General features: G+C 57.7%; 49 protein-coding genes, 1 tRNA gene and 1 pseudogene (1 of these 51 running past the window's edge). 29 read left to right on the top strand and 22 right to left on the bottom strand.

Going from position 1 to position 57671, the window contains the following annotated elements:
- Together FS804_RS15795 and FS804_RS15790 are read left to right on the top strand one after the other, a co-directional pair.
- On the top strand, window positions 1–420 hold the 3' portion of the coding sequence (locus tag FS804_RS15795; RefSeq protein ID WP_063950097.1) for a queuosine precursor transporter. Its footprint begins 219 nt before the window's first position; only the last 420 of its 639 coding nucleotides appear in the window; its start codon lies off the left edge, out of view; its stop codon occupies window positions 418–420.
- Window positions 421–530: 110 nt separating this feature from the next.
- Window positions 531–866 carry a pentapeptide repeat-containing protein gene (locus tag FS804_RS15790; protein ID WP_144577626.1) on the top strand — a complete coding sequence of 112 codons (336 nt, stop codon included), beginning with the start codon at window positions 531–533 and terminating at the stop codon, window positions 864–866.
- 3 nt (window positions 867–869) lie between these two features.
- Here the strand turns inward: FS804_RS15790 and FS804_RS15785 are convergent, their stop codons facing one another.
- The 4 genes from FS804_RS15785 to FS804_RS15770 form a co-directional block, all read right to left on the bottom strand.
- Window positions 870–1844: an esterase-like activity of phytase family protein gene (locus FS804_RS15785; protein WP_186376826.1), complete on the bottom strand. Its 975-nt coding sequence runs from the start codon at window positions 1842–1844 to the stop codon at window positions 870–872.
- A 37-nt stretch (window positions 1845–1881) separates the two neighbouring features.
- Window positions 1882–3786, bottom strand: coding sequence for a cobaltochelatase subunit CobT (gene cobT, locus FS804_RS15780; protein WP_144577622.1), 1905 nt, complete (start codon window positions 3784–3786; stop codon window positions 1882–1884).
- Between the two features lie 106 nt (window positions 3787–3892).
- The gene (cobS, locus tag FS804_RS15775; protein ID WP_003523293.1) at window positions 3893–4882 is read right to left on the bottom strand and encodes a cobaltochelatase subunit CobS; all 990 of its coding nucleotides are present in this window, start codon (window positions 4880–4882) and stop codon (window positions 3893–3895) included.
- Between the two features lie 68 nt (window positions 4883–4950).
- Entirely contained in the window at window positions 4951–5586 is a 636-nt protein-coding gene (locus FS804_RS15770; RefSeq protein ID WP_063950175.1) for a J domain-containing protein, read from the bottom strand.
- Window positions 5587–5701: 115 nt separating this feature from the next.
- On the opposite strand from FS804_RS15770, the gene FS804_RS15765 reads away from it, so the two are divergent.
- On the top strand, window positions 5702–5983 hold the full coding sequence (locus tag FS804_RS15765) for a BolA family transcriptional regulator (RefSeq protein ID WP_004445674.1): 282 nt from the start codon (window positions 5702–5704) through the stop codon (window positions 5981–5983).
- 227 nt (window positions 5984–6210) lie between these two features.
- On the opposite strand, the gene aroB is transcribed toward FS804_RS15765, so the two are convergent.
- Together aroB and FS804_RS15755 are read right to left on the bottom strand one after the other, a co-directional pair.
- The gene (gene aroB, locus FS804_RS15760; RefSeq protein WP_144577620.1) at window positions 6211–7344 is read right to left on the bottom strand and encodes a 3-dehydroquinate synthase; all 1134 of its coding nucleotides are present in this window, start codon (window positions 7342–7344) and stop codon (window positions 6211–6213) included.
- Between the two features lie 5 nt (window positions 7345–7349).
- Window positions 7350–7931, bottom strand: coding sequence for a shikimate kinase (locus FS804_RS15755; RefSeq protein ID WP_063950102.1), 582 nt, complete (start codon window positions 7929–7931; stop codon window positions 7350–7352).
- Between the two features lie 186 nt (window positions 7932–8117).
- Between FS804_RS15755 and FS804_RS15745 the strand changes: the two genes are divergently transcribed.
- The 5 genes from FS804_RS15745 to FS804_RS15725 all read left to right on the top strand — a co-directional run bounded on the left by FS804_RS15745 (window position 8118) and on the right by FS804_RS15725 (window position 12129).
- Window positions 8118–8291 (top strand): hypothetical protein, encoded by a 174-nt coding sequence (locus FS804_RS15745; protein ID WP_063950103.1) that lies wholly within the window; start codon window positions 8118–8120, stop codon window positions 8289–8291.
- Window positions 8288–9274, top strand: a complete 987-nt coding sequence (gene xerD, locus FS804_RS15740; protein ID WP_144577618.1) for a site-specific tyrosine recombinase XerD — start codon at window positions 8288–8290, stop codon at window positions 9272–9274. Before FS804_RS15745 ends, xerD begins: the two co-directional genes overlap by 4 nt.
- Window positions 9275–9336: 62 nt before the next feature.
- Entirely contained in the window at window positions 9337–10290 is a 954-nt protein-coding gene (locus FS804_RS15735) for an acetyl-CoA carboxylase carboxyltransferase subunit alpha (RefSeq protein ID WP_112356437.1), read from the top strand.
- 295 nt (window positions 10291–10585) lie between these two features.
- Window positions 10586–11884 (top strand): murein L,D-transpeptidase family protein, encoded by a 1299-nt coding sequence (locus FS804_RS15730; protein ID WP_144577617.1) that lies wholly within the window; start codon window positions 10586–10588, stop codon window positions 11882–11884.
- Window positions 11881–12129 (top strand): sulfurtransferase TusA family protein, encoded by a 249-nt coding sequence (locus tag FS804_RS15725; RefSeq protein ID WP_063950107.1) that lies wholly within the window; start codon window positions 11881–11883, stop codon window positions 12127–12129. The genes FS804_RS15730 and FS804_RS15725 overlap by 4 nt, the downstream gene beginning before the upstream one ends.
- A gap of 14 nt (window positions 12130–12143) precedes the next feature.
- Here FS804_RS15725 and FS804_RS15720 read toward each other — a convergent pair whose 3' ends face one another.
- On the bottom strand, window positions 12144–13292 hold the full coding sequence (locus FS804_RS15720) for a GTP-binding protein (RefSeq protein WP_144577615.1): 1149 nt from the start codon (window positions 13290–13292) through the stop codon (window positions 12144–12146).
- Between the two features lie 193 nt (window positions 13293–13485).
- The gene (locus FS804_RS15715) at window positions 13486–14604 is read right to left on the bottom strand and encodes a D-alanyl-D-alanine carboxypeptidase family protein (protein ID WP_186376825.1); all 1119 of its coding nucleotides are present in this window, start codon (window positions 14602–14604) and stop codon (window positions 13486–13488) included.
- A gap of 164 nt (window positions 14605–14768) precedes the next feature.
- Here FS804_RS15715 and FS804_RS15710 point away from each other — a divergent pair, with 164 nt between their 5' ends.
- The 4 genes from FS804_RS15710 to FS804_RS15695 all read left to right on the top strand — a co-directional run bounded on the left by FS804_RS15710 (window position 14769) and on the right by FS804_RS15695 (window position 20118).
- On the top strand, window positions 14769–15932 hold the full coding sequence (locus FS804_RS15710; protein ID WP_144577611.1) for a M20 aminoacylase family protein: 1164 nt from the start codon (window positions 14769–14771) through the stop codon (window positions 15930–15932).
- Window positions 15933–16412: 480 nt separating this feature from the next.
- A complete protein-coding gene (locus FS804_RS15705; protein WP_144578108.1) occupies window positions 16413–17666 on the top strand; it encodes a glycosyltransferase family 4 protein in 1254 nt (417 codons plus the stop codon).
- Window positions 17663–18925 carry a glycosyltransferase family 4 protein gene (locus FS804_RS15700; protein ID WP_144577609.1) on the top strand — a complete coding sequence of 421 codons (1263 nt, stop codon included), beginning with the start codon at window positions 17663–17665 and terminating at the stop codon, window positions 18923–18925. The genes FS804_RS15705 and FS804_RS15700 overlap by 4 nt, the downstream gene beginning before the upstream one ends.
- A 17-nt stretch (window positions 18926–18942) precedes the next feature.
- Complete coding sequence (locus FS804_RS15695; protein WP_144577607.1) at window positions 18943–20118, top strand: glycosyltransferase; 1176 nt, start codon at window positions 18943–18945, stop codon at window positions 20116–20118.
- On the opposite strand, the gene FS804_RS15690 is transcribed toward FS804_RS15695, so the two are convergent.
- The 6 genes from FS804_RS15690 to FS804_RS15665 form a co-directional block, all read right to left on the bottom strand.
- Window positions 20082–20690 (bottom strand): putative colanic acid biosynthesis acetyltransferase, encoded by a 609-nt coding sequence (locus FS804_RS15690; protein ID WP_144577605.1) that lies wholly within the window; start codon window positions 20688–20690, stop codon window positions 20082–20084. The genes FS804_RS15695 and FS804_RS15690 overlap by 37 nt on opposite strands.
- A gap of 3 nt (window positions 20691–20693) precedes the next feature.
- Complete coding sequence (locus tag FS804_RS15685; protein WP_186376824.1) at window positions 20694–21971, bottom strand: hypothetical protein; 1278 nt, start codon at window positions 21969–21971, stop codon at window positions 20694–20696.
- Window positions 21968–22594, bottom strand: coding sequence for a YdcF family protein (locus FS804_RS15680; RefSeq protein WP_246665900.1), 627 nt, complete (start codon window positions 22592–22594; stop codon window positions 21968–21970). The genes FS804_RS15685 and FS804_RS15680 overlap by 4 nt, the downstream gene beginning before the upstream one ends.
- Window positions 22595–22673: 79 nt before the next feature.
- Window positions 22674–23822: an MraY family glycosyltransferase gene (locus tag FS804_RS15675; RefSeq protein ID WP_144577601.1), complete on the bottom strand. Its 1149-nt coding sequence runs from the start codon at window positions 23820–23822 to the stop codon at window positions 22674–22676.
- Window positions 23823–24075: 253 nt separating this feature from the next.
- The gene (locus tag FS804_RS15670; protein ID WP_246665899.1) at window positions 24076–25335 is read right to left on the bottom strand and encodes a DUF4038 domain-containing protein; all 1260 of its coding nucleotides are present in this window, start codon (window positions 25333–25335) and stop codon (window positions 24076–24078) included.
- A gap of 64 nt (window positions 25336–25399) precedes the next feature.
- On the bottom strand, window positions 25400–26599 hold the full coding sequence (locus FS804_RS15665; protein WP_144577597.1) for a glycosyltransferase family 4 protein: 1200 nt from the start codon (window positions 26597–26599) through the stop codon (window positions 25400–25402).
- 269 nt (window positions 26600–26868) lie between these two features.
- Between FS804_RS15665 and FS804_RS15660 the strand changes: the two genes are divergently transcribed.
- The 3 genes from FS804_RS15660 (at window position 26869) to FS804_RS15650 (ending at window position 30790) form a co-directional block, all read left to right on the top strand.
- Complete coding sequence (locus FS804_RS15660; protein WP_144577595.1) at window positions 26869–28101, top strand: polysaccharide pyruvyl transferase family protein; 1233 nt, start codon at window positions 26869–26871, stop codon at window positions 28099–28101.
- 221 nt (window positions 28102–28322) lie between these two features.
- On the top strand, window positions 28323–29834 hold the full coding sequence (locus FS804_RS15655; RefSeq protein ID WP_144577593.1) for an oligosaccharide flippase family protein: 1512 nt from the start codon (window positions 28323–28325) through the stop codon (window positions 29832–29834).
- A complete protein-coding gene (locus FS804_RS15650) occupies window positions 29831–30790 on the top strand; it encodes a glycosyltransferase family A protein (RefSeq protein WP_144577591.1) in 960 nt (319 codons plus the stop codon). Before FS804_RS15655 ends, FS804_RS15650 begins: the two co-directional genes overlap by 4 nt.
- Window positions 30791–30819: 29 nt before the next feature.
- Here the strand turns inward: FS804_RS15650 and FS804_RS15645 are convergent, their stop codons facing one another.
- Entirely contained in the window at window positions 30820–33201 is a 2382-nt protein-coding gene (locus FS804_RS15645) for a response regulator (protein ID WP_246665898.1), read from the bottom strand.
- Complete coding sequence (locus tag FS804_RS15640) at window positions 33125–33352, bottom strand: hypothetical protein (protein WP_144577589.1); 228 nt, start codon at window positions 33350–33352, stop codon at window positions 33125–33127. Before FS804_RS15640 ends, FS804_RS15645 begins: the two co-directional genes overlap by 77 nt.
- A gap of 489 nt (window positions 33353–33841) precedes the next feature.
- Between FS804_RS15640 and FS804_RS15635 the strand changes: the two genes are divergently transcribed.
- The 4 genes from FS804_RS15635 to FS804_RS15620 all read left to right on the top strand — a co-directional run bounded on the left by FS804_RS15635 (window position 33842) and on the right by FS804_RS15620 (window position 38734).
- Window positions 33842–34570 (top strand): LuxR C-terminal-related transcriptional regulator, encoded by a 729-nt coding sequence (locus FS804_RS15635; protein ID WP_144577587.1) that lies wholly within the window; start codon window positions 33842–33844, stop codon window positions 34568–34570.
- 215 nt (window positions 34571–34785) lie between these two features.
- Window positions 34786–36189, top strand: coding sequence for a glutamate-1-semialdehyde 2,1-aminomutase (locus tag FS804_RS15630; protein WP_144577585.1), 1404 nt, complete (start codon window positions 34786–34788; stop codon window positions 36187–36189).
- Between the two features lie 117 nt (window positions 36190–36306).
- A complete protein-coding gene (locus tag FS804_RS15625) occupies window positions 36307–37377 on the top strand; it encodes an NAD(P)-dependent oxidoreductase (RefSeq protein ID WP_144577583.1) in 1071 nt (356 codons plus the stop codon).
- A gap of 13 nt (window positions 37378–37390) precedes the next feature.
- Complete coding sequence (locus FS804_RS15620) at window positions 37391–38734, top strand: DUF4910 domain-containing protein (RefSeq protein ID WP_144577581.1); 1344 nt, start codon at window positions 37391–37393, stop codon at window positions 38732–38734.
- Window positions 38735–38738: 4 nt separating this feature from the next.
- Here FS804_RS15620 and rfbC read toward each other — a convergent pair whose 3' ends face one another.
- On the bottom strand, window positions 38739–39266 hold the full coding sequence (gene rfbC / locus FS804_RS15615) for a dTDP-4-dehydrorhamnose 3,5-epimerase (protein WP_144577579.1): 528 nt from the start codon (window positions 39264–39266) through the stop codon (window positions 38739–38741).
- 306 nt (window positions 39267–39572) lie between these two features.
- Here rfbC and FS804_RS15610 point away from each other — a divergent pair, with 306 nt between their 5' ends.
- The 6 genes from FS804_RS15610 (at window position 39573) to FS804_RS15585 (ending at window position 46600) form a co-directional block, all read left to right on the top strand.
- A complete protein-coding gene (locus FS804_RS15610; RefSeq protein ID WP_144577576.1) occupies window positions 39573–40865 on the top strand; it encodes a class I SAM-dependent methyltransferase in 1293 nt (430 codons plus the stop codon).
- Window positions 40862–41674, top strand: coding sequence for a glucose-1-phosphate cytidylyltransferase (locus FS804_RS15605; protein WP_144577574.1), 813 nt, complete (start codon window positions 40862–40864; stop codon window positions 41672–41674). Before FS804_RS15610 ends, FS804_RS15605 begins: the two co-directional genes overlap by 4 nt.
- On the top strand, window positions 41671–42324 hold the full coding sequence (locus tag FS804_RS15600; protein WP_063950130.1) for a PIG-L deacetylase family protein: 654 nt from the start codon (window positions 41671–41673) through the stop codon (window positions 42322–42324). Before FS804_RS15605 ends, FS804_RS15600 begins: the two co-directional genes overlap by 4 nt.
- Before the next feature lie 85 nt (window positions 42325–42409).
- Window positions 42410–43120 carry a LuxR family transcriptional regulator gene (locus tag FS804_RS15595; protein WP_144577573.1) on the top strand — a complete coding sequence of 237 codons (711 nt, stop codon included), beginning with the start codon at window positions 42410–42412 and terminating at the stop codon, window positions 43118–43120.
- A 54-nt stretch (window positions 43121–43174) separates the two neighbouring features.
- Window positions 43175–45337: a polysaccharide biosynthesis tyrosine autokinase gene (locus FS804_RS15590; protein ID WP_144577571.1), complete on the top strand. Its 2163-nt coding sequence runs from the start codon at window positions 43175–43177 to the stop codon at window positions 45335–45337.
- Between the two features lie 3 nt (window positions 45338–45340).
- Window positions 45341–46600, top strand: a complete 1260-nt coding sequence (locus FS804_RS15585) for a polysaccharide biosynthesis/export family protein (RefSeq protein ID WP_144577569.1) — start codon at window positions 45341–45343, stop codon at window positions 46598–46600.
- Between the two features lie 762 nt (window positions 46601–47362).
- On the opposite strand, the gene FS804_RS15575 is transcribed toward FS804_RS15585, so the two are convergent.
- Window positions 47363–48355 carry a GDP-L-fucose synthase gene (locus FS804_RS15575; protein WP_186376823.1) on the bottom strand — a complete coding sequence of 331 codons (993 nt, stop codon included), beginning with the start codon at window positions 48353–48355 and terminating at the stop codon, window positions 47363–47365.
- Window positions 48339–49409: a GDP-mannose 4,6-dehydratase gene (gene gmd / locus FS804_RS15570; RefSeq protein WP_144577567.1), complete on the bottom strand. Its 1071-nt coding sequence runs from the start codon at window positions 49407–49409 to the stop codon at window positions 48339–48341. The genes FS804_RS15575 and gmd overlap by 17 nt, the downstream gene beginning before the upstream one ends.
- 314 nt (window positions 49410–49723) lie before the next feature.
- Here gmd and FS804_RS15565 point away from each other — a divergent pair, with 314 nt between their 5' ends.
- The 3 genes from FS804_RS15565 (at window position 49724) to cydB (ending at window position 53535) form a co-directional block, all read left to right on the top strand.
- A complete protein-coding gene (locus FS804_RS15565) occupies window positions 49724–50629 on the top strand; it encodes a class I SAM-dependent methyltransferase (protein ID WP_144577565.1) in 906 nt (301 codons plus the stop codon).
- 487 nt (window positions 50630–51116) lie between these two features.
- Window positions 51117–52541, top strand: coding sequence for a cytochrome ubiquinol oxidase subunit I (locus tag FS804_RS15560; RefSeq protein WP_144577563.1), 1425 nt, complete (start codon window positions 51117–51119; stop codon window positions 52539–52541).
- Window positions 52531–53535 (top strand): cytochrome d ubiquinol oxidase subunit II, encoded by a 1005-nt coding sequence (cydB, locus tag FS804_RS15555; RefSeq protein WP_144577560.1) that lies wholly within the window; start codon window positions 52531–52533, stop codon window positions 53533–53535. Before FS804_RS15560 ends, cydB begins: the two co-directional genes overlap by 11 nt.
- A 400-nt stretch (window positions 53536–53935) precedes the next feature.
- Here the strand turns inward: cydB and FS804_RS15550 are convergent, their stop codons facing one another.
- Both FS804_RS15550 and FS804_RS15545 read right to left on the bottom strand, forming a co-directional pair.
- Window positions 53936–54712, bottom strand: coding sequence for an MOSC domain-containing protein (locus FS804_RS15550; protein WP_144577558.1), 777 nt, complete (start codon window positions 54710–54712; stop codon window positions 53936–53938).
- A gap of 20 nt (window positions 54713–54732) precedes the next feature.
- On the bottom strand, window positions 54733–56418 hold the full coding sequence (locus FS804_RS15545; protein WP_144577556.1) for an FAD/NAD(P)-binding protein: 1686 nt from the start codon (window positions 56416–56418) through the stop codon (window positions 54733–54735).
- Window positions 56419–56964: 546 nt separating this feature from the next.
- Here FS804_RS15545 and FS804_RS15540 point away from each other — a divergent pair.
- Window positions 56965–57261 (top strand): annotated as a pseudogene (locus tag FS804_RS15540) (IS3 family transposase); the annotation flags it as partial.
- Window positions 57262–57594: 333 nt separating this feature from the next.
- On the opposite strand, the gene FS804_RS15535 reads toward FS804_RS15540, so the two are convergent.
- Window positions 57595–57671: transfer RNA gene (locus FS804_RS15535), tRNA-Met, on the bottom strand.

The raw sequence follows: 57671 nt of genomic DNA, 5'->3' as shown, positions 1-57671 counted from the left end.
GCCGGCTTCATCGTCGGCGTCACGCTCTCCTTCTGGACCTCCATTCCGCGAATCGCTGTCGCTTCCGGAACCGCCTATCTGATCGGCCAATTGCTGGATATTTCCGTGTTCAATCGCCTGCGCCGTCAGCGCTGGTGGCATGCGCCGCTTGCGGGCTCCATGCTGGGCTCGGTGCTGGACACGGCGCTGTTCTTCTCGATCGCCTTTGCGGCAAGCTTCTCCTTTGTTGGCCCCAATGACGCCTTCGCCATTGAAAACGCGCCCGTGCTCGGCGTCTTCGCCACGGAAGCCCCCCGCTGGATTTCCTGGGCAATGGGCGACCTTTCGGTTAAGGTTCTCGTCGGCCTCGTCATGCTCCTGCCTTACGGCGCGTTGATGAACACGCTGAAGCCGATGCCTGGACCCGTCAAAGAAAGCTGACATTTTCCGTCAGCGGATTTGCGACCAAGAACCCTGGACCAAATCACGCTTGCAAATCTACGGATGGCTGTGCAATCTCCCATTTGTGGTGAAGTTTGGAGGCGTTCAGCATGCAGATCAAGGACCGGATCGACGTTTTGAACGCAACCAGCGCCACCCTTTCGGGTTCCACCTTCGACGATGTCAATTTGTCGGGAACAGCATTCAATAACGTTAATTTGGCCGGCACACGCTTCAACAATATCAACCTTTCGGGTGCCTCGTTCACCGACAGCAACATGTCCGGCTGGTCGATTGATGACGTCAATTTGACGGGTCTTAAGCTGATCAACTCAAATCTATCCGGCGCCAACATATCGGCCTGCCGAATGACAGGCATGAAGATCGACGGCATTCCTGTCGAGGATCTCCTGGCTGCTTACAAAGCGGCGAAAGAGCAAGCCTGATACTCACTCAACCAGCTTGAACTCCAGCATCAGGTTGCGCTGGAGGAATGAGTGGTTGTCGTCGGACACGATGATGAGGCGCGTCGAGCCGTCCGCGTCCTTCACGATGTCCATGCCTTCCATGTTATCGATCTGGTAGGCCATGCCTGCCTCGAGCAGGATTTCGCCGTCCACGACCGCGCCGGGCCGGATATCAGCGCCACGCAGGCGGCGGATGCGCATGCCCACACCTTCGGCAAAATTGAAGCGGCGTTCGAGCAGCAAGAGGTCGCCATTGGGCAGGAATGCGCCGTCTGTGACATCGAACGAGGGATGGTGGGTAACTGCGAAGGTGCCTTTCAGCGGTCCCTCCAGGATTGCCGCGAGAAGATTGCCATCCGCATCGATGCTTTTTTCCGCCACGACAACGAGAGCGCCACCGAGTGGCGACGCGCTCGGCGATACCGCCAGCGTTTCCAACCCGCCATTGTGGCGCAACTCGTCATTGGGGATGAGATGAGGCAATCGCCCAACCGGTTTTGCAGACAGAAATCCCGGATCGGCATAAATATCGATCCTGTGGCGTTGCTCGTAACTCACGAAAACCTTGCCGTTGCGCAACGCAAGACCCTCGGCATCCATGTCCATCTTGCGTGGCGGTTCGCGGCCGCTCATGTCCAGCATCGGCGCGATACGGGTCTCGGCAACGCCAGACAGCGCACCCACCGCATCGCGGGTGACCCGGCCCGTCAGCCAATGACCGGTATCCAGCACCGCAACAAAGTCCTCACCGTTGGGGCGGAACCGAATGGAGGATATCGCACCGAACAATTTCTCCGGCGAGCTCATCACCATGCCGCCGATGAATTCCAGTTTGCCGAAGCGTTTCGCGCTCGTCCCGACCTCGAAGCCGGAGAACTGGCGAACGCTGACCGGCACATCGATCGTCGAAGCGCCGATCGACACCGGAAACAGCGTGACCGCCATGACAGCGGCCATCGACAGAATCCCGCGAGGGGTGGAAGTCCGGCCTTGCTTATCCCGCACGGCGGAGCCTGCGCGACGAACCGGAAGCGCTGCTCGTATCCTCGAAGAGAGCTGCCAACTGCTCGGTCATCGCGCCAGCCAGCTCATCTGCGTCAACAATGGTGAGGGCGCGGCGATAGTAACGTGTCACGTCGTGGCCGATACCGATTGCCAGCAGCTCAACCGGCGACCGTGTCTCGATCTGCTCGATCACAGCGCGCAGATGCCGTTCCAGATAATTGCCCGGATTGACCGAAAGGGTCGAATCGTCGACCGGCGCACCGTCCGAGATCATCATCATGATCTTGCGCTGCTCGGGACGGCCGATCAGGCGGTTATGCGCCCACATCAACGCTTCGCCATCGATGTTTTCCTTGAGCAGACCTTCGCGCATCATCAGGCCGAGATTGCGCCGCGCGCGCCGCCACGGCGCATCCGCCGACTTGTAGATGATGTGGCGCAGATCGTTAAGGCGGCCAGGGGAAGCTGGCTTGCCACTGGCAAGCCATTGCTCGCGCGATTGTCCACCCTTCCACGCCTTGGTGGTGAAGCCGAGGATTTCCACCTTCACACCCGAGCGCTCCAGCGTACGCGCCAGAATATCGGCGCAGGTGGCGGCAACCGTGATCGGACGGCCGCGCATCGAACCGGAATTGTCGATGACCAGCGAAACCACGGTGTCGCGGAATTTGGTGTCGCGTTCCTTCTTGAAGGAAAGCGGCTGCATCGGGTCGATGATAAGCCTGACGAGACGGGCCGGATCGAGATAGCCCTCTTCCAGATCGAAATCCCAGGAGCGGTTCTGCTGCGCCATCAGGCGGCGCTGCAACCGGTTCGCCAGTCGTCCGACGGCACCCTGGAGATGAGCAAGCTGCTTATCGAGAAAAGCGCGCAGGCGGTCCAACTCAGCGTCGTCGCACAGTTCCTCGGCATGGATTTCCTCGTCGAATTCCTGGCTGAAGATACGGTAGTCGACCTTCTCGTTGAAGTCGTCGAAGGGACTGTTGGGACGGCGGGTTTCGCCGGGCGTTTCGGACTCCTCGTCGAGATCGTCGGACATTTCCTCATCCGACATCTCGGCGCCGTCCATCTCGCCTTCTTCCATTTCCTCCTGCGAGGCCTCGTTTTCATCGGCCGGCGTCGCGTCGGAGCCGGCCTCTTCCTCGACCTGCTCTTCCTCGGTCTCGTTGGTGCGCGGCTGGTCCTCGTTAGACTCCGCTTCCTGGCTTTCCGGCTCGTTATCCTCGTCGCCGAAATCCTCCGCCATCTGCATCGAGGTCAGCATCTTACGCACCAGACGCGAAAACGCCTTCTGGTCGCCGATCACCTTGGAAAGATCGTTGAGGTCGCCGGCAGCCTTTTCCTCGATGAAATCCCGCCAGAGGTCTAGGACCTTGCCGGCACTTTCCGGCGGCTTTTCGCCTGTCAGCTTCTCGCGCACCAGCAGTGAAACTGCTTCGGCAAGAGGGGCGTCATCCTGTTTCGTAATACCGGCGAAATTCGCCTTGGCGTATTTTTCCGTGTTCATGGCGTGAATGTTGGAAGCCATGCCCGGCATGCGCAGTGCGCCGATGGATTCGACGCGCGCCTGCTCGACAGCATCGAAAATCAGCCGCGCTTCAGCGCCCTGCGGCGACATCACCGCGTGCGTGTCGGCATCGTGGCAGGCCAAACGCAGCGCCATGGAATCGCCGAGGCCACGAGTTATCGCGATTTCCTGCGCGGTCGGCTTCTTGGAGATTTCCGGCAGGCGCATGCGCTCGCCGGCAAGACCTGGCCGTTCATTGGCGAAAACGACCTCGACTTCAGCATCACCGGCGACTGATCGCACGCATCCGGCAATTGCCTGACGCAACGGCTCGGTATCAACAGCCGTACCCGGTTTCGGTCTGGAATTGTCGCCACGCGCTGCCATTGTCTTTCCTGTCAATTGTCGACGCACCGTGACCGCCCATCAATCGATACGCGGCCACGCGACGTCTTCAAGTCATCGAAATCATCTCCGGACAAGCCGGGGACGATCAGGCGCTCAGAACGATGTTCGCGGCGCTTTCCTTAAGCTCGACGCCGAAAGCGCGCTGATACTGTTCGGCCACCAGCGTGCGCTCCAGCTCGTCACACTTGTTGAGGAAGGTCACGCGGAAGGCAAAGGCGAGATCGCCGAAGATTTCCGCATTCTCAGCCCAGGTGATGACGGTACGCGGGCTCATGACGGTGGAAAGGTCGCCATTGATGAAGGCCGAACGGGTTAGATCGGCGACGCGCACCATCTTGGATACGGTTTCGCGCCCCTTCGGATTGTCGAAGCTCTTCACCTTGGCGGCGATGATGTTCACTTCCTGCTCATGCGGCAGGTAGTTCAGCGTGGTGACGATGGACCAGCGGTCCATCTGCGCCTGATTGATCTGCTGCGTGCCGTGGTAAAGGCCGGTCGTATCACCAAGGCCCACCGTGTTGGCGGTCGCGAAGATGCGGAACGCCGGGTGAGGACGGATAACGCGGCTCTGGTCGAGCAGGGTCAGGCGGCCGGAGGATTCCAGCACGCGCTGGATAACGAACATCACGTCCGGGCGACCAGCGTCGTATTCATCGAAGACGAGCGCGACATTGTGCTGGTAGGCCCAGGGCAGGATGCCGTCCTTGAATTCGGTGACCTGCTTGCCGTCTTTAAGCACGATGGCGTCCTTGCCGACGAGATCGATACGGCTGACATGGCTGTCGAGGTTGACGCGAACGCAGGGCCAGTTGAGGCGCGCAGCCACCTGCTCGATATGGGTGGATTTACCCGTGCCGTGGAAGCCGGAGACCATGACACGTCGGTTGTGAGCAAAACCGGCAAGGATCGCGAGCGTCGTGTCGCGGTCGAAAAGATAGTCGGGATCGAGGTCCGGTACATAGGCGTCGCCCTGGGAATAGGCGGGAACCCGCAGATCCGTATCAATGCCGAAAACCTCCCGCACGGACACTGTCGTGTCGGGCAGGTTGGAAATATCAAGGTCGATTTTGCTCATCACGTCTCCAAGGCGGGCGGCAGCCACCCGGCCACATCATCAATCAGGCGGTAAACACGTAAGTTGGCTTAGCAGAAACCTGACTGCTTTAACAATTGATATGCTTGAACAACAGCCCGAAAACGCTCTTCCGAACCACGATCGCCACCATTAGCATCAGGATGGTGCTTTTTGACAAGCTCCTTATAGCGCCTTTTTATGTCTTCCTGCTTTGCGCTGGCCGCAAGGCCGAGGGTATCGAAGGCTTTTGCCTCCAGCGTCTTGAGCTTGCGGTCCTGCTGCATGCGGGTGCCGCCTGCCCGCCCGCCGCCGGCAAAACCGCCGGTAAAGCCGAAAGGATCGCGAATACGCGCATTGCCGCTGGCCGAACCGGAGCGCAGCGTGGAATGCAGCGGGCTGTCACGCGCAGTCTTGTTGACGCCCACCGTCCAGGTGGGGCGATGGCCTGTGATCGCTTCCTTCTGGTAACGAGCGATCTCGCTGTCGGAAAGGCCTGAAAAATAGTTATAGCCTTTATTATATTCCTTCACGTGTTCAAAACAGAACAGGAAGAATTGCCCCTCGGCATTGCGGCCGACGGGTGCCCGGTGAACGCCCGGCTTGTCGCATCCGTCCCACTGGCAGACAGGGGCCTGAACCTCAGGTTCCCGCTCCCTTTTCCGGCGCGTGCGGATGCGATCGAAATATTTCGAATCCAGTTTCATGATGCCCTGATTATGGGGTGCGAAAAGCCGCACAACAAGAATTGACAAAAAGGAATGTTACAGGCTTTTAGGGAGCCCCCTTCAAAGACCGGCAAACAGAATTGGAGCCCTTCGAATGTCTCTGCGAGAGCGCATAGAAACCAAGCTTCGGGAAAGCTTTTCACCGGAGCGCCTGAGGGTCGTCGATGAAAGCCAGATGCATGCGGGCCACCAGCCCGATATCACAGGTACCGGCGAAACGCATATGCGTGTCCAGATAGTGTCGGAGAGCTTTTCCGGCAAGTCCCGCATCGAACGGCACCGGGCAATCAACGCGCTTTTGAAGCCGGAACTCGACGCTGGGCTGCATGCGCTCGCGATCGAGGCAGCAGCGCCGGGGGAGGCGGTGAGATTTTAAGTAAAGGTTGCCCTCAGCGCCGAGAGCAAGCCCCCTCATCCGGCCCTTCGGGCCACCTTCTCCCCGGCGGGGAGAAGAAACCGGCGGCAGCGCCTTACTCAAAAGCGCCAGCAACGTTCCACGTATAGCATTGCCAAAGCGGCGTGTTCTTCTCCCCGCGGGGGAGAAGTGCCGGAGAGAAGCGAGGCGATGAGGGGGCTCCCTTCACCGTACTGCTCTGCGCCAACTCACCCCGGATGCTTCTCCGACAGGAATGACTGCACCTCGGACGCCGCCACATCATCCGCCACGAAGGACTGGCCAATGCCGTGGGTGAGGATGAAGGTGAGCTTGCCGCCCTTGACCTTTTTATCCTGCGCGATCGCCGCCATCAGCGTCTCGACCGGCGGCAATTCGCCGGGAATATCCTTCATTGTCGTTGGCAACCCGACAGCCTTCAGATGCGCTTCGACGCGCGCGGCATCGTCGGGGCTGGCGAGGTTGAGGCGGGCGGAGAACTGGTGGGCCAGCACCATGCCGATGGCGACGCCTTCGCCGTGCACCAGCCGCTCGCTGTCGTAATTGGTTGCCGCTTCCAGCGCGTGACCGAAGGTATGACCGAGGTTCAGAAGGGCGCGCACGCCATTTTCCTTCTCGTCGGCCACGACAACATCTGCCTTCGCCTGGCAACTCGTCGCAATCGCCTGGATGCGAGCGGGGCCGCCGGTGCGGATTTCGTCCCAGTTCTTTTCCAGCCAGAAGAAGAAATCCGGCTTGTCGATCAGACCGTACTTGACGACTTCGGCGTAGCCGGCGCGGAACTCGCGCGGACTGAGCGTATCGAGCACAGCCGTATCGGCCAGCACCAGATCAGGCTGGTGAAAAACACCGAGAAGGTTCTTGCCGTGGCGGCTGTTGATGCCGGTCTTGCCACCGACGGAGGAGTCGACCTGCGACAGAAGCGAGGTCGGTATCTGCACGAAACGTACGCCGCGGCGGACAATGCCTGCCGCAAAACCGGCGAGATCGCCGATCACGCCGCCGCCGAGCGCGATCACCGCATCGTTGCGCTCCACCCTTGCGGCGAGAACCGCATCGCAGACCGTCATGAGATGCTCGAAGCTCTTGGTCTTTTCACCGGCCGGCAGGGTCAGCGAGACGGCCTCGATGCCATCCGTCTGCAATCCGTCCATGAGACCTTCGAGATAAAGCGGCGCGACATGCTCGTCCGTGATGATCGCCGCGCGTTTACCCTTAAGCCGTGCCGAGATTTCGCCGCCTGCCCTGCCGATCAATCCCGCCCCGATCAGAATGTCATACGCGCGCTCGCCAAGCGGCACGTGGACGAGACGTTCATCGGCATGGATTTCGGAAGGCGTCATGGTGGTCAGTCTTTCTGTTTAAAGCCGGCAATAGCCGTCAGCACTTCGGTAGCGATGATTTCCTTGCGAACATCACGAGATTCAATGGTGATGTCGGCCTCCGCATAGATCGGATAGCGCTTCTCCATCAGGGCAGCGAGCGTAGCCTTGGGGTTTTCCGTCTTCAGTAACGGGCGATGGTCACGCTTGTTGACCCTCTCCCACAGAACCTCAAGATCGGCTTTCAGCCACAGCGAAATGCCGCCCCGCCTGATATGAGCGCGGGTATTGTCGTTGATGAAGGCGCCGCCGCCCGTCGAGACGACCTTGGGACCGCCACGCAGCAGGCGCTTGATGACCCGCGTTTCCAGCGCCCGGAATTCCTCTTCGCCATAGGTGGCAAAAAGCTCCGAAATCGTCATGCGCGACACGCGCTCGATCTCGACGTCCGTATCAATGAAAGGAACCCTGAGCTGCTGGGCGACCATGCGGCCCACTGCCGACTTTCCAGCCCCCATCAGCCCGACGAAGACGATGTTTCGCCGTCCGAGCCTTGCCCGCGCTTGCTCCCCGAGTGTGGCCGGGACGGATAAATTCGTTTCATTCATAAATTTGAAAGCCCGTTTGGCATGGATATCTGCAAATGTTTACGAAGCGTCAAGCCAAATTGCTGCCTGAATGGCGGTGAATCACAATGATCGCCGCATGCGGCGTGGACGGAGCTTGCAATTTGATCTTGTCGCCGCTTTCGCCGCACCGCATATACGTTTGATCGCCACCTGCACGGAGCCGCCATGCCCACCCTCTTCCGCTTCACGATGATACTGGCGACAATCGCGGGGCTGATCTACGGCGGCATGGTGCTGCTTGTCATGGTCGTTCAGCCCCGCGACCGCGAAGTGACGGTGCGTATTCCCTCCGAGCGGCTGAACCCGCCGGCGACAGAACCGGCGCGGCGCACCCCATGAGCGAACGCCAGTTGGCAGGGCGCGACGGCGCGCGGCTTGAAAGCTTTCTGGAAATGATGAGCGCCGAGCGGGGTGCCGCCACCAACACGCTCGCATCCTACGAGCGTGACTTGACGGATCTTCGTGAATTTCTCGGTGGTCGCGGCCAATCTCTGACAGAGGCCCAGACGCCTGATCTCTCCGCTTATCTGACCCACCTGTCCGCCCAAGGTTTTGCCGCGACCTCCCAGGCGCGCCGCTTGTCATCCATGCGGCAATTCTATCGCTTCCTCTATTCGGAAGGAATGCGCAGCGACGACCCGACCGGGATCATCGATGCGCCCAAGAAGGGCCTTGCCCTGCCGAAGACGATGAGCGTCGCAGACGTGAACAGGCTTCTGGGCCTTGCGGCGCAAGAGGCAGCAACGGAGGGTCCCGGCCAACTCGCCCGCATCCGCATGCATCTGCTTCTCGAACTGCTTTATGCAACCGGCATGCGTGTCAGCGAACTGGTTTCTCTGCCGGTCAAGGTGCTGCGTCAGGAAGGGCGTTTCCTGATGATCCGCGGCAAGGGCAACAAGGACAGGATGGTTCTTCTTTCCCGTGCGGCGATCGAGGCGATGGAAAAATACGAGGCTGCCCGAAAGGCGCTCCTGCGGGAAAACGGCAAGGCGCCGAAAAAGGCGGACGTTGCGGAGAGCCTGTGGCTCTTCCCGTCCAACAGCAAGGAAGGCCACTTGCCCCGCCAAGTCTTCGCCCGTGACCTCAAGGAGATCGCCATGCGGGCGGGCCTTTCTCCTTCTGCAGTGTCGCCGCATGTGTTGCGTCATGCCTTTGCAAGCCACCTCTTGCAGAACGGTGCGGATCTGCGTGCGGTGCAGGAACTGCTCGGCCATTCCGACATTTCCACGACACAAATCTATACACATGTATTGGAAGAACGGCTGCAAGAGCTGGTACAAACACATCACCCCCTTGCCAAACAGGGCAAAAACCTTGATTAGAGCGACCGGAACCGCCGGATAACCCGGTCAAACCTTGCGCAAAACGATCGGAAACGGATCTCATGCACAATTATCTCGACTTCGAAAAACCTATCTCGGACCTTGAAGGCAAGATCATCGAGCTGAAGAAGCTTGCCGATGAAGACGAGAGCATAGACACCTCGGAGGAGATCAACCGCCTGGAATCGCGCGTCAACGATGCGATGCAGGATATCTATTCCAAGCTGAACGCCTGGCAGAAAACGCAGGTCGCGCGCCATCCGCAGCGCCCGCATTTCGTCGATTATGCCAAGGCGCTGTTCACGGATTTCACGCCGCTTGCCGGCGACCGCAAATTTTCCGAAGACGCCGCCATTCAGGCCGGTCTTGCCCGTTTCAACGGACAGCCCGTCGCTATCATCGGTCAGGAAAAGGGCAACGACACCAAGAGCCGCCTGAAGCACAATTTCGGCAGCCCTCGCCCGGAAGGCTACCGCAAGGCGATCCGAGTTCTGGAACTGGCCGACCGCTTCTCGCTGCCGGTCGTCACGCTCATCGATACGGCCGGCGCTTATCCCGGCGTCGGCGCTGAAGAGCGCGGTCAGGCCGAAGCCATCGCCCGCTCGACGGAAATGTGCCTGAACGTGAAGGTGCCGATCGTCTCCGTCGTCATCGGTGAAGGCGGCTCGGGCGGCGCGATCGCGATCGCCACCGGTAACCGCGTCTACATGCTTGAACATGCGATCTATTCGGTGATCTCGCCGGAAGGCGCCGCTTCCATCCTCTGGCGCGATTCGACCCGCGCCAAGGAAGCCGCGACCAACATGAAGATCACCTCGGAAGATCTGAAATCGCTCGGCGTCATCGACGGAATCATTCCGGAACCGATCGGCGGAGCGCACCGCGCTCCAGAAACCGTCATCAACGCGACGGGTGACGTTATCGCCAAGGCTCTGGCCGATCTTTCCCAGCGCTCTGGCACGCAGCTGCGGGCCGAACGCCGCCAGAAATTCCTGGATATCGGCCGTAACCTCTAGACCATTTCCAGTAAAAGTGCACAGCGGTTTTACGTCCGGAAAATGCGTCTATAGAAAGAGTCAGATTGTTTTGGCGGCTCGAAGGGAAGCCAGAACAATTTGACTCCGGCCTTAATTTCCGCTGCTATCGCCCCAACTCGGCCATAGTCCGGTCACATCAACAGATGGATCGGCGGCCGCGGGGGCGGATCCGATTTCAGTTAAGAAGATGTAAACGGTTAATACCGTATTTAAATTGCACACGGAACGGTATAGAACTGCCGTCAATTCGTGCCATCGTCTTTCGGATCAGATCATGCGTTTGACACATTTTGCACTTCTTGCCTGTACCGCGCTCGTTCTTGCCGGATGCAACGACACGCTCGAAACCGTCGAGCGGGATGTGTCGCACATCAAGAACAAGGTCGATTACCCACTGTCTCCGTCCATTCTGGCCGAGATCGACAAGAAGGGCATGGACCGCACATCGCCGATCATGATCCGCATCTTCAAGGAAGAAGGTGCGCTCGAAATCTGGAAGGCCAAGCGCGACAACCGTTTTGACAAGATTGCCGAATACCAAATCTGTGCATGGTCTGGAAAACTCGGCCCCAAGGTAAAAGAAGGCGACCGGCAGGCGCCCGAAGGTTTCTACAACCTCACCCCCGCGCATCTGAACCCGAATTCGAAATATTATCTCGCCATCAATACCGGCTTCCCGAACCGCTACGACGCTGCCAATGGCCGCAACGGCACCAATCTGATGATCCACGGCGCCTGCTCATCGTCAGGCTGCTATTCGATGACGGATGCGCAGATTCTGGAAATCTACGGTTTTGCCCGCGATGCCTTCAAGGGCGGCCAGAAAACGGTTCAGCTGCAGGCATTTCCTTTCCGCATGACGGCGGAAAACATGGCCCGTCATCGCAAGAGCGAGCACCTCGAATTCTGGAAGATGCTGAAGGTCGGCTACGACAATTTCGAAGTCACTAAACGTCCGCCCGAAGTGAATGTCTGCGAGAAGAAATACGTCTTCAACCAGCAAACCGAGGGCGGCAGCTTCAATGCATCGGCCCAGTGCCCGCCAATGAGCACGCCGCCCGCGCTCGTGAGCGCGCTTTCGAGCTATGAGAAGACCTACGATCTCGCCTATGAAAAGGCGATGAAGAAATATGAAGGCATGGCTTGGTATGACCCAAGCGAAGCCGAGCGCAAGGCGCTGGTGGCCGAAAAGCGCAAAGGCCGCGAACCCGCCTATGCCCCGACCGGTTCGGCGCTGAAGGCCGGCAAGTTGATGAAGGAAACGGAATATGCCGCGCTGATGGAGAAGAAGGCGCAGCAGGTGACGTCGTCTTCGCCAGCGACCACCGCAACCGCCTCGGCGCTGCGTGGCCCTCGTCCTTCCGCTACCCAACCGGCCACGGCGCCGCAATCGGATCCCGCCCCAGCTGCCCCGACAATGGTTGCCTCGGCTACGCCTGCAGCAGCCGGCCAGACTGGCGCTTCTGCCCAGAGCGTTCCGGTGCCAGCCATGAACCCGCTTGCCTATTCCGGTGCCCCGGCGCCGGAAGCACCCGAAAAGAAGCCGTTCTGGAAGTTCTGGGCCAAGGAATGACCGCGACGAACGATATCGTCTATGATTTGAGGGGGCTTAAATGCCCCCTTCCGGTTTTGAGAAGCCGCAAGAAGCTCGCAACGCTGAAAACGGGGGATGTTCTCACCGTCGAGACGACCGATCCTTTGGCGGTGATCGATATTGCGCATATGTGCAATGAGGATGGGCATCGTCTGGTGGAGACGACGGCGCTGGATAAGGGCCATCGGTTTCGGATTGTGAAGGGCGGGCAGGACGCCTTTTGACGCGGTCGCGCGACCTAAAACCGGAAGCCCGAAATCGCCAAAGGATTATCCGTCAGCGCCTGCCCGTCGGGGCGATCGATACCCGGAGCGCTGGTAAAGGCAGCGAAGAGGTCCTTGACGAAAGCCTCCGGCAAATCCTTCGTAATCAGCACCATGCGCGTGCGCTGATCGGCGGGGTCCGGCCAGGCGGAAAGACGCTCCGGCGCGTGAAAAATCGTCTGCACGCCATGGAGCACCAACGGCCTGCCCGGATTGTCCGTGAGCTTCACAATCGCCTTCATGCGCAGAAGCTTTTCACCATGCGCCGAGCGCAGCAAATCCACGAACATGTCGATGGCCATTGGGCTTATCGGCTCGTCGTGAATGATGGAAAAGGAACGAATGGATGCATCGTGGCGGTTCACGTCGTGGCCATGATGGTGATCATCGTGGTCATGATGATGATGATGATGATCGTGGGCATCATCATGGTGGTGGTGATCGTGCAGCGCCTCTTCGCCTAGCCAACGGCTAACATCGGCGGTCTTGCTGCCGGCATCGTAAAGGCCATTATCGAGCAGACCAGCTGCGCTCCAGTCGGTTTTGTCGCCGTCCTCGATTATCGCGCGCGGATTGAGCGCCTGTAGGCGGGTCGTCAATGCCGCAATCGCGGCGTCACCGGCCAGCGCACGTTTGGTCACCACCAGACGATCGGCCACAGCCACCTGTTTTACAGCTTCCTGATGATTGTCGAGCGTGGAGAGGCCGTTCACGGCATCCACCACAGTGACCATGCCAACAAGCACGAAATTTTGCGCAATGACCGGGTTACCCATGACCGACTGCATGACGGGAGCAGGATCGGCAAGACCGGTCGTTTCGATGACCACACGCTTCACCGGTTTCAGCTTGCCGGTCTGGATACCGTCCATCAGTTCCGCCAGCGTGTCCACCAACTCACCGCGCACGGTGCAGCAAAGGCATCCTTCCGCCAGTTCTATGATGCCCTCGCCCTCGCCCGCGCTCTCGACCAGCATGTGATCGATGCTGACATCGCCGAATTCATTGATGATGATCGCCGCGTCGCTCATGTCAGGGTCCTTGAGGAGCCGATTGAGCAGAGTCGATTTTCCGGCGCCGAGAAATCCGGTGATAATGGAGACCGGGATACGATCGCGAGACATGTCTGGCCTATATGTTGATTGCCGCTTTGGGGAAGTCAGTTCAGGACGCAAGACCCGCAACGGCGTAAAGCTAAAACAAATCGCCCGAGGCTGGCAGCCGCGAGCGACACTGTAATATCATAACATGATCGACCTGCGAATAGCCAAATGGCATCGTAGCCGGCAGACCTGTGCCGGCACCTTCGCCCGTTCGTCAGAATGTGGGCCGTGGGATCGGGATCGGGACGTTCGCCAACTGCCCCTTTGCGGCCGCGCCTTTGGGCGCATTAACCGCGACCGTCTCGCTGCCCGGTATAAGACCGGCGAAGGAATATTCCGGCGGGCGGGTCATTTCCTGCACATAGGGCGAATGGATGACCATGCGGCCTGCTTCGTCGCGTCCCTCACTGCGGATTTTGGCCGCCTTCGGGTTGCAGATTTCGGCGCTGATATCGTTGACCTCGGCGGTATCACCATAGGGGGCAAGCGAGGCAAGCGAAACACCCTGACCGGAAGGAGACGTCAGGCCCATCTGCAAAAGATCGGCCGACTGATCGGTTCGACCCGCCAGACTATCGGCCCCCAGCACCACGGTGATGATGGAGCGGCCGTTGCGCACGGCCGATGCCACCTGGTTGAACCCGGAAGCGCAGATAAAGCCGGTCTTCATGCCATCGGCACCATCGAAGCGACCGACAAGCATGTTGAAATTGGCGTAATTCTTCTTGCCCGTGGTCACGCCCTCAAGCGAGAAATAATGGGCATATTCGGGGAATTCGCGTTTGATGATCAGGGCCAGCAGCGCGAGGTCGCGGGCCGTCGTGTACTGGCCTTTACCTGGCAGGCCGTTGGGGTTCACGTAATGCGTGGAATTCATGCCGAGGCGTTGCGCCTGCGCATTCATCTGCGCTACGAAGTTATCCGTGTTGCCGCCGATGGTCTCGGCAATCGCAACAGCAATGTCGTTGGCGGACTTGATCAGCAGCAGCTTGAGCGCGCTGTCCATCGTCAGCTTCTGGCCAGGCTTGAAATACATCTTGGAGGCGGGCTGGTCGGCGGCCTTCTTGCTCATCACCACTTCGGTCTGCGGGCTGATCTTGCCGGCCTTCATCTGCGAGAATGCGATATAGGCGGTCATCAGCTTGGTCAGCGACGCAGGATACCATTTGCGGAAGGCTTCCTGATGCGAGATCACCTTACCGGTTTTGACATCAATCACCATTTTCGGATTGGCATTGGCCACAGGGGCAGCAGCGACGACGCCTGCGGTGATGATGGCAATGGCTGCGGAAAGCCGGCGGGCGGCAGTTGGCGATTTGAAAGTCTGTGGCAAGGCTAGTCCTCGAATTCCCGTCTTCAGTCGGGGAATGGCAATATTCACCATATATGTCCTAGCAATGGCAAAGTACATTGATTACGTCAATTATGCGGCGCACTATCCACCACGGAGGATGGAGTTTTACGACACGCCGTACCGATGAACCCAGGAATGAACGAATGCCGATTTTGAACAGAGCCGCCGAACTCCAGCAGGAAGTCAGCGAATGGCGGCATCACCTGCATGAAAATCCCGAGATTTTGTATGACGTCGACAACACCGCAGCCTTTGTTGCGGAGAAGCTGAAGTCCTTTGGCGTTGACGAAATCGTGACCGGGATCGGGCGCACAGGTGTGGTCGGAATCATCAGGGGCAATCTTCCAGGCAACCGCACGATCGGCTTTCGGGCAGATATGGACGCGCTGCCCATCGTCGAGGAAACCGGCAAAGCCTGGGCATCGAAAACGCCCGGCGCCATGCACGCCTGCGGCCACGACGGCCACACCGCGATGCTTCTCGGCGCAGCGAAATACCTCACCGAGACCCGCAATTTTGCCGGCTCGATCGCTGTCATTTTTCAGCCGGCGGAAGAAGGCGGCGCCGGCGCGCTCGCCATGGTCGAAGATGGCCTGATGGACCATTTCGGCATCAACGAAGTGTATGGCATGCACAATATGCCGGGCATTCCGCTGGGTGCCTTTGCCATCCGCAAGGGCGGCATCATGGCCGCACCTGATAAGTTTTCGATCACCGTCAAGGGCCGCGGCGGCCATGCTGCCCAGCCTCACCGGACCATCGATCCAATCACCATCGGCGCACAGATCGTCGGCAACCTGCAAATGATCGCCTCGCGCAACGCCGACCCCATCCGCTCGGTTGTCGTCTCCGTCACCCGGTTTCATGCGGGCTCCAGCCATAACATCATTCCCAACGAGGCGGTGATTGCCGGCACGGTCCGCAGTCTTGACGAAACGGTGCGCGATCTGGCGCAGGAGCGCATCAAGCAGATGGCGGAAGGCATTGCGCTTGCCAATGGCGCGGAAGCGGACGTCGTTTATGAGCGCTATTGCCCGGTGACCTTCAACCATTCCGAAGAGACAGATCACGCCATCGCCGTCGCGCGGGACGTAGCCGGTGAGCGCAACGTCGATCCCGATGTCGATCCGTCCATGGCAGGCGAAGATTTTTCCTTCATGCTAAAAGAACGCCCCGGTTGCTTCATCTTCATCGGCAACGGCGACACAGCGGGCCTCCACAATCCCGGCTATGATTTCAACGACGACGCGATCGCTTACGGCATCTCCTATTGGGTCAAACTTGCCGAGCAACGGCTTGCGGCCTGATTGGGGCTGGAGGACGACGAGCGCGAGATGGTACGAACCTGAGCCGCAGTTTAAGTTGAGGTTCGATTGGCAGGCGAGCCAGATCGCGCCACCCAAGCGATGCTGGTGATGTCAGCGGGTTTGCTTGCATCGAGAAACAAAAAGCTGACGTCGATGGCAATGCTGAACCCGTGGGCAATTGGGTCTAGCGTGTGCCTGCCATGCCGGCTAATGGCGGCTGCACCCGGCAACGGCCCGAAAGCAGCGCGCAAAGGAGACCGAGCCTCTGCCTTTCAAATCGCTAGCATTTTTGTGGATTCGATAACCCATAAGGGCGTCATCCCGCATTCCGCTACCAAAAGGATAGGAAGGCGCCAACTTTGGAGTATGGGCCTCTCCGTATCGTGAGTTCATTAGTCCTTACGACCAGCTTGCCGCCCGTTTTCCCGTCGCCAAGAATGCTCCTTCAAACGGAAGATTTGGGGAGAAAAAAGCGTGAGGATGATCTTCCTGAACAGATACGGCTTTCCCGACCAGTCGGCAACGAGCCGCATGATATCATCGCTCGCCTTTTCAATGGCCCAGCGCGGACTGGATGTGATTGTCGTTGCAAGTCGCGAAATCCATGATCACCCGGGCAGCGTGCTGCCCACAACAGACACAGTTCGAGGGATTGCTATCGTACGGCTGGCGAGCGGCCGTTTCGGTCGGCACAGCCTCATGCGCCGCAGCATTGATTATCTTCTCTTTCAGGTGCTGGCATTCGTTTGGCTCCTGCGCAACGTTCGGGCGACGGATACGGTGGTTGTCTGCACCGATCCTCCGCTCCTTTCCGTCATGAGCAGCGTTGCGATCCGCCTCAAGGGGGCGCTCATGGTGAACTGGATCATGGACCTTTTTCCGGAGACAGCAACGGAGCTTGGATTTTTCAGGAAACGCGCACGGTGGGTTGGGCCATGGCTGACGCAGGCGCGCAACTGGTCTCTGCGATCCCCCGGCATGGTCGTCTGCCCGACCGACAAGATGGCCGAATTCATTTTCACGCAAGGCATCTCAAAAGACCACGTCAGCGTCCTGCATCACTGGTCGGATGGGGAGGAAATCTATCCCGTCTCGCCCCAGGATAACAGCCTGCGGAAAGCGTGGGGACTGCAGGATGTGTTTGTCGTGGGTTATTCAGGAAACTTCGGGCGGGCGCATGAGTTCGGCACTATGCTGGCAGCGGCAAAACGTCTGGAGCACCGGGCAGATATTCAGTTCCTTCTGATTGGCGGCGGACACCAGCACGCGGCTGTGAAAACCGCCGTTCTTGATCTCGGTCTTCAGAACGTCATCTTCAAGCCGCTGCAGCCCGTTGAGAAACTGGCTGAAAGCCTCAGCGTTGCAGATGTACATCTCGTCTCACTGCTGCCGGAACTGGAACATTGCATCATTCCAAGCAAATTCTATGGCATCCTGGCGGCCGGAAGGCCGACAATCTTCGTTGGCGATCATGATGGAGAGGTGCCGCGCGTTTTAAGAGCCAAAGGGTGCGGCAGCAACGTCGAAATCGGCGAGACCGATAAGCTCTGCAGCATCATCGAAAAGCTCTGCGACAACCCGAACACCGCGGCAGAAATGGGGGATGCGGCAAGGCGGCTGCTTTGTACCGACTATTCCCGAGAAAGGGCGGCAGACGCCTGGGAGGGACTGATCGCCAGGCTGCGGACTGTCGCGCCTTCCGGGGCCCCTCTCGCTCAAGGTATCTCGCCATGAAAGACAAAGTCGTCGTCAGTCAGCTCGGCGCCCGCATGCATTATGCCGTACCGAGAATATTTGCATCCGCTGGCAGGCTGGCGCATTTTTATACCGACATATGCGCCACCAAAGGCTGGCCGAGAATCGTCAATTCGTTTCCGGCGACGTTTTACCCGCCACCGGTCAGACGTTTGGCGGGTCGGCTGCCCAAAGGCGTGCCGACGGCGCTGACGACCGTGTTTTCCGGCTTTGGCCTCCGTTCCGTTCTGCGCCACATGCGCGCCAGAGACGTTGTGGAAGAGACCTCTCACGCGATCTGGGCCGGATCAGTTTTTTCAGAGAGGGTGGCCCGGCGCGGCTTCCATGGCGCGGCTGGGCTCTATGCCTTCAGCGGCGACGCACTTGAACAGATGCGGGCAGCAAAGCAGCAGGGCCTTTGGACCGCAGTCGAGCAGATGATCGCGCCCCGTGACGTTGTCGAAGCGCTTTTGGCACAGGAGATGGCGCGGTTTCCCGAATGGACCGGCCCGGCGCAGGATAATCCGCACGCGCGCCTATTCGCCGACCGGGAGAAAGCGGAGTGGCAGCTTGCGGATGTCATTGTCTGCCCGTCGGAATTTGTTCGCAAGCACGTTGTCGCGTGCGGTGGGCCGCAAGCCAGGTGTGTGGTCGTTCCCTATGGAGTCAATGCTGCCGCTGCGATCGACAGACAAGCACGCATGCCAGGACCGATCAGGGTTCTGACCGTGGGCGAAGTCGGATTGCGCAAGGGGTCGCCCTATGTCGTGGAAGCCGCCCGACTGATGGAGGATCGTGCCCGCTTCCGGATGGCGGGCCGCGTTCGCGCACACGATGACGTCAAGCAACAGATATCGCAGTGGGTTGAACTGAGAGGGATCGTGCCGCGCGCGCAGATCATCGAGGAGTTTCGGTGGGCGGATGTCTTCCTGCTGCCGTCGCTTTGCGAAGGGTCTGCGACCGCCGTCTATGAGGCGCTGGCAGCCGGCCTGCCAGTGATAACAACGGAGAACACCGGCACTGTCGTGCGCGATGGCATCGAAGGTTTCATCGTTCCTGTCTGCGATGCAGAAGCTATCGCAACTGCCGTGCGTGCGCTCGCCGACAATCCCGAGCTGAGGCGGACCATGTCCGCCAATGCCCTTCTGCGCGCGGCCGAACATACAGTGGAGTCTTATGGGGAACGGCTTCTCGCTGCGCTTTCCGGGCCACATCTGTCGAAGCCTGTGGGTCTTTGCCTGGCGGATGAAGCGCGATAGCTGGGGAGCAAAGACATATGAAGATCATCCACGTCATCGCTGCGATCGATCCCAAATACGGCGGGTTACAGGCCGTTGCCATGCGCCTTGCCGCCGCACAGGCGGGCCTCGGCCTTGATGTGCATATCGTCAGCCATGGCGACGCCGCGATCGAGGCACAGGTCAAGGAAATCGGCCGCAGCATACCACATTTCGAGCATGTCCACTGGCACCTGCTGCCGCCGGCCGGGAGCATGGAGACGCTGTTCTGCTTCAGTGGCCGACGTGTACTGAAAGCCCTGCTGAAAGATGCCTCTTTCATGCATATTCACGGCGTCTGGGAGCCCTTTCTGCTCTATGCTTCCAAACTCGCCCGCGCCGCTGGCGTACCCTACTGCATTTGCCCGGCCGGCATGCTGGATCACTGGAGCCTCGGGCAGAGATCGTGGAAGAAGAAGATCGCCTTGATGCTCTGCTATCGCAAGATGCTGAACGAGGCGGCGTTTCTGCATCTGCTGAACATCGATGAAATGGCAGCTGTTGCGCCGCTGAAATTCCACGCACGCAATCTGATCATACCGAACGGCGTTTTTGCCGAGGAGTTCGATCCTCTTCCCGCCCGGGGGCATTTCAAGCGGAAAATTGCCCTGGCGCATGGCAGGCGTTACATTCTGTTTCTGTCCCGCCTCCACGTCAAAAAGGGTATCGATATTCTTGCCTCGGCCTTTGCGGCTATCTGTGAAACCTATGTCGATGTCGATCTCGTCGTGGCAGGCCCACCGGGTGGAGCCGAGGGCCAGTTCATGCATCTGGTCAACAAGCTGAATATTCGGAACCGCGTCTTTATGGTCGGGGCCATTTACGGTGAAGCAAAGCTCCAAGCCATGGTCGACGCAGACTGCTTCTGTCTGCCCAGCCGGCAGGAGGGTTTCAGCATGGCGATCACCGAAGCGCTTGCCTGTGCCACACCTGTGGTGATCACCGACCAGTGCCACTTTCCCGAGGTGGGTTCTGCCGATGCCGGGATCATCGTCGCGGTTGACGCAGCCGAAGTTGCCAAGGGCTTGGCAACTGTGCTCAGCAACCCCGCCAAGGCGAGAACGATGGGTGAAAACGGTCGCCGGCTTGTGCTGGAAAAATTCACCTGGCCGTCTATCGCCCAAGCGACGCTGGAGGGCTATCGGCTGAGCGCGTTGGAGGCCGCCGCGTCTTGACGGCGGGAGCCGACGGGTCTTGCCGGGTTGCCGACATAGATCGTCCACGGCTCCAGAGACTTCGCCGTGACGGCGCGTGCGCCGAGCACTGCCCCCTTGCCGACGATGACACCGGGACCGACGAAGGCTTCCGCAGCCACCCAGGCGTCCTCCTCGATCACCACAGGCCGCTTCACCAGGGGAAACGCGCTGTCCTGAACATCATGCGACCCGGTGCACAGATGGGCACGTTGTGAAACCGAGGCATAGGGGCCGATGGTGATCATGTCGACGTTGTAACAGATCACGCCAGGCCCAAGAGATGCATGGCGTTCCATGACGAGATGCCCCGGCCACCACACAATCACGCTGGAATACACCATTGCCGTGGCATCCAGGCGCGCGCCAAAACTGCGCAGGAGAAAATTGCGCCAACGGCGCATCGGCGGCGGCGTCCAGCTGGCGAGAAGCCGCCAGACGATCATCCATCCCAGCCGTTTCAATCGGAAATGCAATGCGAAGGTCGGACCTCCGAAACGCGGCAGGGGCGTCGTCGCATGCTGAAAACCGGGATCGTCGTATCGTGAACGCATCGCCTATCCTCCGGCCTGAGACGTCAAAGATGGTATTTCGTACCGGCGCTGCTGTACGCGCGCTGGTATGACGGCAAATGCCAGCGCCGGCGCTGCGAACATCAGCATATGCACCCAGACCATGAGAACCCAGTCGGTCTGGTGCGATATGGCGTGCATGGAAGGTATGATAGACAGGAGATAGGTGAATTGCGCGGCAAACTCGCCCGTGTTGGCGGTCACCCAGATCCGGCGCACCAGATAGGCGAGCAGGAAAAACTTGAACGCTCCCAGGTACCAGAACGATCCGAAGGCGTCCGCCATCCCGGTCTCCGTCGTGCCGAGGACTGGATTGTAGTCACGCGATTGTACCGGTACCGGCAGCATGAAGGATTGCTTGACCTCAACGCCCACGAGTTGCGCGGGCACGAAGTTGAACACCAGCCTGTTCCAGTGGAACTTGCCGTAATCGAATTGCAGCGTGTTTGCGGTATTGTCGATCCGCATGATCGCATTGCGCATCTCGTCGCCGCCATCCCGGAAGACTTTTTCAAGATTGCCGATGACATCTATTTTCTTGATGTCATCCCAGACGGGCGCGTCGTTGGCCTTGGTGATGGCGCGGTAATCGCCCATGCTGTTCATCGTGAGCGTGCCAAGAACAAGCGCAATGATGACGAAGATCCGCGGGATGGCCCACCCCTTGTAAAACCACCATGCCAGCGCGAACATCATGATGAGTTCCACTGCTTCGGCGCGCTTTCCGGTGATGATGATGCGATCCAGATAAAAGACCAGATCAAACGCAAGGACGGCCAGTGCCAGCCAGGAAAATCGTCGCGCAAGGCAAAGCACGGCAATCGCGAGACCATAGCTCAACAGCCGCGAAAAGAAGATGTACATGACAGGGACACCGGTCATCTGCACTGCGATGGTCAGCTCTCCCGGCAGTCGGCTAAGCATGAAATAGAAATAGGCGCCGGCGACTGAAAGAACGGCTGCGACGAGGAGCAAACGTGTCTCATCGAAATCGATCCGGAAGAATGCAAAGGGTCTCGCCTTTCTGCTCCATCCCCACCAGCACATGAAGAGGCACAGCATCATGAAGATGGCGGTTCTGGCAAACGCGCCTTCCGGCAGGAATCTTTCAGACGCAAGGCCGGGAACCTGCGGCAAGATGAAACTGAACGTGATGACGCCCGTCAGGAACGGGAACTCGTAAATTCGTTCCCGCCGCATCATTCCCCAACAGATGAGCAGGACAACACCACCGAAGAGGCAAAAAACCAGAAGCGTGTTCATGAGGCGAGTCCAGCTTGAACTGGCGGCAAATCCCGCACGAAACTGCTTCTGAGGTCGTAAAAGACTGTTTTGGCGTATTCTTTGAAAACCTGCACACCGTCGGCGCTGAAGGCAAGCCGCCACAGCGGCACGGCTCTGTGCGCAGGAAGCGAAATCCACTCGATTTGAGGCATCACAAACCGAAAGCGCTTCACCGCGCGGCGCGAATGAAACCAGCTCGTGACGAGGATCGCGCGCCTTGCTCGCATTTCAATCAGTATCGGCTCTGCGAAGGTCGCGTTTTCCCATGTGCTGAGCGAAAGACATTCTTTCGATATGGCTTGGACATTGACCCCCAACCGCACCAGCATGTCACGGATGAAGTCGCAATCCCCATAGCCCGTCACCAGAACGAGGGGCGCTAGTCCGTCATGCCAGAGTTTCGCCGCCTGAGTAGCTCGAGGAGGCCCGTCACCGCCGAGAACCACGATGACATCGGCTTGGCCGGGCGGATCCTCCACGACGAGAAGAGATCCGGCTGAAACCAGGGACAGCCCGTACAGGCCGACCGCACTGAAGATGATGATGCCGAGGCAGTTCCAGTTGCGTTTAGGCAGCCAGTTTTTTTCGATGTTGCGCGACATGCGCCAATGCCAGGTCCGTTGTTTCGAAACGGGCTTTGAGGGACTTCGCGTTCCGGGCCACGGCGATTTCATGATGCCATTACTCTTCACTCGGCGCTTGTATCGCCCTTGGCTCCGTCGCGGCGGTGGCAGCGACCGGGAGACGTGCTGCCTCGCGGTAGAGATCGAAGTTGCTGCCCCTGTGAAGCCAGGTTTTTGAGAAATAACCCGTCGCGGCAAGGACGAACGCGGTATGAAGAGCAATCGGTATCAGAAGGCCGGCTGCCATCATTTCCGCCGGAACACCGGCTTTTATTCCGGCAAAACCGATGCCGCCGCAGATGAAGGAAATAACGACCAGCGTGTTCGTTGCCGCTGCCGGGGTAAAACCGTAATCCAGAAGCAGATGATGAAAGTGCCAGCGATCGGCTGACATTGGACTGCGCCCGTGCATGATACGACGGACAATCAGGCTGAGCGTATCGGTGATCGGCAGAATGACGATCCACAACAGAGCCGGAAACGAGACGGCGCTGCTCTTGGTCGCCAACAGGACGATCACATAGGCAATCGTCGCACCCAGCGCAGTACTGCCCGCATCACCGAGGAAGATGCTCGCCCGTGCACGCCATGGACCACGCATGTTGAAAACCAAAAAAGCACAAAGGCATACGCAGAGTGCCTGAAGCGGCGCGATGATGTCGCCGACACCGGCGAATATCGCCACGATCATCAGCCAGATCAGCGCGACACCTGCCGTGCCGCCAGCAAGCCCGTCGACGCCGTCGAGCATGTTCCACGAATTCACCAGCCCGGTCACGAAGAGAACGCCAATGACGAAAAACAAAGGCAGGAACAGATCCGAATGCTGCGTGAAGAGAACGCCGACGGAGAGAGAGCCGATATTGGCGCCGCCTACGAGAGCAATCGCCATTGCCAGTTGCATGACAAGGCGTCCTCCTGCGGGCAACGGCCGGCGATCATCGACGACACCCATCAGCAGGATGACGGCCAGTCCGAGCCAGAAGTTCATGCCGAGAGCGGCGCTCCACCCGCCGACGAAGGCGGAAACAGCAAAAGCGGAAAAGATCGCTATGCCACCGCAAAGCGGAACGGCGCCGGTGTGGCGTTTGCGGATTAGATCGGGGCGATCCACGAGCTGATAGGCGACGGTCAGGCGCCTGAGAACGACGATGAGGGACACGCACAGGACGAAAGTAGCGATGGTGTTGAAGAATATCCCCGACATGTCTGATCCCCCCGGATGAACCTCGGCGGAGCATCCGCAAGACCCGCCTCCTGCCGATCCTAAAAAACAGCGGCCCTGAGGGGTATGCGGGCAAAAGGCGTGTGAAATCCATCAAAGGGAGGGGGTGTCGACATCAATGTCTACCCTCCCTACCCCCGAACCGGATCGACCATCGAAAGAGCTAGGTTTGAGACCTTGACGACAAACGGCCACAAAGGGCCGACTCGGCGGCGAGTGGAGCTGTTGCGGGCGATCATTCCTGAGCTGAGAGAACGGCGATCCAGTCCTGGAAGCCAAAAGCATTGGCCGATGCCGGCACCGTTATGTTGCGAAGACCGCTGCGGCCAAGGCGAACGATCGGTTCGATATAAAGTCCGTTCGACGGATCGTACCAGTGAAGCACCTTCTCGCCTGCCGCCAAACTGTCGAGATCAATCGCAACGGAAGGCGTGTCGAGATAGATCACGGCGAAAGAGCCATCCCTGTCACGCGCCGCAAATGCGCCCGCATCGCCTTTCAGCAGGCTGCCCTGATCGGGCACGAGCTTCCACCGTGCCAGTTGCCTGAAAAGCGTTGCCAGATGCGTGATGCTTTGCGCACCACGGCTGCTTAACGAGCTTTGCCAGCTGTCCTTCGCGTCATAGAGCCCGGCGGCGGAGAAATGCCATACCGGATTGTTGCCGAAGACCTGGCCGCCCGCTCCCGAAAGCAGCGCACCATAGGCAATGAGACGAACCTGCCGTTCCTTGACATTGTTTTCGCCCTCATAGGCGCTTTCGATGAGGAAAAAAGGGCGTCTCGGTCCAGATCGGTACCGATTGAGCACCGCCGCCGCGACATCGCCGTACGTATAGACCGAATCGATATCGAGCCAGGAAGCGTCGCGCCAAAAATCATTCGTCACCGTATCGGGATTGCCATGCACGGTCTGTAATGCGGAGGGATCAGTTTCTCTGATGCCCATGGCGACAGCCGTCACCAGAGCACGATCGGGCGGATCATAATCGCCGCCCTGGACCCAGATGATGTTCGGGTACTTCGCAAAACGTTGGCCAACATATCGTCCATATTCCCGCAGCTTTTCAGGCCCGGCCGCGACCATTTCCTGATACCATCCTTCCGGGCCACCGCGTGCGCCGCTATAGGCCGGACAGAGAAGCACCAGCATGTTGCGACGAGCGGCTGCCTTTATGACTTCTTCCGCCCTGTCGAAATAGGCCTTGTTCGGTTGCCCGAAGGCATCGCCTTCGAAGGGTCTTTCGCCGTAGAAGTTTGCTGGCGCCTTGCGGGAGAACTGGTGCTCGATCAACGAGACAAGGACGGTGTTAAACCCCTGCCTCTTTCGGGTTTCCAGATAAAATTCCGTATCGGATATAGACGTATCGCCGATGAGCGACCACGCACTGTCCCCGACGATCAGGAATGGCAAACCCTTGCTGTCTTCGAGATAACGCCCGTCCTGCGCCGTCCTCAGCGGAAAAACGCTGTCCTGTGCGATACAGGCTGAGGACATGCATAGCCAAAGAAGGAGGAAGGCGCGCAAATGTCCAAGTCGGCCATGATAGCTGATCATCGCTTCAGAGCCGTTCACGAACGACACGCAGCCAGTTTTTCAAAGGCAACGGCAGATAGGTTCTAAGGCCGGGTCGCAACCCGGCGGGAATGGACCAGTCCTCCATTTTGAGCACTTTCGACAGGCCGGGACGATCGTTCAGCGTCATGGAAATGACGTCGTGATAGCGAGCAGCCATCCGCTCGATGCTGAAGCGGTTCAGGACCATTTCCTTTCCCGCGATCGACATCCGCTCGAGAAGGTCGCGATCGGCGTGCAAGCGCGCGATCGCATTGGCCGCTGCCGTATAATTGCCGATCGGGAACAGGAAGCCGTTTTGGCCCGGCACGACAATCGTATCGGTCACGCCGCGAATATGAGACACGACCGGGACGCAGCCGCCGGCCATTGCCTCGATCATCGTCATGCCAAGCCCCTCGAAGCGGGACGGCATGATGAGAACATCATGGCTCGCCATGATGACTGGTATGTCTGAAAGCTGCACGGATCCTGCGTAATTGACGCGACCACCATGGCGGTCCAGCCTTCGTCTGAGCTTGCCCATATCCGGCCCATCTCCGACGATCGTCAGGCGCACCGCCTCGGGCGACCCGTCCAATATTTCCCGCAGCCACATCACGCCTTTCGATGCATCTTCAATACGGCCGACGAAAAGAGCCTTGAGTTCCGGCCCCCGGTTGACGCGCCGAACCGCCTGGCGACGAAACGCATCGCTGTCCACTGCATTCGGGATTGCGTAAGTGCGATCCTTCGAAAAGCCGTTGCGCGCGATGAGATCGGCGCAGCACCGCTCCGATACGCCGATCGTGACATGGGCATAGTCCCGCACGGCGCGGGCGGCCGCATATGTTCCAGGCGAGATATTATGGACGACGAGGATACGCAGGATACCCTCGGGCAGATAGCGCGCGATGTTTGTCTGCAACTGATCGCCGAGAACATTGACGATCACACCGTCGAACCCGCCTTCTTCGATGGCGGTCGCCATGCGCGCTGCACATTCGCGTTCGCTGAGATTGACGGGCATGCGCAGCAATTGCCCGAATGCCCTCTCACCCTGCAGATCGAGTGGCACGCCGTAAGTTTCCTTGCATACGCCGAGCCATCGCACGTCCATGCCATAGTCGGCGAGGCCTTTGCGAAGATGTTTGAAGACGGAATAGGTGCCGCCGATATGGGGAAGGACAAAATAGGCAAGCTTCATGGCGCACCCTCGCTCATTCATCCACAGCCATGCCGCTACGATCAAAGGCGGATGGTTCGAGTGGCGGCTAGTGCGACATACTAAGAAGCCACGGAATGACAGTCAGTTGCATCTTAGGCTTAGCTGTTTCTTCTTTTGAGAGGTTTGCTTGGCTGAAACTATTCGTTTGGCGTAAGACGCGACCCGAAGGACGGTGTGGGGTCGTGCTGATCCAAGGGATATCAATGCCATATCGAGCGTGTCGGCGCCGGGCTGCGATGGGAAAATAAATGAGGATCACTCTCCTTGGACAATTTGGCTCGGGCAATTCGGGCAATGACGGGTCGCTGGAAGCCATGCTCCTTTATCTGCGCAGGATGAGGCCCGATGCCGATCTCCTATGCATCTGCGCAAGTCCGACCGTCGTAAGCGCGAAGTTCAACATTCGCGCGATGGGTGCCGGGGGGCCTCCTATGACCAATGCCTGGATGAGGCAATTGGACAAACTACTCGGCAAGGTGCCTCGACGGCTCATGCTCTTGGTCAGCGCCCTCTTGAGTTTCGACAAGGCTGACCTGATGATCATTCCGGGGACCGGCATCCTCGACGATTTTCAGGAAAGGTGGTTCGGCTGGCCCTTTGTCGTATTTTGCTGGTGTCTTGTCGCCCGCCTTCGTAACACGCGCATCGCCTTCGTCAGCATCGGTGCCGGTCCAATGAAGAACCGTCTCAGCCGCTGGTTCCTGCGCTCGGCCGCACAGATGGCCTCCTATCGATCCTATCGGGACGATTTCTCGCTCAACTACATGAAAATGATCGGTGTCGATGTGTCGCAAGACCACCGTTACCCCGATATCGCCTTTGATCTTCCTGTTCCTGTGCCCCACCGGCAGAGCCAGGGCAACGGCGCTATGAAGATAGGCGTCGGGGTCATGGACTATCGCGGCTGGCGTCACAATGATCCCGACTCCGTCAGGATCTACACGACCTACATCCACAAGCTCTCACGGCTCGTGAGCTGGTTGATCGGTGAAGGACACCGGATCACCCTTTTGATGGGGGACATTACTGACAGGGTTGCCTGTGCGGATTTGATGTTTCTGCTGACGGATATGCTCTCCGAGGACGAGCTGGCCCAGATCGACATCAGCTCGGCCGCAACGCTGCGCGATATCATGCAACAGATGGCGGCAATCGACCTTGCCGTCGTGTCGAGATATCATGGAGCGGTCTGCTCCCTGAAACTCGGAAATCCGACAATATCCATAGGTTATGCCCGCAAGTTCGATGATTTGATGACTGATTTCGACCAGGAGAGATTCTCCCGGCATATCGACACGTTCGAAGTCGATGAAGTCATCGAGCTGGTGAAGGAGATACTCGCCGGAGCAGGAGCTGTGCGGCAGCGGATTGCCCGCGCCAATGATCGCTTCAAGCGCCAGCTCTCCGAGCAAGAAGCGCTCCTCGGTCGAGAATTTCTCTTAATCGACGCCGTTGCAACACCGCAGAGCGTTACCACTTAGACGCAGGGTCTCGCAACATGATGCTGTCGACGTCACAGCCAAGCTCTTTATTATACGAAGGGAGTAGACCGCACGTTTTCGGACGGCCCTCAGGATACAGCCTTCAAACTGTTTACCCCCAGGGATCCGGCAGCCATCCCAACGGTCAGATGTCCAAGGTCCAGGTTCCACTCTAATTTGACGCGACCGTCGATTATCGGCGACGCTGTCGGAGCCCATCGATGCACAAAGTCCGCCGCGCCTTTTTCATGGCAATGCTGGAACAACACCTCGGAATCGCGATCAATTTCGCTTTGATAGCGATCGTATCGAGACTGCTCTCGCCGGCGGAAGTTGGCTTTGCCGTCATCGGTTACGGGGTGACCTCGGTGATCTTCGCCTTTCGCGAATTCGTTTCTTCCGATTTCCTCATCCAGCTCGATGTCGTTGAACGCGATGACATTAACACGTCGCTCACACTGCTGCTCCTGGTCAGCGGCTTTCTCGGGATCATTCTTTATCTGTGCGGACCGTATCTGGCGAATTTTTACCACCAGCCCGGTCTCCAGCACTATCTTATCCTCGCAATTGCCGCCGTCATGGCCGAAAGCCTGGGCATGCCGGCGTTCTCGATGCTGCGTCGGCGGCTGGCCTTCGGCACCATCGCACGCGTCCGAACCATCGGCCTCGTCGTTATGGCGGTCGTAACAATCTTCACTGCCAGCAAGGGAGGGGGCTTCGTCAGTTTCGCTCTCGGCCTGCTCGTCGGCAACAGCGTTGCGAGCGCCCTTGCCGCCTATGCCGATCCGGCCCAGCGCAAAGCGCGCCTTTCACTCAAATCGTGGCGCCGCATGGCCGAATTCGGCCGCTTCAGGGGCGCCTCCACCATCGTCGACAAGCTATACGAATCCCTGCCGCAACTCGTCCTCGGGTTTGCCATGACCCCGACAGCGGTCGCCATCTACAATCGCGCCAATACCGTCTGCTCCATTCCCGACCGCATCTTCCTCTCGGCAATCTTCTCCTTCGCGTTTCCGGCGCTCGCCGCCGAAGTTCGCGAAGGTGGAGATGTCCGCAGATCCTATCTGCGCGCCCTCAGCTACATCACCGTGCTGTATTGGCCATCGCTGATCATGGTCGCCATTCTCGCCGATCCCATCGTGCGCCTTGCACTTGGAGACCAGTGGCTCGCCGCCGTCGCGATCACACGCATTCTCGCACTTGCGTCGATCTTCTGGTTTCCAATGGTTTTGACAACGCCGTTGCTGATCGCTCTCAACGCCAACCGGGAGGCTTTTCTCGGCAATTTCGTCTGCCGCAGCGTCTCGGCAATCGTGCTCTGCTCTGCCAGCTTTTTCGGCCTGACCGCGGTAGCGCTGAGCCAGTTCGTCACCCTGCCCTTCCAGATGCTTGTCGCCTTCTATCTGGTAAGACGCCATGCGCACTTCAAATTACCCGAACTCTTCGCGGCCATCGGGCCGAGTGCAGCCGTGACCCTTGCCGCGATTGCGGGACCGCTCGCCATATCCGCTTCGATCGGATTCCGCTTCGATTATTCCCTCGCCCAGGCTGGCAGCGCCATCCTTCTTTCGGTGGCCGGTTGGGCGGCCTGCCTGCTTCTTCTGCGTCACCCACTCGTCAGCGAGATACGTTCGACGCTGCATGCTTTCGCCGGACGTCCACGCAGGGCCGGTAGACCTCCTGCGCCAGCTTCCATTTCAGACACCGTCGTTTCCGCAGCGGCTGAACCATGAGCAGCATCGATATCGTCATTCCCAATTACAATTACGGTCGGTTCCTCGAGGGATGCGTTCAAAGTGTCCTTGGCCAGAACATATCGGAAATGCGTATCCTTATTATCGACAACGCCTCCACGGACGACAGTGTTGCGATCGCCCGGTCCCTCGCTACCGCGAATCCCCTCATCGAGACGAGCCTGCACCCCATCAACCTCGGCGGTCACGCGTCTTTCAACGAAGGCATCGATTGGGCTCGGGCGGACTATTTCGCCATCGTCTGCGCTGACGATATGCTGTCGCCTGGAGCACTCGCGCGCGCGATAGAGGCGCTCGACGACAATCCCGGCGCGCATATGGCGTACGGGCGGACCGCCTTCTTCCGTAACGACGCCGAGATAACCTCAAGCATTTGCAGCGATGCCGATGGTATGCAGCTTCATCGCGGCATCGACTTCATCGCCAGGATTTGCGCGACGGGACGCAGCCCGGTGCCGGGTCCACTCGCCGTCACCAGAACGCATATTCAGCACCAAGCCGGTCATTACCGGCCAGCATTGCGTCATACCGACGATGTTGAGATGTGGATGCGGCTCGCGGTGCTGGGTGATATCGTCGAGCTCGATGCCGTACAGAATTTCACGCGTATCCACGGTGCCAACCAATCAGCCACTCTTGACAACGTGCTCGGCTGGAACACCGAAATGGAGGCTGCGCTCGAAAGCTTCTTTGGCAATGAAGGGGCTTTCCTTGAGAATGCAGAAACCCTGCTGAAACGCGGTCGCGCGAGCCTGAGCGACCGCGCCTATTGGTGCGCCCTTTCCAATCTGCTGCGGCGCCGGCCCGGCGCGCGTGCCCTTCTCGCACAGGCAGTTCGCCTCAGACCCGCTTCAGCATTTCTGCCACCGGTAAGGTATCTTATGCGTCGACCAGACGCGTTCCATCGCATTCGCGCGGCAATCGCCCGCCGATAACAATCGCCCGCCAGTTGTTGGTATTGAGCCTATTGTTCGGCATTCAGCACAAGGCGCAGCAGGGCCGGGAGCGAAGCGGATTTCGTTCGCCGCATGATGGAGGCGCGATGATTTTCGACAGTGCGCTGACTGAGCTTCAAATCGGCAGCAATCACCTTGTTGGCCTGTCCCTGAACAATCCGGTCGAGGATCTGCCGTTGCTTGCGGGTAAGCATCGCCAGCGTGGCGCGCGCCGTTTCGCGCCGCTCTTCGCGCTCGTTCGCATCACGCGATCGCTCGAAGGCCAAGAGTACGCTGCGATATATGTCCTGGTAAGAAAAAGGCTTCTCGATGAAATCGGCCGCACCATAACGCATCGCATTAATTGCCATACTGACATCGCTGCGACCCGTTATAACAATCACCGGAAACCGATGGTGTCTTTCTTTCAGCAAACGCAGCAATTCCATGCCGACCATGCCGGGCAAATAGGCGTCGACAAGCAGACAACCTGATCTGTCTGGCTTATAGTCGGCAAGATATTCTTCCGCCGAAACATACGTTGCGACCACCCAGCCCTCACCTTCGAAAAGAGTGCGCAAATTGTCCCTGATGTCTTGCTGGTCGTCGATGACTTCGATGAGCCTGCCCCTCATCGGCTCCATGAATTCAGCTGCGCTTACCTGCGCTGCTCTCTCGCTGGTTTGGCGAACGACCAAAGTCTCAACCGCCTGCACCACGTCCTTGAGTTTCGCCGGCTTGTGCAGATAGGGAATTTCGTGCTGAGCAAAATCGCTCAGGGTCTTGCCTGAAATATCGCCTGTGAGAATGAGCGCCGGAACATTGCGGAAAAGTACCTTCCGGATTTCTTCAATCACAGCGATGCCATTGCCACCGGAAGGAAGATTGTAGTCTGCGAGAATAGCGTCGGGGATGAACTTCAACCCCCGAACAATAGCGGTTGCTTCGGCAGCCCCAGAGGTCGCGGCGACGACGTATCCAGCTTGCTCCAATCCCATCTTGAGCAGATCGCGCATCCCGTTATCGTCTTCGATGATCAAAACCGATGCGGACGAAAGGGCGCCAGCGTGACGCGACCGGCCATCAACGGTCGTGCGCATTTGCGCAAGCGGCTCCCCTGCCGGGGCCCGATCCATCTCGATCATGAATGCGGAACCTTTATGCAATTGCGACCGCACCGCAATCTTTAGTCCAAGAAGGTCGCCAAGCCGCTTGACGATCGATAATCCCAGTCCCAACCCACCGTCTTCCGCACCATCAGGTACATTGAGTTGCAGATATTCCTGAAAGACGTCCTCGATGCGATCGTCGGGAATGCCTATTCCGGTGTCCCACACGTCGAACCGAACCTTTGCACCGCGGCGGCGACAGCCAACCAGGATCGTGCCACTCGGCGTGTACTTCAATGCGTTGGACAGAAGATTGCGAACGACCTGCTCAAACAGACGGGGATCGGTGCGAACGGCCAGGCTGGACGGGACGACACGGAGTTGCAGCCCCGCCGCCTGAGCGGGATAATAGAACTCCCTGAAAAGCTTTCCTAGAAGATCGTCAATCGGGAAGCTCACCATCTGCGGTTCCGCCATCCCTGCTTCGATCTGGTTGATAACTAGAACAGTGTTGAGTATGCCCAGCATCGAAGACAGCGTTTCGCCCATCCTCTGGACGAAAATGCGTGATTGTCCTTCACCCACACTTCTTTCCAAAAGCCCATGCAACAGCTTCAAGGTCTGTAGCGGCTGCCGAAGATCGTGGCTTGCTGCAGAGAGGAATCGCGACTTTGCCTCGGTCGCCCGTTCAGCGGATTTCTTGGCAGCCTCCCTGCTCTCGGCAATCCGTTTCTGCGCGCTTATATCGATGAAGGTGATGACCACTCCATCAATCGTTTCACCCGCGCCCTGACAGGGTTTGACGCGGCGGACATACCAGCACCCATCGGGTCCTTCCACCTGTCTCTCGATTGGGGTGCCTTCGAGGAGCGTCGCCGTCGCATCGGCGTGAAGCGTGACGTCGCCGTCAAACCCGCGAAGGTCCGACAGGGGGCGGCCGACATCGGACGAGAGGATGTCGAAAAGGGAAAGGATAGCCGGTGTGAAGAACCGTATACGAAGACGGGAATCCAAAAAAAGCGTTGGGACATCGGTGCTATGAAGGACATTTAGCAGATCGTTGGAAATCGCCCGCTGACGCTCCAGGGCTTCTTGCAATTGATTATTGCGGACTGTCAGATGTTCATTGAGGGATTCCAGTCTCTTCCTCGACGTAGGGAGTTCCGCCCACGTCTCTGATCCGGACAAGGAAGCGGTCTCCACCGCGACAGTAGAATGAGCCTTGTCACCATCCTTGCTGCGTCCCGCCATAGTCGTTCTCGTTAAAACTGATGCCCATCCAATAGAGATCGACTTTTTCAAGTGTCAGGTTTGGGGCATCGATGATGCCTTGAAAGCAGTCATCGAGGCCTTGGAACGCCTCGTCCTGGCTACAGCCACCAAATCCCATCATCGGCAGGGACGCAGTGAGACCGATGGTCAAAAAGGTGCATTCTCCCAATTCGATCAGCACGCACAGGTTGCTCCCATCCCCAACCAGTGCCTGAACGAAGGATGATAGATCAATCCCTCAGCAATTATAATTCATCCATTATAGTTAGTAGCGCCACGCGAAACATGATGATGGCCTGAAAGAATTATATTTCCACAGTTCTCGCGTGTCTGATTGCCTGCGAACATCATGACAGATTGAACGTCACTTCGAGTTCTCAATCAAAAGTGAGTAATTTCCGAATCTTTTCGAGTTGCGATACTCCATTGTAGGATGCCTGAAGTAGAAATTTGGATAGTGCCGCGTATGTTGATTTCTGGCGGATTTTAAATTCCAAAAAAAATTGAGACCGCAATAAAGGCTCTTCCGAAGTTCTGGTTGATGAAGACGTTTCCGGGTTGAATTCCCTGCGACGTCCGTTGTGCGGAATGATGGAAATAAACCCTGAGTTGCGCTGCTGTCGAGCCTGACAGACCCGCAAAGTTCTTTTTAGAGCGGATAGGACTTAACATGCTGACCTCAGTTCCCAACAACGGGCGCAGCCAATTCTCATCAAATTTCCATATGGTTGCGCATTCGAAACCCGTGGAAACCAAGGTCAAAAAGCTGGCGATCATCGACGACCGCGCGCTCGACCGTGAGTGTCTGGCCCAGAGCCTGATCGCCTATGGGCTTGATATGGAAGTCGAGCTGTTTTCATCACTCGATGAGTGGCGACATGCTCCGAACGGCCATCATAACGGCATCCTGGTCAACGTCGGTCGCAGCGATCTTTGCGATGAGGTATCCCTTCATGAGTTGAGGGAATTCATCGCGGATTTCCCTTACCTTCCGGTCGTCATTCTCGCGGAAAACCGTGATCTGCGCCAGGTCATGAGGGCGTTTGATGTGGGAGTGCGAGGATACATTTCCTCCGCGATAGGATTGGCAGTGTGCGTGGGCGCCATCTCGCTGGCACTGGCGGGCGGCGCTTTCGTATCGGCTGAAAATCTCAGCGATCTCAGGCAGTTGCTTGTCGTTGCGGAAGGCAAGGAACGCCAACGCACGGCCATGTTCACCCAGCGCGAGGTCGATGTTATCAACGCTTTGACGCAAGGCAAGCCGAACAAGATCATTGCCTACGAGCTCAATCTTCGCGAAAGCACCGTCAAGGTGCATATCCGCAATATCATGAAGAAAGTGGGCGCTAAAAACCGCACCGAAGTGATCTTTAAAGTTTCTGATCTTTTCAAAAACTAATGTCCGGTGTCGTGTAACTCAATGTTGTCGATCCGTCACTGCCTGCGGGTATCGCAACCTGCACGAAGCAGACGCATCGGATGGGTTTTGCCGAGAAGTTTGTCCGTCTCTTCTAAGCCTTTCGGCTAGCGTTCCCAACTAAAAGACGGCGTAACGGCAACCGAGCCAGATGCGGTAATCTCCAGTCATCGGATATCTGGACCCGGGACTGCGCCATGCACTCTTTCGTCGACAATTTCGAAAACTCGGATCGACTGCGCCAGCGCTCCCGCTACCTCATACCGGGCGGTGCACATACCTATGCCAAGGGTGACGACCAGTACCCTGTCCTGTCTCCCGGCTTCATTGAAAGGGGATATGGCTGTCATGTCTGGGATGTCGATGGAAATGAATATATCGAATACGGCATGGGCAATCGGGCAGTCGGCCTAGGCCATGCTTATGGCGACGTCGTCGAGGCGGCGCGCGCGGAACTATACCGCGGTTGCAATTTCACGCGCCCGTCAAAGATCGAGGTGGATTGCGCTTCAACCTTCCTCGACACGATCCAGACAGCCGAAATGGTCAAATTCTGCAAGAACGGCTCTGATGCGACATCCGCCGCGATACGACTTGCACGGGCTGTTACAGGCCGCGACCTGGTCGCGCGTTGCAGCGACCACCCGTTTTTCTCCACCGACGACTGGTTCATCGGAACAACGGAGATGAATGCAGGCATTCCTCAGGCGATCCAGAATCTGGTCCTTGGCTTCACTTACAATGATCTTACGAGTGCGCGCAGTCTGTTTGACCGCTTTCCAGGTCGCATAGCCGCCTTCATTCTGGAGCCGTCGCGCGGTGAACCGCCTCGGGACCGGTTCCTTCACCAACTCCAGGAGCTATGTCACGAAAACGGCGCGCTTTTCATTCTCGACGAAATGATCACGGGCTTCCGCTGGGACGCGGGGGGAGCGCAGAAGACATACGATATCGTCCCAGACCTGTCCTGTTTCGGCAAGGCGCTGGGGAATGGCTTTTCAATTTCGGCGCTTGCTGGCAAGCGTGAGTTCATGGAACGAGGCGGTATCGATCAAACCGATGCCCCCCGTGTCTTCCTTCTTTCGACGACGCATGGCGCGGAAACGCACGCGATGGCAGCGGCCATCGCAACCATGCAGGTCTACACGCAGGAACCCGTGGTCCCACATCTGGTCCGACAGGGAAACGCGTTGCGTGCCGCCATCAGCCAGATCGCAATCGCGCACGGGCTCGATTCCTACTTCGGTATTCAGGGCCACTCCGCCTGTCTCAGCTACTTCACGCTCGATCAGACTGGCAAGCCGTCTCAGGCGTTCCGCTCGCTCTTTCTGCAGGAAACCATCCGACGCGGCATTCTCGCACCGTCTCTCGTTGTAAGTTACACGCATGGGGACGAGGATGTAGCCAGGACACTTGACGCCATAGACGAAGCGCTAGGGGTCTACCGAAAAGCGCTGGAATACGGCGTTGACAAATTCCTGACGGGACGCCCGTCCGAGGTTGTATTTCGACGTTTCAACGGCGGATCGCAGCATCAGGCCAGCCATGGGCTGAAGATGGCCGACATGGCCGAGTCATCGGAAAGCATCCGAAAGCCTTAACCGGTCGGGGCACCTAAGCGGTTCGCATTATCGCTACAGCCGCTTTGCGCGGTGCATCGATCTCGCCTGAACAGGTACGCTCGTTGCAATCGACAATGGATCTTGAGGGGAAGTTTCATGCAAGTTCTCGTGACCGGGCATCGCGGATATATCGGCTCCGTCATGGTACCCATCCTGCGCAAGGCGGGCCACGAAGTTCACGGCTATGACACGGAGTTCTACCACCGCTGCGCCTATGCGCCAGGCGGACCTTTGCCGAAGGTGCCCGGCGTGTGCAAAGATATCCGCGATATTACGCCTGCGGATATGGAAGGTTTCGACGCTGTCATTCATCTTGCTGCCCTGTCAAACGACCCGCTGAGCAATCTCAATCCGGAAATTACCTATGAGATCAATTATCGCGGTAGCGTTCGGGCAGCGCGAGCCGCAAAGCAGGCAGGCGTCAAGCGCTTTATCTTCGCCTCGTCGTGCAGCAACTACGGTGCCGCTGGCGAAGGGCTGGTCAACGAATCGGCAGAGCTCAAACCTGTAACGGCTTATGGCGCCTCCAAGGTCTTGGCGGAGCGGGAAATTGCGAGCCTCGCGAGCCCCGGCTTCTCGCCCGTCTATATGCGCCCGGCAACGGCATATGGCCTTTCGCCCATGCTCCGCTTCGATATCGTACTCAACAATCTGACGGCCTGGGCGGTGACGGAAGGACTGATCTTCCTGAAATCCGACGGATCGCCATGGCGTCCAATCGTTCACATCGAGGATATTTCCTTAGCCTTTCTGGCAGCGCTTGAAGCCCCAACGGATGTCATCCACAATCAGGCGTTCAACGTCGGACAGGATGCGCACAACTATCAGATCAGAGAGATCGCCGAAATCGTCGCTCTCACGGTCCCTGGATGCCGGCTGCAATATGCCAGCGACGCGAGCCCTGATACCCGCTCCTACCGTGTCGATTTCGGCAAGATCGCCCGTGCGCTTCCGGCGTTCAAACCGACGTGGACGGCCGCTGCAGGTGCCGAGCAACTCTACCGGGCCTACAAGAGCTCCGGCCTGACAATGGTCGAATTCGAGGGCCCGCACTATCAGCGGATCGGCCAACTCCAGAAGCTGATCGGCGATAAGGATATCGACAGCAACCTGCGCCGCCCCATGGCCGCGCCGCGCCAAAGCGTGGGTATCGCAGCATCGGTGTGAAGGGGAGGAGGCGATGGGCAGGATGGAGCCTGGTGCCGAACTGACAGCCGATGCAATCCGGGAAACAAGTATTGGCCAGACTATTCACGATCTCGCCTCCCGCCTCTTTCCGATCTGTCGCAGCATCACGGGCAAAGGTGTTTGCGAGACGATCGATATCCTTAAAGACTATATCGATATCGAGCAGCACGCTGTTCCGAGCGGGACGCGGGTTTTCGACTGGACGGTGCCGCCGGAGTGGGTCGTCCGGGACGCCTATGTGAAAAACGCGACGGGACGCAAGGTGATCGATTTCCAAATGTCGAACCTGCATCTCATGAACTACAGTATCCCTCAACGCCGCGTGATGCCGCTCGCCGAACTGCGAGCACATATTTATACCCTTCCGGAAAAGCCCGACCTCATTCCCTACAAAACAGCATATTACACGGATGCCTGGGGCTTTTGCATGTCGCATAATGACTTCCTCAAGCTCGAGGAAGGCGACTATGAAGTCGTCATCGACACCGAAAAGACGTCAGGCAATCTGTATTACGGCGAATATCGGCATGTCGGACAAAGCACCAAGGAAGTGCTTCTCTTCGCGCATATCTGTCATCCATCGCTCGCAAACGACAATTGTTCCGGCCTCGCACTGCTCACATGTCTTGCTGCCGGCCTGAAAGGCAGAAACACATATTACAACTACAGGTTCGTCTTTGCGCCCGGAACCATCGGCTCCCTGACATGGCTTGCACGGAACGAAGACGGGATATCGAACATTGCGCATGGTCTTGTGGTTTCCTGCATTGGCGACGGCGGCGGGCCGAACTACAAGCGTAGCCGCCGGGGAGACGCAGTGATCGACCGGATCGCCGCCTGCACCCGCTGCGGCGAGGATCGCAAACCTCTGGCAATCGCCGACTTCATTCCCTATGGCTATGACGAGCGTCAATTCTGTTCGCCGGGCTTCAATCTGCCGGTCGGACTGCTGCAGAGAAGCTCTTTCGGGACCTTTTCCGAATATCACACCTCGGCCGACAATCTCGACTTCATCAGGCCCGAACACCTTAACTCATCCTTTTGGATGACCATGGACATGATCGAGGCTCTCGAAGGCAATTGGACGCCGTTGAACCTACGGCCGAAAGGTGAGCCACAGCTCGGAAAATACGGGCTTTTCCCTGCGATTGGCGGCCACAAGACGAACGACGACCGCACCATGGCCTATCTCTGGATACTAAACTACGCCGATGGAGATAACTCGCTGCTCGATATCGCGGAAAGGTCCAAAATCCCCTTCGTCGATATTGCGAGCGCGGCCGGCAGGCTGCTTGAGGCGGGCCTTGTATCGAATCTGGGTTTCCTGTCGCGGTAGACATTCATTGCCAGGCCGCCCAACCGAGGTCCTTTTCCGAGATGACAGAGGGAGGCGCAGGCCATTCAACACCGATCGCGGGTTCGTCATGGCGTATCCCCGCTGCACTTGCTTCGGCATAGGGCACCGAAATCAGATAAGACACGGCAACATCGTCGCTGAGCGACTGGAAACCATGGGCAAAACCCTCGGGAATGTAGAACTGCGCGCCGTTTTCGGCCGACAAGACCGTCCCCACCCATTGCAGATAGGTGGGCGAGCCGCGACGCAGATCGACAGCGACATCCCATATCGCCCCTTTGACGCAGGAAACCAGCTTAGTCTCCTGATGCGGCGGTCGCTGGAAATGCAACCCTCGAATGGTGTGTTTGAGCTTTGATATGGAAAGGCTGTGCTGACTGAAGTCCGATACCAGCGCGTTACTCTCAAATTCGCGTTTGCAGAAAGTCCTCGCAAAAGAGCCTCGGCTGTCATGCACGGGCACCGTCTTGACGACCCAAAGCCCCTCGATTTTCGTCTTCTCAAACAGCATTCGGCGCTCCTGATGCGACCCCGTATTCAAGAAGAGTTCGCCGCCATTTCAGCGGCTACGGAATACATCCACAGGCATCACCATACCCTGAAGGCCGGGGGGCAATTAAGTCACCCTTTCGGTTGCGGAAACCCGGCGCCAGAGGCACATCCCAGAGGATTACAACATAACTCTACGGCTTATGGATGAGGTTTTCGAGCCGAATGCAGTATCGTCACCCACCCTGATCCATAGTATTTTTTCCAGCTAATAAAAGAATTTCTGAAATTCGCTCGAAAACACTGCGATGGAATCAGGGGACGTCAGATGAATAATGAGGCAGTTTTTTCCGCAAGACTGAGCTCGACGCATCACGTCGGGCTTTGCCGCCTTTGTAGCGCGCCATTGGTGCATACCTTCGTCGATCTTGGAATGTCTCCGCCCTGCGAAAGCTTCGTCGCAGCTGATGCCGCCAATGACGTCGAGCCGTTTTATCCGCTCCATGCATTCGTGTGCGACGAATGCTTCCTCGTCCAGCTTCAGGAATATGTAGCGCCGGAGAGTATTTTCACGGAGTACGCGTATTTCTCTTCGTTCTCGGACAGTTGGGTCGCTCACGCGAAGCGGTACTGCGACATGGTCATCGAGCGCTTCGCGCTGGACCAATCCAGTTTCGTTGTCGAGCTTGCCAGCAACGATGGTTACCTGCTGCAACATTTCCTGACCAGCAACATTCCGATGCTCGGAATTGAACCGGCCGTGAACGTCGCGAAGGTGGCAATCGGGAAAGGTATTCCGACACTGACGGAATTTTTCAACGAGGCACTGGCAACCGATATGGCGGCCAGGGGACAAAAGGCGGATCTCATCATCGGCAACAATGTTCTTGCCCAGGTGCCTGACATCAACGATTTCGTTGCCGGCATGAAAGTCCTGCTCAAGCCTGAAGGCGTGATCACCCTCGAATTCCCGCATATCGAAAAGCTTATCGCGGAAAACCAGTTCGACACCATCTATCACGAGCACTTTTCCTACTTTTCACTGCTGACGATAGAAAAAATGGCCCACCGTCATGGACTCAAGGTCTTCGATGTCGAAGAGATTCCCACACATGGCGGTTCGCTGCGGGTCTTTTTCTCGCACGAGGACAGCATGTTTCACCGTGAAGCCCGCGTCGATAGCCTCCTGGAGCGGGAATTGAATGCCGGGCTCGACAGAATAGAGACCTATACGGCCTTCGCCGAAGCCGTGCGTCAGACCAAGCGAAACCTCCTGTCTTTCCTCATCCGTCTCAAGGAGATGCGCAAATCCATCTGCGCCTATGGCGCGCCGGGAAAGGGCAATACGCTGCTGAATTATTGCGGCATCGGCACCGATTTCATCGATTTTGCGGTTGATCGCAATCCTTACAAACATGGACGCCTCACGCCGGGAATGCATATCCCAATCCGGCCGGTCAGCGAAATCGAGCGCATGAAGCCGGATTACGTCCTCATTCTTCCCTGGAACCTGAAGAATGAGATCGTTGCACAAATGCACGACATCAAAGACTGGGGCGGGAAATTCATCGTTCCAATTCCAGACATATCCATCATTGATCCGAAGGAGTTGGCACAATGAAGGTCGTCTTGTTCTGCGGTGGCAGGGGTACCCGCATCAGGGAATATTCTGAAAGCGTCCCTAAACCACTGATCCCGCTCGGCTCTCAACCGATCATGCGACACGTCATGCAATATTACGCCCGTTTCGGGCACGATGACTTCATCCTCTGCCTCGGCTACAAGGCGCATGTCATAAAAGAATTCTTCCTGAACAGCCGGCCGGAAAGTTATGCCGATTGCGTCATATCAAGTCCCGGACGCGTGGAATTGCTCGAAGAGCTGCCGAGAGATTGGCGCGTATCGCTGATCGATACGGGGATATGGCGCAACATAGGCGAACGTCTCTGGGCCGTGCGTCGTCATCTCAAAGGCGAGAAGATGTTTCTCGCCAATTACAGCGACGGCCTGACCGACGTCGATCTCGACGACATGATTGCCCAATTCGAAAAGGGCGACAAGCTCGCCTGCTTCTTGGCTGTCAGGCCGCCTCTCACCTACCATCTGGCGGAGATCGACGAGACCGGAAGGGTGCGGGAATTTCGGTCGTCGGAAACATCCGAGATGTGGATCAACGGCGGCTACTTCCTAATGCGTCCGGAAATTTTCGACTACATGCGCGAGGGCGAAGAACTCGTGCTGGAACCGTTTTCCAGGCTGATTTCTGAAGACAAATTGATGGCCTACAAACATGAGGGCTTCTGGCGATCTATGGATACGCTGCGCGACTGGCAGACGTTGGAGGCGATGGTGGAACGCGGCGACATGCCATGGATCGGCGACGGTGCGTCAATGGCACGCAAATCGCCAAACACGAAGCAACTGCCATGAAAAACATATCCCTCGCCTCCGCCGGTGATCGCCTGTCGATCCTATGTCTGGGTGCTCACTCCGACGACATTGAGATCGGCGTCGGAGGCACGGTCCTCAGTCTGCTTTCAAAGGGTGTGTTGCTTGATGTCCATTGGTGCGTGCTCAGCGCCGGCAACGAGCGCGCCCTGGAGGCCCGCAGTTCTGCGGAAGCTTTTCTGGCAAAAGCAGCATCCTATTCAATTGAACTTGCATCGTTTCAGGACAGCTACTTCCCCTCGCAGAGCCGTGAGATCAAGTCGTGGCTGCTGACATTGCGCGACAAAGTCAGTCCCGACGTCATATTCACGCATAGCCGCGAGGACGCGCACCAGGATCACCGCGAGATCAACAGGATCACATCCAACATCTTCAGAAATCACCTGATCATGGAATACGAAATCCCGAAGTGGGACGGGGATTTCGGCAGACGAAACGCTTACGTGCCATTGAGCGAAGACGCGATGAATATGAAGGTCGAGCTTCTCCTGGAACACTTTGGAACACAGAGATCCAAGGACTGGTTCGATGCGGATACATTTCGCGGCCTGGCGCGGCTGCGGGGAATGGAATGCCGTGCGCCAACACGTTTTGCGGAGGCCTTTACCGTCAGGAAACTGACGCTCGCCTGAAACAGGCGAAAGCCTGCGCACGGTACGACATCAATGTTTACGAAAATCAAAAGAAACCAAGAACAATACAGGGGGCATTTTCGTCATGATCCATAACCGTATTTCCGACTACCCGCCGCAAGAGGCACCGCATCCGCAGGCCGCCGCAAATGCGGCTGCCTATATCGGGATTTTCGATCGTCGCATGCTGGAGCGGGAATGCCTCGCCCATAGTCTCAACTATCAATATGCGGACAGACGCATCCTGACCTTCTCAGATCTGGAAGAGTGGGAACAGGCACGCACGGAAATCGGCATGCCTGCGGCAGTTCTGGTCAGTGTTTTGCCCCGTCCGCCGGCAGAAACAAACCGCGAGCTTGCGGAGATCGTCGCTGCCGTGTCGCCAGCCGCCGTCGTCGTGCTCTCCGACGATCAGGACATCAATACCATTCTGGATACGATCGCTCTTGGCGTGCGCGGTTACATATCAAATTCCGTCAGTATCGAGGTCTGCGTCCAGGCGATCAGTCTTGCAATCGCAGGAGGCCGCTTCATACCGGCAAGCAGCGTCATGAACATGAAAAGCCTGTTCGGCCTGAGGGCGCACGCATCCCTGCCACCGGCGAAATTTACCAGCCGGCAATCCGCGATTGCGGAGGCCCTGCGGTGCGGAAAGGCGAACAAGGATATCGCTCTGGAGCTGAACCTTTGTGAAAGCACCATCAAGGTGCATATCCGCAATATTATGAAGAAGCTTGGAGCAACAAACCGCACGGAAGTCGCGTGCAAGATCGGCGACATGGCGTACGACCGTTAATCGGACGCCATCTGCCGACCGCTACCGAACGCTGCACTTAGAGCAGGAACCGTTATGATCCAGTCGTCATCATCTCCGGGGGAGCAGGAAGGTATTTCCCGCTTCCTATCCATCCTGCGGGAGCGGCGCAGGGCCGTCTTCATCTGCTTTCTCGTCAGTTTCGCAGTCGCGGCAATCGGCTATGCGCGAACCCCGATCCGTTACAAGGCCGAGGCGACCCTTGCCCTTGACGTTCGCAAGCTTCAGGCGCTTCCAACCGAATCCGTCGTCTCTCCGCTGCCTCAGGAAAGCCCGGTGCTTCGAACCGAACTTGATATCATCGGGTCGAGGTCCATGGCCGAACGGGTTCTTGTCATCCTGCAAAAAGATAGGCTGCTGGAAGGGCGTCAGCCCAACCAAGCCCGGACGGACACGGACGCGATCGTGCTTGGCAACGACGCCGAGACATCGAAAATGATCGATACCCTCATGACCAACGTTCGCGTGATGAATGATGGCCGGTCTTATACGATTTACATATCCTATTATGCCAACGATCCGGCGCTTGCCGCGAAAGTCGCCAATGCTTTCGGGGCAGCCTATATCGACTATCAGATCGACCTCCAGACGACGGCAACACGGCGCGTCAGCGCGTGGCTTGGGGAGCGGCTGGTCAGTCTGCGAACAGAACTGGAAGAGTCCGAACGGCAGGCGTCGCAATTTCGCGAAAAATCCGGATTGATAGACACAGGCGGTCTTCCCCTGCAGGCACAGCGTCTTTCAAGCCTGAACGTCGAGTTGACGACGCTACAGGCCAAGCTGGCGGGGTCAAGGGCGCGCCTGGCCACAGCGCTCGAACTTCAGAAAAGCGGCAATGGCCTCGGGATAACCGAAGTTCTGTCGTCGCCATCGATCCAGCAGCTAAGGGGCGAGCAGGCAAAGGTCATCAGAGCCATTGCGCAGATCGATGAAAGCGGTGCAACCATGAGCCCGGAGCGACCGCAATTATCCTCCCAGCTCAGTTCACTCAACAAGCAGATCGATTCGGAGATCGCGCAGATCATTGCTGCCTTGCGCAACGAGATCGAGGTCAGTGAAAAACAGCGGCAGGAGGTCGAGGCGAGCCTCATCGATGTGCAACGCGCGATTTCCACGACAGATATGGCAATGGTTCAATCCGGACAACTCGATCGGGAGGCAGCAGCGAACCGCTCGATCTACGAGACATATCTGGCGCGCTACAAGCAGACCATCGAACAGGACGGCATCGCAACCGCCGAGGCGCGGATCATATCGAGCGCCATGCCGTCCCGAAAACCGACCAGTCCTGACAAGCGCCTGTGGGGTTTGGTTGCACTCCTTCTCGGCTGCGGCAGCGGGTTGGCAGCAGCTTTTACCTTGAACTTCACAGACCGGTCTTTCGGCTCCGTCGCGTCGCTTCAACAAAAAACCGGACTGAACGTTATCGGGCGCATTCCACGCCTTTCCTTCGGAGAGTTCCAGAACAAGTCTGGGACATTCAGTAACGCCGCGGCGGACTTCTACAGCGCTTTCGCGGATCTTCAGACCCACCTGCAATTGGCAGAGAGCAAGGCAAAAGTGATCGCCTTCACGTCTTCGGCCGATGGGGAAGGCAAGACATTCGTTATAGCCAACCTTGCCCGATCACTTGCGATGAGCGGCGTGAAGCTTTTGCTGATCGATGCCAATCTGCGAAACCCCGCTCTCGGAGGCGAGTTCGACGTGGGATCGGCGTCGCATGTCGCCCATGCGGTAAACCGTGAGGTGTCCCTCGATAGCGTCGTACAACGCGATCAGGCCTCGGGGGTCGACATCGTCGTCGCCGAGAAAAACGATCTGCCGCCAAATCTTGTTCTTGGAAGCAAGCGCTTCGCCAGCCTGATTGCAGAGGCGCGGCAGAGATACGAACTGGTCTTAATCGAGGCCCCATCCGCGGCCCATGACCTCGACCTGTTGCGGATCGCCACTCTGTCCGACACAGTTTCCTTTGTGGTCCGGCAGGACGTCACCGATGGCACGGGAATGAAAAACGCCGTCATCAGGTTACGGGTCGCGGGCCGACCGGTCGCGGGTGTCATCCTCAACGCAATACGACGCCCGAGACAGCGCCACGCCGCGGTCTGGCCAAGGTTTTTCCGAGACTGGAATAGTCATTTCAAGCTGCGGAAACGGCCGACCAGCCTGCGGCCGCCAGCTGTCGTTCATAACGAGAGGTGAAACATGCGCGCCGCGAAAAAGTCCAAAGCCTTTTCACTGCTGATCGCCTGCACCACTTTTCTGTCTCTCGCCGTTTGCAAGTTGCCGGCCGCTGCAGAGGGAACGGACTACAAGGTCGCTGCCGGCGACGTCTTGACGATCTCAGTCTATGGTGACGATGGCCTGACCGGCCTCTTCCCTGTCAGTGCGGATGGAACGATCGGTTATCCGCTTCTTGGCAACGTCAACGTTGTCGACCAGACGGTGAACGAAATCGGGGTGCGGATCAGCCGCGAGCTGGCAAGCCATGTGGCAAACCGCTCCGTTGCCGTTGCGGTCAAGGAATATGCCCCGATCTTCGTTGTTGGCGACGTCCAGAAACCGGGAAAATATGAATACCGTCCCGGCATGATCGTGCTTGAACTCTTCGCGCTGGGCGGGGGATTGCGCGAGTCGAACGCACAGAGGGATACCTCGGGCATACAGTTGATTGCCGCCCAGCAGGAATATGAAGACATGTCGATGCAATTACTGTCGCAGGATATCCGGCGCGTTCGGCTGGAAGCGGAGCTTAACGACACGGAATTCGAATATAAGGGCGATGAAATCGGGCTTGTTCGGGATCGCGCCGCACTGGAGAAGATCGTGGACTCTGAAAAAAGCCTCTTCCGCCTTCGCCTCTCGGCGCAGCAGGACGAAAAGACCAACCTCGAGGTCCAGCGGCAGAACTTCATTCAGGAAATCGACACGCTTCAGAAAAGCAACGTCATGCGCAGCCAGCAACTTGAACTGCTTGACATGGACGTGAACGCCTCAAAGGAACTTGTCACGCGCGGCGCAGCCTCCGAAGCCGCCCTGAGAGAGCGCAAACGCGAACTGCTGTCCATGAACCAGCAGGTGCTGGAATCCACGTCGTTCCTGGCGCGTGCGCAACAAAACAAGAGCGAGGTAGAGCGGCGTATCCTGGAGTTGAAGAGCAAAAGGCATAATGACGCCGCGACCGAATTGCGGGAGACTTCCCTGGACATCATGCGCCTGAAAAAGAAACTGGCCTTCAGCCTTCAATCCATGGCGGAGATCAGCTCGACTGCGCGGCGGGTTTCCAGCCTCGAGGACATGATCCAAACCAATTTCTTCATCGTTCGTCAGGTTGCCGGCACTTATCGCGAAATAGCTGCGGACGAGCATACTCAGGTCCGAGCGGGAGACGTCGTTCGCGTCCGCCTGTCGGTATCACGCGGAGACCCGGTTTCGGAGCCCATCGTCACAGGAAGCGTCAACTAGAGACACGCGTGTCGCCGGGCAGGCTCGCGACGTCCTTCGGAGCGGGGAACCGATTGGCCAAAGTAGCAGGGAGACGGAGATGGAATCCGCGCTCGTTCCGGTGGTTATCATATGGTCAGGCGGCGTGCCGTTATCATTGTAAACGGCGCAAGAGGGCTGCGGCCCATCCATGTGACGCAAGATGCCCTTAATGATATCCAGTCTCCCCCGCAGTGCGATGTGCAACGTCTGGCGCAATTCGTCGACGTTTTTGCAACAATTGCGGCATGCAAGATCGAGAAGGGAATGTTTGCTTTCGATGGACAGATCTGGATCACAGCGACCGACGTCCGAGACTGGCTCAATTTAAACGACGGAGAACCAATCGGCCGGGTAACGTCTCCCAAAGTCTGAAGCTTTGTCCTGCCCTCGGCAACCAGAAGGCGAAAAGTTACTAAAAATCAGATGGATAGGGTTCATCCTACCGCTTATAGCCAGATTGATCCGAAACGATAAAAGCGGTTTGTAAGAGTAACCCGTCGCCCCCTGATACTTTGGCGGGTCCCTGGTAACCGGGAAAAACTGGTCACTGGGAGGGGCTCGCTCGTTCGGTCGGGCGAGCCTATTTTACGTTTTGGACACCGTCGCTAGCGCCGCGCAAATCTTATTATGTCGACGTGTTCAGATTGAAATTTGCAGGAATATCACCCCAGCTGGACTGGAGACGGAGATCGGTCACCGCTTATGGAGCACGGAACGATCGTCGTCCGGCTTTTGGGCACGTTAAATGGCTTGTCGCAACACGTCCGGTTGCAGCGACTTCGGTTGTCGCCACCACTCATACAAATCCCGGATGCCATCTCTAAGCTCGACCGTCGAGTGCCAGCCAAGTGCGTTGAGCAGCGAGCAGTCGAGCAGCTTTCTGGGGGCTCCATCCGGTTTGCTGGTGTCAAACACGATCTGCCCGTCGTAGCCGACAATATCTGCAATCAGATGCGCGAGATCGCGGATGGATATCTCCCGCCCCGAGCCGATATTGATCAGCGGAAAACGGGCCGGTGATTTCATGAGAAAACAGCAAGCATCCGCCAGATCGTCGACGTGAAGAAATTCGCGCAGAGGACTACCCGTGCCCCAGAGAACGATCCCGTTCTGACCGCTGATTTTCGCTTCGTGCATTCTCCTGATCATCGCAGGGATGACGTGTGAGCTTTGCGGATCGAAATTGTCGTTCTGCCCATAAATATTGGTCGGCATGACGGAGACGCAATTCAGGCCGTACTGGCTGGCATAGAACTGGGAAAGCTTGAGCGCCGCGATCTTCGCAATCGCGTAAGCCTCGTTGGTCGGCTCCAGCGGACCTGTCAGAAGGGCGCTTTCCTTGATCGGCTGCACCGCGAATTTCGGATAGATGCAGCTTGAGCCCATCCAGAGAAGCTTTTCGACACCAATATCGGCGGCCGTTTTCATGATATTCATCGATATGAGGGTGTTGGTGTAAAGAAAGTCTGCCGGATGGGCGGCATTGGCTGCGATACCTCCGACCTTGGCGGCAGCGACAAAAATGACCTCAGGTCTTGCGTCGGCCATCCACCGCTCCGTCTCGTACTGTCGGGTCAGATCAAGTTCTTTGCGAGAGACTTTGAGGATTTCGCAATTCTCGCGCTGCAGCCGTCGCACAAGTGCCGAGCCGACCATTCCCGTATGGCCGGCAACCCAGACGCGCTTGCCATTCAAGCTGAACGGAATTCCTTGCGATTCATGCGACGAATTCATTTCTTCCCTCTTCCAACATCACGAGGCGCAGATCCGCTTCGACCATTTCCTGAACGAGGTCGCAAAAGGAGGTCGTGTGGCTCCAGTCGAGTTTCCTGCGCGCCTTGCTGGGGTCGCCGAGAAGAAAATCCACTTCCGCCGGGCGAAAATATCTGGGATCGATTTCGATGATCGTATCGCCGGTTTTGGCATCGTACCCCACTTCATCGCTGCCATCACCGTGCCACTCGATGGTTTTACCAACCACCCCGAAAGCAAGCTCAACGAACTCCCGCACCGTATGCGCCTCGCCGGTCGCAAGCACATAATCCTCCGGCATTTCCTGCTGCACGATGCGCCACATGCCTTCGACATAATCCCGCGCATGCCCCCAGTCCCTCTTGGCGTCCAGATTGCCAAGGCGCAGCTTGCTCATGAGGCCGCGTTCGATAGCCGCGACACCGCGGGTAATTTTCCGCGTGACGAAAGTCTCCCCGCGAATGGGGCTCTCATGGTTGAAAAGGATGCCGTTGGATGCGTGAAAGCCGTAACTTTCCCGGTAGTTGACAGTCATCCAGTAGGCGTAGAGCTTCGCCGCAGCATAGGGGCTTCTTGGATAGAACGGCGTTCCCTCGTGCTGGGCAACGGTGCCCATCCCTCCGAACAGTTCCGATGTGGACGCCTGATAAAACCGGCAGCGGTCGCCAAGGTTCAAGATGCGCATGGCTTCCAGCAGCCTGAGCGTGCCAAGGGCGTCTGCGTTTGCCGTGTATTCCGGCGTCTCGAAGCTGACCTGGACGTGGCTCTGGGCGCCAAGATTGTAGATCTCGTCGGGCTGGACCTCCTGGATGACGCGGCACAGGTTTGTGGCATCCGTCAGGTCACCGAAGTGCAGCCGAAAGCGAAGGTTTTCCTCGAAGGGATCTTGATAAAGATGATCGATCCGGCCTGTATTGAATGAGGATGACCGCCTTTTCAGGCCGTGCACGATATATCCCTTGGCAAGCAACAATTCACTGAGATAAGCGCCGTCCTGCCCCGTCACGCCAATAATCAAGGCTCTCTTGTCAACCATCCACCACATCTCCCAGCGGTTCCGGCCCCGGATGGCGCCCCCATAAAAAATATAACGAGGCCCTGTTCGTCGGCAGCATACCAAAAGGGAGAGGACGTCCGGTCAGAACTGCCCTATTCACGATCCACCATGTCCACATCTGCCTTTAAGAGGAGGCAGGATGGCTATCCTCGCTTCCGACTTAAGCCTTTTGGCCGAGTTGCAGGTCGCGCAGGCCGTGCCAGACTTCGAAATACAACGCCGGGTCGCGCACGATCGCTACAATAGCAGCGATCGCGAGACGACATCATCTACGGTTCATGGAGACGGATTGGATGGGTACGTTCGCGACCACTTACGAGAAAGTGCAGAACTTCAACTGGGTGACGCGCTTTCTGCATGCGGGCCGCTATCGAAAGCTGCTTGAGGTTCTGCAATCCGTGCAGAAGGACGTCGGCAACCGCAAGGTCAGAATACTGGATATTGGCTGTGGTCCTGAAACTGCGGTCGGGCATATTCTGGAAAAATTTGACATCGATTATGTCGGTATCGACTACGATCCAATCTTTATTCAGGCCGCGCGCAATCGCTACAGCAAATACGAAAACTGCCGCTTCATCGTCGGCGACGCTACCGATGAGAGCCTTTACGAAACGATCGAGGCCGACATTGTCATCGCTCTCGAAACGCTTGAGCATATCCACCTCAACCGCACGGTCCGCGTCATCGAGCATGTCTGCACAATCGTTCGTCCCCGTATTTTCCTCGTCACGGTGCCGGTCGAAGTCGGGCCGGCCGTATGGATCAAAAACTGGGGCTCGGCCCTCATGGGCTACGATCGCCAATCGGGCAACCTCAAAGAAACGTTTTGGGCAGGCCTATATCGACTTGATCGAGTGCCCCCGCACCATTCGTCACACCAGGGCTTCGACTGGCGGTGTCTGGCGCAGCTAATCCGCGTCAACGCGCCCTTGCGAGAGATCCACAGCCTGCCCTTCTCCTTCGTTCCACGCGCGCTCAGCCCCAACGTCGCACTGATCGCCGAGCCCGCAAAATCAACGATCGATCTGGCAAACGATGACCCCGAGGCATGGAAGATCAACCATGGCCACACAACCTCGAACCGCCAGCGCAGTGTTCGCGATGCGGATGCCGCCCGTCACGCCAGGCTCCCTGTATCATGGCCAATGCGCCTTAAAGGTCTAGCGGACCTTTCCAATGCGCGACGGCAGCAAGAGTAAGGGCTATCAAAAAGCAAGCTGGGGTCAAGGACGCGATTCATGACCGATCCGGCCGTGCCTCTACGCGCAATGTGGGATATCGAGGATTGCCCAGCTCGCCTCGATCCACATCCTGAGCTAAAAGCTGATTTTGCCGAACGGGCAAGAGGCACTATTGCACGCCTTCTTAGACCATAGAGCTGACGCGAGCGCCGTGAGCCATTGCATACGCTCAGACTGGCGCCTACCGAAAAACAAATAGTTCTGCGATAGCCTCATTCCACGTCTGACCACGGATCCCACCTCCTGCAAAACGGCGAGACAGAGCTGTGGCTTTGGGTTCGATGGAGCTGCGACGTGGCAATTCGACGCGCGACGCCGGGAAGGCTTGGCCACAAATCACGCTCGCTTAGCATGGCGGATCATGTCGTTTGCAGAAGCAATCGACACCTCAGCTGGAACCTCGATGCCGGAATGAAGTTCGAGGGTCTTCAACAATGGAGTCGTCATGACCTTCCTTGGTCTCGAGGCCGAAATGCTAGCGCGGCTACAGTTCGCGTTTACCGTCTCGTTTCACTTTCTTTTCCCCGCTTTTTCGATCGGGACGGCCAGCTACCTCGCCGTCCTGAACGCGCTCTGGCTATGGAAGCGTGATGAGGCCTATCTCAAGCTCTTTGAATATTGGAAGACCATTTTTGCGGTGACTTTCGCGATGGGCGTCGTGTCCGGGATCGTCATGAGCTATCAGTTCGGCACCAACTGGTCGGCCTTCTCGGACAAGGCTGGGCCAGTCATCGGCCCGCTCATGGGATACGAGGTCCTGACGGCATTCTTCCTGGAAGCAGGCTTCCTTGGCATCGCACTCTTCGGCCGAAAGAGGGTCGGTGAAAGAGCCCACATGGTGGCGGTTGCCATGGTGGCGATCGGCACGCTGATTTCTGCGACCTGGATTACGGCGGCTAATAGCTGGATGCATACGCCGGCCGGCTTCAGCATCGACGCCAACGGCGTCTTCGTGCCGGAAGATTGGTGGCAGATCATCTTCAACCCTTCGTTCCCTTACAGGATGACCCATACCGTCATGGCGGCATTCCTGACGACCGCCTTTGCCGTTGGCGCCGTCGGCGCGTGGCACCTGCTGAAGGACCGGACGAACCGTCAGGCGCGGATAATGTTCTCAATGGCCATGTGGATGGCGGCGATCGTCACACCGATCCAGATCGTCGCCGGGGACTTGCATGGCTTGAACACGCTCGAACACCAGCCTGCGAAGATCGCTGCGATGGAAGGACATTACGAGACGCACAAAAACGGCGCCCCACTCGTTCTGTTTGGTATTCCCGATGACGCGGCGGAAAGAACCCGCTATGCCGTCGAGGTTCCAAAGCTTGGCTCGCTGATCTTGACCCATAAGCTGAACGGCGAAATCAAGGGACTAAAGGAGTGGCCCCGCGACCAGCGTCCGCCGGCGCTTATGCCCTTCATCACCTTTCGAATCATGGTCGGCCTCGGCTTCCTGATGCTTGGCGTCGGGCTCTGGTCCCTTTGGGCGCGCTGGAAGGGGAAGCTGTACGACACGCCCTTGCTGCACCGCGTCGCGGTGGCCATGGGAGGATCCGGCTTCGTGGCTGTGCTTGCAGGATGGTACACGACCGAGGTCGGCCGTCAGCCCTGGACGGTCTATGGTCAGCTGCGAACCGCGCAAAGCCTGTCGCCGATTTCAGCTCCCGCAGTTGGGACCTCCTTGCTCATTTTCATCGCTGTCTACTTCGTGGTCTTCGGCGTCGGCGTCTATTATCTGCTGAAGCTCATGCGACGGCCGCCAACGCCGCTGGACACAGATCAGGAGCTGGATGCCGGTCCGATCCGGACGGCGGGCATTACGCCGGGTGTTGCACAGGGTCATCGGATTGGAGACCGACATGCACATTGATCTTTCCTTCATTTGGGCAGGTATCATCGCATTTGCGGTCCTTGCCTATGTGGTTCTCGACGGCTTCGATCTCGGGATCGGCATTGTCTTCCCATTCTTCCGAAATCGACGCGACCGCGACGTCATGACCAATTCGATCGCGCCCGTCTGGGATGGCAACGAGACATGGCTCGTGCTCGGAGGCGGCGGGCTCATGGCCGTCTTCCCGCTTGCCTATGCGATTATCATGCCGGCGCTATACATGCCGATTATCCTCATGCTGGTGAGCCTGATCTTCCGCGGCGTTGCCTTCGAATTCCGCTGGCGCACGCACCATGAGTCCCACCTTTGGGACTTCGGATTCTGGATCGGCTCCTCGCTCGCTGCCATCATGCAGGGAATTTCGCTTGGCGCGCTTGTGCAAGGTATCGCTGTCGAGGGAAGGCAGTATGCCGGGGGCTGGTGGGACTGGCTTACGCCCTTCTCGATCCTGACAGGCATCGCCGTTCTCGTGGGCTACGCGTTGCTCGGGGCAACATGGCTCAACCTCAAGACTACCGGCGACATCCAAATTCGCTCGGCTAAGCTCGCCCGCCCCCTGAGCCTCGTGCTTCTGGCGCTGATTGGCGCCGTGTCGCTTTGGACGCCGTTTATCAACGAGATCTACTTCGAGCGCTGGTTCGGCTGGCCGACCGCCTTCTTCTCGTCTTTCGTACCGCTGCTCCTAGCTGCCTGTGCCCTTGCGCTCTGGCACGGCCTCAATCACGGCAGGCATCTGCAGCCATTTCTCTCGGCGCTTGGCATATTCGTCCTGACCTTCGCGGGGCTTGGTGTCAGCTTCTACCCCTACATGGTACCCGGCGTCCTCACGATCAGGGAGGCCGCAGCGCCTGAAAGCTCGCTCAAATTCCTGCTTGTCGGAACAGTTGTTCTCGTGCCGATGATCCTCGCATACACGGCCTATGCTTACTGGGTATTCCGCGGAAAGGTCGATCCTGAGGAGGGCTACCACTGATGAGGGACGGCTTCAGAAAGGTGTTTTGGTTCGTAGTGCTCTGGATGGCGGGCGTCGCAACCGTTGCGGCCGTGGGTCTGGTGATCCGCGGCGCGCTGCTTTAGGACGCCCTAAGGGTTCATTGCGGCCAAAGCGTGCGGCCTGACGCTCGTAAAATTTCAAGCCGTGGAGTGGGGATGCTGGACTCCGGTCTTAAGGCTACCCTTGCCGCATCGAGTTTTGCTCCGTCCGCCGCCGTCGCAAGCGGAGCGGGCAGCGCCAAAATTCCGGCGCGCAAATTTGACGGGCTGGGAAGCTGTTTAGAAGCTGGAAAGCATGGTTCTGCGAACCTTCGCCGCGATGCCCGGAGGCTGCTTTTGGCAGTACACCGTTCACTGTGACTCTAGATGCTACAAGGCTCTTAATCTGAGCCCGATATCTCGGTGCCCATCAGCTTTGCAAGCGCACCAGTCTCGACGTATCCCGTTTTGAGAGGATCACAATAGATACCAAATTTACGGCCAGTTTTTCTCACGATGGTTCTAAGAACCTCCGGCTGCTCCGGAAGCCCAGGTTGTGCAGCCAAAGTCATGCCGCAACGTTTTGTCGCCTCGGTGACTTTCAGATCAAGGCCGCCGATGCTGATGATGTGACCTATCCAGCTATGCTCTGGAAATTCCGCCATATCTTCCCTCTCGAGCAGGACATTAGCCCGAAAACGCAGACGATCCACCGTGGTGTCTGGTGCCATCTGCTGAAGGCCCTCCAGCGAAGACGACGTAACCAAGTGAAGGGGCGACACGGAATATCGGTTCTTGATGGTCGGAAGTGAGGGTGCGAGTGGATCGTCGTGCATGTAACATCCGATTCCCACGTCAAATCCGAAATATTCTTCAAGCTCAGGCCGCAACTTTGGATCTTCCAGGTACAGGCGCTCTCCACTAGGAAACTCGACCCAGACACCGTGTCCATCGACTGCACTGCGCAGAAATAGCGCAGGCCTCCACCTGGCCTCTTGTTCCGGCGCAGCAACCTCGCCGCTCGTCGCGTCGAACAGGCCAAAACGACGGTCTCCATCGATTCCATGCAGTCCGATCTCCACGTGATCGCAGCGCTCTCCCTGCAGCGAACTTACGGGGAAGCGCCAGATTTCAGCGACTTTCCCTATCGACTGTCTTGATGGAACATTTGGGTTCATGCTCTGTCTTGTCCGCGATTTCAGGCCGTTAACAGCATGTCGGCCGTTCCGCTGTTTATGTCATCTAAAATAGCCTCTGCTGCCGTTCTGCCTAAGTCAGCAGCGCTGGTAATGCCTTGAACAAAGGGGTGTTTATGCAGAAGGAAAGGAATGGCGACGCAATAAAGCCGGTTCGAATAAACGCCGACGTCTTTCGGGCGATAACATTCATCCACTTCTATTCCCCCGGTCCTTTTGGAGTTGAGGCTTAATGTATCGCTGAAGAGTCCAGTGTTCGTTTCAGGTGTTTTTGCCGGTTTGATCGCAGCGTTTCTCACCAATGAAGGGAAAGGAAGATCGTGAGCCGACAACGCCGTCTGGCCGGTTGCATCTATGAAACTGTCAAATGTCTCTTCCAAGTCTTTTCCCCTCACTCTTGCGCCCCGAGCAAGGCCGTCGGTGTCGATCTCGTAATCGTCTCCAAGCCGAATGATGTTCAGCCTGCCGGCGTTGCGAAGTGCAAGCAGACGCTTGATCGACAGATGCGGGACGGTGGCATATTCATCGATGAAAATGCTCTTGAACGACTTGTTGAACCGCGCGAGATCGACCGTGTCGAGGTGAGGAACTGCTCGAGCCACGATTTCATGGGTGATCAGTATCGCATAACGCCACGGCACCGTGTGTCGTCTCTGCTCATTTTGCTCGACTTCTGCGAGGTTCGCTGCGGCCCAGACAAAGGGGTCCACGCCTGATCGGCGTGAATAGTACGCGTCGGCAAAGGTGTCGGCCGTCAAGCCGCTGAGGCCAATTTCTGACGCGTATTGAGGATCGGCGGTCGCGATCTCTTGCCGGAACAGGTCGAATACGCGGTCGAGAAGTCCAACCGTTCCATTTTGAATCTCTGAGTCAACGGCCTCCTGCGTGCAAACCTTCGGCGTTTCGTAAGGTAACGGGCAGTAGAAATCTGCCTCCGGCAGAAGGCCCTTGCGCGACATCATCACGGCTGAAAAGTTCTCATTGCCGGTGGATGCCTGAAACTGCATGATGCCAGCGTCGTCATAGAAAAATGAGCCACACGATACCGCAACTGTTAAAAGTGCGTCGATACCGCTGAGCGACGTGCCAAGCACGCCAAGCCTGCCATGGCAAGAACTCTTGAGGGCGGCCGCAGGCCATGGCGACGAAAAGTAGCCAGGCTGCACCTCTGTTTTCTCGGGCCAGTTATGGCCTGTGGCCATGACGACATGGTCAAAGTAGGCGTCAAACTTGGCCTCCGCCCCCGCAACGCTCACTCGGATATCCTCGACGCCGAGGGATATATCGATGACGCGATGATTGGGGCGAATGTCGATCTGATGGCCATTCCTAACCCCATCTTCGACGATGGCGTTGAACTGGCCGTGAAAATAATCCCCCAGAACGAGCCTCGGATAAAATTCACGCGCGTTGATGGCATCCCGCACGATCGCGAAGCGATCCAGGTATTTGTCGTCTTGGCTAGAGAGCCAGTCCACCAGTGACGTGCTGAGCGGAGGTATTTCGATGCTCGGAATATTTGAAAGCATCACCGGGTCGTTGGCGCCAGGAAGATAAGGCGTTCCCTTCCCAGCCAACATTTCGGCTTCGTAAATTGTGATCGCCAGTGGAATAGCAGAACGGATTAAATGCTGAAGGGTAAATATCCCCGTCGGGCCGGACCCGATAATACAAATTCGACTTCCCATATGCGGCTTACTCCAATGCCACCCTTCGCGGCACGCTTCTATAACGGCGCGCCGCCGAGACTGTTCCAGCACAGGCGAAGTTTCAATTGGAGGGATATCTGAGACTTGCATCGAGGGTCGAGTGCAGGCAGGTTGTTAGCGCTCCCTCTGATCTCAAGGGATCGTGTCCCATGAAGTGGTGTCGCTGGATTTCATCGCCGGCCCAGCCTGGGACCATTCTCCGAATCCCACACAATTTCGATGTCATCAGGGTGCTACGACGACATATGCTTTGAGCAAGTCGAATTTCTGCGACGCAAATGGGGCGATCGATGAGTTTGAACCGCGCCGGCTTTGCCGCAGCGGTTCATGTGTGGATGCCGGTTCATGAAAACGCGAAGTGGCCGAGAAGATGATGGCTCTGTAGCGGGATAATCGCGAGGTTCTGCAGGCCAATGAGATTTGGGCAAAGCGTCTGCTTATCTCGCGATGGCCCCGACAGGCGAATGCAAGCATTCGCCTGTCGGGTAAGAGGAGGCTCGACCGCCCATTGAAGCGATAATCTCCTCCCGATATCTGTCCTTCCGGTACTCCGAGCAGCTGGCAGAAGCTGGCGCCTTATGTCGAAAGTGTCGGCGACAGTTATGACAATGCCCCCGCCGAAACGATCAACGGCCTCCACAAGGCTGAAGTGATCCATGGGCGTGGACCATGGGCAGCTTCGAAGCGGTTGAGTTCGCCACCCTGGAATACGTCGACTGGCTCAACCACCGACAACTTCTGGAGCCCACCGGAAACATACCGCCAGCTGAGGCTGAAGAACGCTACTACGCCATGCTGGACGAAACAGCCATGGCTGCATAACCAAAAACCAACGGCCTCCGGCAAACCACGTGCTGTTCAACCCCTACCCCAAAGAAGCCCCTTCGATGGTGCCAGCGGCCTCGAACTCACCTAGATAGCGTAATGACGACGCGGCTTGACGCAGACGGCGCATCGCGAGCGCATGGGTCGCTACCGATTTCTACAAGGTTTCATATGGCCCGGTCACGTATGCTATGGCCGAGTTGCGAGCCAAGGAATTGGCCACATTATACTCCCGATGGCCGATCGAAAGGTGGTCCTCGTGCCCCGTTTCGCGCCCGAACACAGAAACGCCCCAAGAAGGGCGCCATATCTTGTCTAAATATTTTGAACTGGTTGCGGGGGCAGGATTTGAACCTGCGGCCTTCAGGTTATGAGCCTGACGAGCTACCGGGCTGCTCCACCCCGCG

This window comes from Agrobacterium sp. DE0009 (genome assembly GCF_007680755.1).
GTDB lineage: Bacteria > Pseudomonadota > Alphaproteobacteria > Rhizobiales > Rhizobiaceae > Agrobacterium > Agrobacterium tumefaciens_B.
Note: the sequence above shows the minus strand (reverse complement) of the source record. Positions and strands in the feature narration are given on the sequence as shown.

Bases quoted from the DNA above. Each gene is read 5' to 3' on its own strand.
- FS804_RS15590 (WP_144577571.1), top strand. From the start codon at position 43,175: ATGATCCAGTCGTCATCATCTCCGGGGGAGCAGGAAGGTATTTCCCGC.
- FS804_RS15605 (WP_144577574.1), top strand. From the start codon at position 40,862: ATGAAGGTCGTCTTGTTCTGCGGTGGCAGGGGTACCCGCATCAGGGAA.
- FS804_RS15565 (WP_144577565.1), top strand. From the start codon at position 49,724: ATGGGTACGTTCGCGACCACTTACGAGAAAGTGCAGAACTTCAACTGG.
- FS804_RS15720 (WP_144577615.1), bottom strand. From the start codon at position 13,292: ATGTCTCGCGATCGTATCCCGGTCTCCATTATCACCGGATTTCTCGGC.
- xerD (WP_144577618.1), top strand. From the start codon at position 8,288: ATGAGCGAACGCCAGTTGGCAGGGCGCGACGGCGCGCGGCTTGAAAGC.
- FS804_RS15635 (WP_144577587.1), top strand. From the start codon at position 33,842: ATGCTGACCTCAGTTCCCAACAACGGGCGCAGCCAATTCTCATCAAAT.
- FS804_RS15595 (WP_144577573.1), top strand. From the start codon at position 42,410: ATGATCCATAACCGTATTTCCGACTACCCGCCGCAAGAGGCACCGCAT.
- rfbC (WP_144577579.1), bottom strand. From the start codon at position 39,266: ATGCTGTTTGAGAAGACGAAAATCGAGGGGCTTTGGGTCGTCAAGACG.
- FS804_RS15560 (WP_144577563.1), top strand. From the start codon at position 51,117: ATGACCTTCCTTGGTCTCGAGGCCGAAATGCTAGCGCGGCTACAGTTC.
- FS804_RS15655 (WP_144577593.1), top strand. From the start codon at position 28,323: ATGCACAAAGTCCGCCGCGCCTTTTTCATGGCAATGCTGGAACAACAC.
- FS804_RS15790 (WP_144577626.1), top strand. From the start codon at position 531: ATGCAGATCAAGGACCGGATCGACGTTTTGAACGCAACCAGCGCCACC.
- FS804_RS15625 (WP_144577583.1), top strand. From the start codon at position 36,307: ATGCAAGTTCTCGTGACCGGGCATCGCGGATATATCGGCTCCGTCATG.
- FS804_RS15600 (WP_063950130.1), top strand. From the start codon at position 41,671: ATGAAAAACATATCCCTCGCCTCCGCCGGTGATCGCCTGTCGATCCTA.
- FS804_RS15725 (WP_063950107.1), top strand. From the start codon at position 11,881: ATGACCGCGACGAACGATATCGTCTATGATTTGAGGGGGCTTAAATGC.
- FS804_RS15755 (WP_063950102.1), bottom strand. From the start codon at position 7,931: ATGAATGAAACGAATTTATCCGTCCCGGCCACACTCGGGGAGCAAGCG.
- FS804_RS15710 (WP_144577611.1), top strand. From the start codon at position 14,769: ATGCCGATTTTGAACAGAGCCGCCGAACTCCAGCAGGAAGTCAGCGAA.
- gmd (WP_144577567.1), bottom strand. From the start codon at position 49,409: ATGGTTGACAAGAGAGCCTTGATTATTGGCGTGACGGGGCAGGACGGC.
- FS804_RS15610 (WP_144577576.1), top strand. From the start codon at position 39,573: ATGAATAATGAGGCAGTTTTTTCCGCAAGACTGAGCTCGACGCATCAC.
- FS804_RS15680 (WP_246665900.1), bottom strand. From the start codon at position 22,594: ATGTCGCGCAACATCGAAAAAAACTGGCTGCCTAAACGCAACTGGAAC.
- FS804_RS15630 (WP_144577585.1), top strand. From the start codon at position 34,786: ATGCACTCTTTCGTCGACAATTTCGAAAACTCGGATCGACTGCGCCAG.
- FS804_RS15620 (WP_144577581.1), top strand. From the start codon at position 37,391: ATGGGCAGGATGGAGCCTGGTGCCGAACTGACAGCCGATGCAATCCGG.
- FS804_RS15650 (WP_144577591.1), top strand. From the start codon at position 29,831: ATGAGCAGCATCGATATCGTCATTCCCAATTACAATTACGGTCGGTTC.
- FS804_RS15695 (WP_144577607.1), top strand. From the start codon at position 18,943: ATGAAGATCATCCACGTCATCGCTGCGATCGATCCCAAATACGGCGGG.
- cobT (WP_144577622.1), bottom strand. From the start codon at position 3,786: ATGGCAGCGCGTGGCGACAATTCCAGACCGAAACCGGGTACGGCTGTT.
- cobS (WP_003523293.1), bottom strand. From the start codon at position 4,882: ATGAGCAAAATCGACCTTGATATTTCCAACCTGCCCGACACGACAGTG.
- FS804_RS15730 (WP_144577617.1), top strand. From the start codon at position 10,586: ATGCGTTTGACACATTTTGCACTTCTTGCCTGTACCGCGCTCGTTCTT.
- FS804_RS15690 (WP_144577605.1), bottom strand. From the start codon at position 20,690: ATGCGTTCACGATACGACGATCCCGGTTTTCAGCATGCGACGACGCCC.
- FS804_RS15785 (WP_186376826.1), bottom strand. From the start codon at position 1,844: ATGGCCGCTGTCATGGCGGTCACGCTGTTTCCGGTGTCGATCGGCGCT.
- FS804_RS15765 (WP_004445674.1), top strand. From the start codon at position 5,702: ATGTCTCTGCGAGAGCGCATAGAAACCAAGCTTCGGGAAAGCTTTTCA.
- FS804_RS15670 (WP_246665899.1), bottom strand. From the start codon at position 25,335: ATGTCCTCAGCCTGTATCGCACAGGACAGCGTTTTTCCGCTGAGGACG.
- FS804_RS15705 (WP_144578108.1), top strand. From the start codon at position 16,413: ATGATCTTCCTGAACAGATACGGCTTTCCCGACCAGTCGGCAACGAGC.
- FS804_RS15585 (WP_144577569.1), top strand. From the start codon at position 45,341: ATGCGCGCCGCGAAAAAGTCCAAAGCCTTTTCACTGCTGATCGCCTGC.
- FS804_RS15735 (WP_112356437.1), top strand. From the start codon at position 9,337: ATGCACAATTATCTCGACTTCGAAAAACCTATCTCGGACCTTGAAGGC.
- FS804_RS15550 (WP_144577558.1), bottom strand. From the start codon at position 54,712: ATGAACCCAAATGTTCCATCAAGACAGTCGATAGGGAAAGTCGCTGAA.
- FS804_RS15675 (WP_144577601.1), bottom strand. From the start codon at position 23,822: ATGTCGGGGATATTCTTCAACACCATCGCTACTTTCGTCCTGTGCGTG.
- aroB (WP_144577620.1), bottom strand. From the start codon at position 7,344: ATGACGCCTTCCGAAATCCATGCCGATGAACGTCTCGTCCACGTGCCG.
- FS804_RS15665 (WP_144577597.1), bottom strand. From the start codon at position 26,599: ATGAAGCTTGCCTATTTTGTCCTTCCCCATATCGGCGGCACCTATTCC.
- FS804_RS15575 (WP_186376823.1), bottom strand. From the start codon at position 48,355: ATGAATTCGTCGCATGAATCGCAAGGAATTCCGTTCAGCTTGAATGGC.
- FS804_RS15770 (WP_063950175.1), bottom strand. From the start codon at position 5,586: ATGAAACTGGATTCGAAATATTTCGATCGCATCCGCACGCGCCGGAAA.
- FS804_RS15700 (WP_144577609.1), top strand. From the start codon at position 17,663: ATGAAAGACAAAGTCGTCGTCAGTCAGCTCGGCGCCCGCATGCATTAT.
- cydB (WP_144577560.1), top strand. From the start codon at position 52,531: ATGCACATTGATCTTTCCTTCATTTGGGCAGGTATCATCGCATTTGCG.
- FS804_RS15545 (WP_144577556.1), bottom strand. From the start codon at position 56,418: ATGGGAAGTCGAATTTGTATTATCGGGTCCGGCCCGACGGGGATATTT.
- FS804_RS15685 (WP_186376824.1), bottom strand. From the start codon at position 21,971: ATGAACACGCTTCTGGTTTTTTGCCTCTTCGGTGGTGTTGTCCTGCTC.
- FS804_RS15660 (WP_144577595.1), top strand. From the start codon at position 26,869: ATGAGGATCACTCTCCTTGGACAATTTGGCTCGGGCAATTCGGGCAAT.
- FS804_RS15745 (WP_063950103.1), top strand. From the start codon at position 8,118: ATGCCCACCCTCTTCCGCTTCACGATGATACTGGCGACAATCGCGGGG.